The organism is Pantoea sp. B65 (genome assembly GCF_047308185.1).
GTDB lineage: Bacteria > Pseudomonadota > Gammaproteobacteria > Enterobacterales > Enterobacteriaceae > Erwinia.
Window position 1 is genome coordinate 1 of sequence record NZ_JAHXPU010000022.1, and the last position, 57,671, is coordinate 57,671.

Below are 57,671 nucleotides of genomic sequence, written 5' to 3' on the forward strand. Positions count from 1 at the left end.
TGATGCTCAAAGAATTAAAACTGTTATTCGTAATGAATATAGTAGTCACTCTTGAGACTTGATATTTCAAATTTTTTCCATCCGGAGATGGTTTGCGATATCAACCCTGCGAGTGCCCACACAGATTGTCTGATAAATTGTTAAAGAGCAGTGCAATCAGCAGCTTCGCTTGCTGTTGCGAGGTGGCGTATATTACGCTTTCCTCTCCCAGAGTCAACCCCGTTTTTCAGAAGTTTTTCTCCGGCGATTCGGAAGCGATTTAACGCATTCTGAACCGCCTGACACGCCGCTGTGTAAGCCGTTGTTCCGTCTCAGTGGTTGCGCATTATAGGGAGGCCACGCGGGATAGCAAGCAGAAATCTCAACTTTTTTGCCGCTTGCCGCAACTTCATACGAAACGCTGTTTTTTAACCCTGTTTAATGCGTTTTGGCAGATCTGCAAGGCTATTAATCACCCAATCCGCTGCCGCTTCGCCTTCTGCCGTAACCGGCTTACCGCTTCGCACCAGTACTTTCTTACCCACGCCGGCCGCTTTACCTGCCAGCATATCTTCAAGCTTGTCGCCTACTATATAAGAAGCAGACATATCAATATTCAGTTCCTGCTGTGCGGAGAGCAACATGCCCGGCTGTGGCTTACGGCAATCGCACTGCTGGCGGTATGCCTCATCCACCGCTTGCGGATGATGCGGGCAGAAATAGATACCATCAAGGTCGACGTCACGATCGGCCAGCGACCAGTCCATCCACTCGGTAAGCTTCATAAACTGATCTTCACTAAACATACCGCGCGCAATACCGGACTGATTAGTCACCAGTACCAGAGCGAAGCCCATTTTTTTAAGTTCACGCATCGCGTCAATAACGCCGTCGATAAACTGGAAGTTATCGATTTCATGGACATAGCCGTGATCGACATTCACGGTGCCATCACGATCGAGGAAAATTGCGGGTACAAGCTCTGCCACGTAGAAACTCCTGCTACTAAATTTGCTGCACAGTATCGCATGATTGCAATAAAAGAGAGAATGCCAGATTGAATGACTTCCATTGATTTAGACGTCTGGATGCCTTACCATCCATTCCAGTTTCGCGATAGCGAAGATTGACGACACGAAACGCCACGGACAACTTTCATCACGATAATAAATAAATCAATGATAAAACTTTCAAATATTACCAAAGTGTTCCAGCAAGGCTCACGCACCATTACAGCGCTGTCAGATGTCAGCCTGCATGTGCCTGGCGGACAAATTTACGGCGTCATCGGCGCATCGGGGGCTGGCAAAAGTACGCTGATCCGTTGTGTTAATCTGCTTGAACGCCCCTCCTCCGGTAGCGTACTGGTCGATGGTCAGGAACTGACCACGCTTTCCGAAAGCCAGCTGACCCATGCTCGTCGGCAGATTGGCATGATTTTCCAGCACTTTAATCTGCTGAACTCGCGTACGGTATTCGGCAATATCGCCCTGCCGCTGGAGTTAGGTAATCTTTCGCGCGATGAAATCAAACAACGGGTGACCGAATTACTCGATCTGGTTGGTCTGACGGATAAAAAAGATGTCTGGCCGGCCAATCTGTCTGGCGGCCAGAAACAGCGCGTGGCCATTGCCCGAGCCCTGGCCAGCAATCCCAAAGTATTACTGTGCGATGAGGCCACCAGCGCCCTCGATCCGGCAACCACCCGCTCTATTCTGGAGCTACTGAAAGACATTAACCGCCGTCTGGGCATTACCATTCTCTTGATCACCCATGAAATGGATGTGGTGAAACGCATCTGCGATCAGGTTGCGGTCATCAGTAATGGTGAGCTGATTGAAAAAGACAGCGTCAGTGAAGTGTTCTCGCATCCAAAGACTCCGCTGGCACAGCAGTTTATTCAGTCGACGCTGCATCTTGATATTCCACAGGACTATCTCGACCGCATGTCGCCTGAAGTTAAAGTCGATACCGTGCCGCTATTGCGTCTGGAGTTCACCGGTCAATCCGTCGATGCTCCTTTACTTTCAGAAGCAGCGCGTCGCTTTAATGTTAATAACAATATTATTAGCGCGCAGATGGATTACGCCGGTGGCGTGAAATTCGGCATTATGCTGGCGGAAATGGATGGCGAAGAGGCAGATACCGCCGCGGCTATCGCTTTCCTGCAGGAGCATCACGTGAAAGTTGAGGTACTGGGTTATGTCTGAGGCAATGATGTGGTTACTGGGCCGGGGCGTATGGGAAACCCTGATGATGACCTTTGTCTCTGGCTTTTTTGGTTTTGTACTGGGTCTGCCGGTTGGCGTACTGTTGTATATCACCCGTCCGGGACAAATTATCGAGAACGCAAAACTGTACCGCGTGTTGTCGGCAATGGTAAATATCTTCCGCTCGATTCCTTTTATTATCCTGCTGGTATGGATGATCCCCTTCACGCGGATGATCGTCGGCACCTCTATCGGGCTACAGGCCGCGATTGTGCCACTGACCGTCGGCGCCGCCCCGTTTATTGCGCGTATGGTGGAGAATACCCTGCTGGAACTGCCAACCGGGCTGATTGAAGCCTCGCGCGCCATGGGCGCCACGCCGCTGCAGATCATTCGTAAAGTGCTGTTGCCGGAAGCGCTGCCGGGCCTGGTGAATGCGGCGACCATTACGCTGATCACGCTGGTTGGTTACTCCGCTATGGGTGGCGCCGTCGGTGCTGGCGGTCTTGGTCAGATTGGCTATCAGTATGGTTATATCGGATACAACGCCACAGTAATGAATACGGTATTAGTATTGTTAGTGGTTTTGGTGTATTTGATTCAATTCTGTGGCGAGCGCATCGTACGTGCGGTAACCCACAAGTAAACACAAGCAACATCAATTTCATTTTGAAGGAACGGATATGTCTTTTAAATTTAAAACTCTCGCCGCTGTGGGTGCGCTGATCGGTTCTCTGGCGCTGGCAGGTTGTGGTCAGGAAGAGAAAGATCCAAACCACATTAAAGTGGGTGTCATTGTCGGTGCTGAGCAGCAGGTTGCTGAAATGGCGCAGAAAGTGGCAAAAGAGAAGTACGGCCTGGACGTTGAACTGGTTACCTTTAACGACTACGTACTGCCAAACGAAGCGCTGAGTAAAGGCGACATTGACGTCAACGCCTTCCAGCACAAACCTTACCTGGATCAGCAGATCAAAGACCGCGGTTACAAACTGGTCGCAGTAGGCAACAGCTTTGTCTACCCAATTGCCGGCTACTCAAAGAAAATCAAATCGCTGAGCGAACTGCAGGAAGGCGCTCAGGTAGCGATTCCTAACGACCCAACTAACCTTGGCCGCAGCCTGCTGCTGCTGCAGAAACAGGGTCTGATCAAACTGAAAGAAGGTGTTGGCCTGCTGCCAACCGCACTGGACGTGATCGACAACCCGAAAAAACTGAAACTGGTTGAGCTGGAAGCACCACAGCTGCCACGTTCGCTTGACGATCAGCAGATTGCGCTGGCGGTGATCAACACCACTTATGCCAGCCAGATCGGCCTGACGCCAGCGAAAGATGGCATCTTTGTTGAAGACAAACAGTCACCATACGTTAACCTGATCGTGGCTCGTGAAGATAACAAAGACGCGGAAAACGTGAAGAAATTCGTCCAGGCTTATCAGTCTGACGAAGTAAACGACGCAGCAAACAAAATCTTTAACGGTGGCGCAGTTAAAGGCTGGTAATTCTCCGCTTTAACCTACATCAACCGAGGGCGGCGGCAACGTCGCCCTTCTTTTTCGTCATCACATCGGTCTCATCCCGCTTCGCCGCTTGTCATTTCAACCATAGCTTGCTTCAATAACGCCACTTTTAAAAACATGAGGATTGTCCCATGCGTGTTATACCGCTCTGTTTGTTAGCGCTGTCGCTGGCAGGGTGTTCAACGCTGCACAAGTCACCAGAACCGATTCGCAGCTCAACCACGCAATCGACGCCGACTGAACCCGCGCACACCAAACCCGCTCCCCGTCCGCTGCCGGTCAAACTGTATACCAATGCTGAAGACCTGATCAGCAAGCCATTCCGTGACTTAGGCGAAGTTGCTGGTGATGACTGCCAGAGCAGCACGCAAGACTCGCCGCCTAATATTAATACCGCGCGTAAAAGAATGCAGATTCGCGCCGCAGCGATGAAGGCTAATGCGGTGCTGCTGCATAAGTGTGAAATCGTCAGCTCCTCTCAGGGGTGCTATCGCCAGGCTATCTGCCAGGGCTCAGCGCTGAAAGTCGCTGCGCAATGACCGCCTTTTCCTTCGAGCAAATCGGTGTTATCCGCTCTCCCTGGAAGGAAAAATTTGCCGTTCCACGCCAGCCGGGTTTGATTCAGGACGGCGGCGGCGAACTACATCTGCTGCCGCCCTACAATCAGGCGGAAGCGGTTCGCGGTCTGGAAGATTTCAGCCACCTTTGGCTGCTATTTATCTTTCATCAGACGATGGACGGCGGCTGGCGCCCGACGGTCAGACCACCCCGGCTGGGGGGGAATGCGCGAATGGGGGTGTTTGCCACCCGCTCGACCTTCCGCCCCAACCCGATAGGGATGTCGCTGGTTGAACTGCTGGATATCCGTTGCGAAAAAAACCGGGTGATCCTGCAGCTTGGCAGCCTTGATTTGGTCGATGGCACGCCGGTTGTCGATATCAAACCCTATCTGCCGTTCGCCGAGGCGTTACCTGATGCCCGCGCCGGTTTTGCCCGACATGCCCCGGCCGCCGATATGCCGGTAAGTTTCTCTGCCACCGCACAGCAACAAATTGCCCGGCAGCAACAGTGCTACCCGCATCTTGCGCGTTTTATTAGCCAGGTGCTGGCACAGGATCCCCGCCCCGCTTACCGTAAAGGTGAAGAGCCGGACCGCGAATATGCCGTCTGGTTACTGGAGTTTAATATACGCTGGCGTGTTACCGCCGCGGGAACCGAGGTTATTGCCGTCGATCCCCGCTAATATGTTGCGTGGGGGCCATTAATGGCCACAGTGTTGCAGTTATCCCCGCTGCAAATATTATGTCACCCTCTCTCTTTTGAGGATTCAGGCAGGCTGGTACACTAGCCGCCAGTGTTTTAGGTCAGTTTTCTTTCGTTTTTTTCCGCTTAAATGGAATCGTAACAACATGCGTACTAGTCAATATCTGCTCTCCACTCAAAAGGAGACTCCTGCCGATGCCGAAGTCATTAGCCACCAGCTGATGCTGCGCGCCGGGATGATCCGCAAGCTGGCATCCGGTCTTTACACCTGGTTGCCAACCGGTTTGCGCGTACTGAAGAAAGTTGAAAACATCGTGCGCGACGAAATGAACAACGCCGGTGCCATTGAGATCTCCATGCCGGTGGTGCAACCCGCCGACCTGTGGCAGGAGAGTGGACGTTGGGAGCAGTATGGCCCTGAGCTGCTGCGTTTTGTGGATCGCGGCGAGCGCCCTTTTGTGCTCGGTCCGACTCATGAAGAGGTGATCACCGACCTGATCCGTAACGAGCTGAGCTCTTACAAACAGTTGCCGCTGAACCTGTTCCAGATCCAGACTAAATTCCGCGATGAAGTGCGTCCGCGCTTTGGTGTAATGCGCGCACGCGAGTTCATCATGAAAGATGCTTACTCATTCCATACCAGCCAGGCATCGCTGCAGGAAACTTACGATACGATGTATCGCGCCTACAGCCAGAGTTTTAGCCGTATGGGGCTGGATTTCCGTGCGGTACAGGCGGATACCGGTTCTATCGGCGGCAGCGCCTCGCATGAATTCCAGGTGCTGGCACAGAGCGGTGAAGACGATATCGTCTTCTCCACCGCATCGGATTTTGCCGCCAATATTGAGCTGGCGGAAGCCATTGCGCCAGCAGGCGAACGTCCGGCCGCCACGCAGGAGATGCGTGAGATCGATACGCCGAATGCCAAAACCATCGCCGCGCTGGTTGAACAGTTTAATCTGCCAATCGAAAAAACCGTCAAGACGCTGCTGGTGAAAGCCACCAAAGAGAGCGGTCATTCCCTGGTGGCCCTGCTGGTGCGTGGCGATCATGAGCTGAATGAAGTGAAAGCGGAAAAAATCGCCATGGTTGCGGCTCCGCTGACCTTTGCTACTGAAGAAGAGATTCGTGCGGCAGTTGGCGCGGGCCCGGGGTCACTTGGTCCGGTTGGTCTGACGTTACCGATTGTGGCGGATCGTACCGTTGCCAAAATGAGCGATTTCAGCGCCGGCGCCAATGTTGACGGTAAGCACTTGGTTGGCATTAACTGGCTGCGTGATCTGCCAGAAGCACAGGTTGCCGATATCCGTAACGTGGTGGAAGGCGATGCCAGCCCGGATGGTAAGGGCACGCTGCTGATCAAACGTGGTATTGAAGTTGGTCATATTTTCCAGCTGGGCACCAAATACTCTGAAGCGATGAAAGCATCGGTTCAGGGGGAAGATGGTCGTAACCAGGTGATGACCATGGGCTGCTACGGTATTGGCATCAGCCGCATTGTCGCGGCCGCCATTGAGCAGAACCATGACGATCGCGGCATTATCTGGCCTGCGGCGCTGGCACCTTTCCAGGTCGCGATTCTGCCAATGAATATGCATAAATCTTTCCGCGTGAAAGATGTGGCGGAAGAGCTGTACACCACGCTGCGTGCCAAAGGTGTCGACGTGATCCTTGATGACCGTAAAGAGCGTCCGGGCGTGATGTTTGCCGATATGGAACTGATTGGCGTGCCGCACACCATCGTGATTGGTGACCGTAACCTCGATAGCGAAGAAATTGAGTATAAAGCGCGTCGTGAAGGGGAAAAACGGATGATCAAAACCAGTGAAATCGTTGATTTCCTGCTGGCTGAGATCAACAAATAATCTCTGCGGGCCGGTTTTTACCGGCCCGATTTTTAGCCTCACGTCCGCTGGCGCGTTAGCGGCATCAGCACATAGTGATGCTGCGCATCAACCAGCGCCTCCTCCCGGCTAATCATTTCCAGCCCGTTATCGGTAGCACGGAAGATCTGCTTTCTGCCGCCTGCTTCAATCAATGTCAGTCGGTCGGCGGTGCGCGCCCACTTACCATATTGCGCGGTGCGAATATTTCCGTTGCCCACCTGTCGTTGTTCCAGCACATAGCTGCCATCCTGCGCGAGAAACAACGACGCTTCCAGCGCCTGGCAATCATTACGACACGGCAGCATACCGCGATAGCTTTGCTGCATCGCTTGCAGCGGCGGCTGTGGCCCGGCGCTACGGTTGTGACAGCCAAATAAGCTGGCGAGCGCCAGCGTCGCCAGCATCACCAGGAAAATATTTTTCACCGCATCCCCCTATCCTCTACCGCCCGGGCGGTTTAGCACACTTTACCACGCAAGGTTTTGGTGGCGCTTTTGCGCGCTTTCCCCTCCAGCCGGCGTTTTTTTGACGCCAGCGTCGGACGAGTGGCGCGACGTTTTTTCTCCACCACGGTTAATTCGTTAATCAGATTTTCCAGCCGTTTCAGCGCCGCTTCGCGATTCAGCTCCTGGCTGCGATACTCCTGCGCTTTGATAATCACCACGCCGTCCGGCGTAATCAGGTGATGACTGACCGCTAACAGCCGCTCTTTATAAAACTCAGGCAGTGATGATGCGCGGATATCAAAGCGCAAATGAATTGCCGTGGAACTCTTATTCACATTCTGTCCGCCCGCGCCCTGCGCGCGGATGGCGGTAATCTCTAATTCAGCATCACTGATAGTAACGTTACGTGATAAAAAAATCATGGTACTTTGCCATTAATCAGCCAGTCAGTGAAGCGCACTTCCAGATGATTTTTATCGTCGGATAGCCAGATAGTGCCATCCTGCACGGTCGCCTGCAGCGTCATGTTACGCGCAGCAAAGGCAGTCAGCGCACTCAATTGCCGATCATCAAGAAAACGTACCGTCAGGTTTTGCTGCTGCGATAGCTTGCTTTGCTGTTGCTGCCACCAGATCTGCGCCGCACGGGCGTTATAGGTATACAGATATACGCAAGCGGAGCGGTTGCAGGCTTTTTTTATCCGCCGCTCCTCTGGCAAACCTAAATCGATCCACTCTTCGATGCCGTTATGGTCGTTCATGCGCCAGATTTCAGGTTCATCTTCAGCGCTGAGGCCGCGCGTAAACTGCAAACGCTCACTGGCATGGCATAACCACGCCAGCAGCCGCAGCATCAGACGCTCTTCGGTTTCCGATGGATGACGCGCCAGCGTCAGGCTGCTGTCGAGAAACACGTTGCGATCCATATCCGCGACATTAACGTTGGCTTTGTAAATCGTTGCTTTAAGTGCCATGAGATCCCTCATTATCAGATTAACCATTGTAACGCGCCGCGACAGCAAATCACCCTGCTACGGGCTGATTTCCCGTAAAAGCCTGTGGTATAGTCGCTTACTAGCCAAAGGGTTATGCTCTGAAGGAGGTGCATGTGCAAAAGTATTGTGAATTAGTTCGCCGTAAATATGCCGAGATAGGCAGTGGCGATCTGGGATACGTGCCGGACGCGATAGGTTGTGCGTTAAAAGCACTGGATGAGATAGCTGCTAATAGTGAGCTAAACTCTTCTATCAGGGAACAGGCAGCTTATGCTGCAGCAAACTTATTGGTGAGCGATTATGTTGACGAATGAAGCGTATAAACCGATCAATTGTGATGACTACGATAATCTCGAGCTCGCCTGCCAAAATAACTGGATGCTGTCGCTGGAATTAAAAAACGGCGAAAAGCTCAGCGCGAAGGCCACAGATATGGTGTCGCGGAAAAACGTCGAATATCTGGCAGTCGACCAGGCTGGCGAACAGCGCGAACTGCGACTGGACCATATTGCCAGTTTCAGCCACCCGAAGCTGGGAACGGTGGTGGTCAGCGAGTCTGATTAAACATGCGGGCGGAAACTCTTCCGCCCCTGCCCTTTCACGGCTGCAGGCTGCCATAATACGCCGATAAATCCGCCATATCCTGATCGCTTAATCCGGCGACAAACGCCTTCATCACCTCCGCCTGACCGCCACTGCGTTCGCCTTTTTTATATGCCTGTAGCGCGTGCAGCAGGTAGTCGCTGTGCTGTCCCGCCAGGTTCGGGTAGAGCGGGACTGAGGCTTTGCCTTGCGCGCCATGGCAGGCGAGACAGGTGGCGGATTTTTGCTGACCGGCGGCGATATCCCCGGCGGCCAGCGCCGGGAGAGTGCTGCATGCCAGCAGCAGTAACCAAAGGCGCTTGTTCATCATGGCTCTCTTTTGCTTATTCGGCTAACCAGCTGATGCACCAGCTGTTGTTATCTGCGGCGCGTCCTTCATGGGTAATAAACACCCCCAGTGCGGCAATTAATTGTTCACCATAAAACAGCAGCGGCGTACGTTCCCGCTGCCAGACCGGGATGGCGAATTCCTGCCATAACTTCTTGATTGCCCGGCCACCCGCGCGACCGACAATATGAAAGTCACCCTGAGCATAAAAACGAATCGTCACCACTTCATTTGCGCGCGGCTGCCGCAATTCAATCCCCGCGTCAGCGACGCGCAGCACCCCGAGTTGCTGCGGCAACGCCAGCGGTTGCCACGGGCTGAGCCATGGGATCACGCAGTCACGCAGCGAAGGACGCAGCGGCAGCCAGTATAGCGCCTGGCGATAGCGACGAATTTCGTTATCGCCGAGACGGAGAGCCGGCGCGGCATCTTCGCGACTGTTGACCACTTCACGCCAGATACGCTGCAGCGCAGCGCGCGACGGCATCAATCCCCCCTGGCTACTAATCCAGCGACGCAACAGCGCATAGCGCCGCACATCACTAAGCGGTTGTAGTGGTGCGATTAACAGTGAACCATCGGGCTGCAACAGCGCCGCCAGCGACTCGGCCAGTAGCTCGTCCAGCAACTGCTCCTGTTCGCCACAAAGTGCGGCGCTGCGTGCCGTGGCTTGCGCAAAGTGCGGCCAGCGCTGATTCAGTAGCGGCAACACCTGCTGGCGCAGGAAGTTACGGTCATAGCGCAGGTCCTGATTGCTTTCATCTTCAATCCAGCTCAGCTGATGCTGTTGTGCCCACGCCTCCAGCTGCTGCCGGCTGCTGGTCAGTAATGGCCGTAGTAACTGATTGTCGCCCAGCGCCATACTGGCCGGCATCGCCGATAGCCCGGCCGGACCACTGCCGCGCTTTAATGCCAGCAGCAGGGTTTCACACTGGTCATCAATATGCTGCGCCGTCAGCAGGGTTTCCCCTGGCTGCAGATGACGCCGGAAAGCAGCATAGCGTGCGGTACGCGCGGCGGCTTCTATGCCCTGCTCGCGGCCATCCACCTGCACATGTTCAACCAGTAACGGCAGTTGCCAGAGCTGACACTGCTGCTGACAATGCTGCCGCCAGCCGTCGGCAAAAGGGCTCAGACCATGATGAATATGAATGGCGCGCAGTTGCAGCGCCGGATGAGCGGCGCGCAGCTGTACCAGCAGATGAAGCAATACGGTGGAATCCAGCCCGCCACTGTAGGCCACCAGCAGGCGTGAATGCCCGGCTAACTGTGCGTCGAGAGTGGAAAGCAGTGGCATGGCGATGTCAGCAACCTCGGATAACCCGGTGAAAGTCAGCGGGTATTCTACGCCTGATACAGTTCCAGCGGCAAACCGTCGGGATCGTTAAAAAAGGTAAAGCGCTTGCCGGTCACGGGATCAACGCGAATCGGCTCACAGAGCACGCCGCGATCCGCCAGCAGCGCAAAAGCGCGATCGAGATCATCAACGCTAAATGCCAGATGGCGCAGACCACAGGCTTCAGGATGGCTAACCCGCGCCGGAGGATGCGGGAAGGAGAACAGTTCAATGGTATATTGCCCGTTCAGCGCCAAATCCCCTTTCCATGAATGCCGCTGCTCTCGGTACACCTCATCCAGCAGCGTAAAACCGAGAATATCGCAGTAGAAGGCTTTACTGCGTGCATAGTCGGTGGCGATGATAGCAATATGGTGAACCTGCTTTAATCCCAGCATGATAAGTCCTTAACTGATAAGCCATTACCAGCACCATACCTGCTGCAGGTGCCGGCAACAAGGGGAGGAAATACCGATTTACAGCGTTAGCGGATTTTTCAATACCCGTACCAGATAGCGCCCTTCATCGGTAAGTTTCGCGCCATGAATATCTGTTTCAAAGCCCGGATAGTGCTCACCAATGGTACAGAGCATCAGCAGAAAATCGAGCACCGCGCGACTTTCGGCAGTGATCATCTCACCCGGCATCACCAGCGGCACGCCGGGCGGGTATGGCAGGATCATATTCGCCGAGACGCGGCCTACCAGCTGGCTGATATCGACAGTTTCCACATTGCCTTTTACCTGCTGCTGGAACATCTGATGCGGGGTCATTTTCATTTCCGGCAGAACATCAAAGGCCTGTAGCATCAGGCGCGGCAAATCGTGCTGACGGATCAGCGTATGGATCCCCTGCGCCAGCGTCTGAATACGCATATTGCGGTAGAAGTCAGGATCTTCGGCATACAGATCCGGCAGCATATTTTGCACCCGCAGATTCAGATCGTAAGCGCGCTTAAACTCGGTCAGCCCGCGTAGCAGGCTCATGGCTTTGGTTTTATCAATGCCAATACTGAACAGGAACAGCAGATTATAAGGCCCGGTTTTCTCTACCACCACACCGCGCTCATCAAGGTATTTCGCCACCAGCGCCGCCGGGATCCCCTCATCGGCCATCACTCCCTGTTGGCTCATTCCGGGCGTCAAAATGGTAACTTTAATCGGATCGAGATACATATGATCGTGATCGGCATCGATAAAGCCGTGCCAGCTGTCACCCGGCTCAATTGGCCAGCATTCGGCCTGATCCACCGCTTCCGGCTGCCAGATATCAAAAAACCAGCCTTCGCACTCTTCCCGCAAGCGTTGCACTTCACGACGAAAATGCAGTGCGCGCTCCACCGAGCGATTAATCAGCCGTTTGCCCGGATTGCCACGCAGCATCGCCGCTGCGGTTTCAATGGAAGCGACAATCGCATAATTTGGCGAGGTGGTGGTATGCATCATGTAGGCTTCATTAAACGTCTGCTCGTCATAATCGCCTTTAATATGAATCAGCGAAGCCTGCGAGAATGCCGCCAGCAGTTTATGAGTCGACTGGGTTTCGTAAATCACTTTACCCGGCGTACGTTCGCCGCTCATACCGCTTTTACCGGCATAGATCGGATGAAAATTGGTATAGGGAACCCAGGCGGAATCAAAGTGGATGGAGGGCACATCCAGCGTCTGTTTGATGTAGCGGGTGTTATACAGCAGGCCATCATAGGTGGAGTTGGTTATCACCGCATGTACCGGCCAGCTGGCGCGCGCTGTCTGCTCCACTTTGCGGGCAATACTGTCGCGACTGAACTCTTTCTGCGGGATCCCCCCCAGGATACCCAGCGGGTTACGGGTTGGCTTCAACCAGATCGGCACAATATCGCTCATCATCAGCAGATGGGTCAGCGACTTATGGCAGTTACGGTCAATCAGCACCGTGCTGCCCGCTGGCGCGGCATACATACCAACAATTTTGTTGGAGGTGGAGGTGCCGTTGGTCACCATATAACTCTGTTCAGCGCCAAAGGTACGCGCCACATACTCTTCGGCTTCCAGATGCGGACCGGTATGGTCGAGCAGTGACCCGAGTTCGGTGACCGAGATAGAAACATCAGCCTTCAGGGTATTGGCGCCAAAGAAATCATAAAACAGGGTGCCGACCGGGCTTTTCTGAAAGGCGGTACCCGCCATATGACCCGGGGTACAGAAGGTGTATTTCCCCTCTTTTACATAGGTAAACAGCGCGCGCGTCAGCGGCGGCGTAATGGTATCAATATATTCATTGGTGTACTGGCGGATGCGCTGCGCAATATCCTCTGCGGCATTCAGCGCATATTCAAAAAACCATAGCGCCATGCGCATCTCATTGATGCTGACATCAAGCTGTGAGTGGGTGTTGATAAAGGCATACAGCGGCAGGTATTCATTGAGCTGGTTGATTTCGCTGCACAGGTCGAGACTGTATTCATCCCAGTCGAAGATCACGCCGCAAATACGTGAATTGTGTTCAATTAGCTTAAGCAGGTCATCGGCATTTTTCGGATAAATAAGCTGAAATCCCTGCGCGCAGAGGGCGGTGTCAAGTTCCCGGATCGGCTGGTCTTTATAGAAAACGTCGTGCGGTCCCATGATCGCGATGATATTCAATGCACATCTCCTGGTGAATTTGCTGCCAGCGCTAAGCATAGCGGATTGCAACCCGCACCACGATCGGACAAAGATGGATAACTGATGGCGGGCCAGTAGTCCTTCCGGCCCGCGGGGGGTTATTTAGTCGCTGGCAGGGTTACCCAATAGCCAGGCTTATACTCCACCGGCAGAAAACGCTGATGGAACTCACGGAAAGTGGCGTCCGGATCGAGATCTTTAAACAGGTCGGGATGCATCCATTTGGCTAATGCCTGGATGGCGACAAACTGATACGGGCTGTCATAGAATTGATGCCAGATAGCATGAGCATTTCCATTGCTGGCCACCGGCAGGGTCTTAAATGCTGAGCGCGCCATTAGCGCCTGCAGACGCTGGATCGCCAGTTTCTCATCCGCTCCCGGGCCAACGCCAACCCAGCCATTGGCAGTATTGTAGTTCTTCCAGTTGGCACCGGTCACCACCACTACGTCAGGACGGGCGCTGATAATCTGCTCAGGGTTCAGCGTACCGAAGGTACCGGGGATCAGATCTTTGGCAATATTGTCACCGCCAGCCACTTCCACCATGCGGCCAAAGTTTTCATCGCCAAATGACATACAGCACTCTTCGGTATAACCGCCGGCGCGGTCGATCATCACTTTCGGACGCGGGCCCTGGTAATTCTTCAGGCGATTGACCACCCGATCGATCTGCTGCTGACGGAAATCGATGATCTGCTGAGCGCGCTGCGGCTTATTCACCAGCTGGCCCATAATGCGAATGCTTTTTTCTGCATTTTCAAACGGCTTTTCGCGAAAATCGATAAACACCACCGGGATCCCGACGCCAGCCAGTTTTTCGATCAGTTTTGATTCGTCGGTAGCCGCCTTCGACTCAAGGTTCATCAATACCAGGTCCGGCTTTAAGGTCAGCGCCTGCTCGACATTGAAGGTGCCATCTTTGGCGCCGCCAAAGGTCGGCAGTGAAGTGATCTGCGGATATTTCGTCGCATAGATCTGATAGCTGTCAAAATCGGCTTTCGGTAAATCGTCACGCCAGCCGACGACGCGTTTAAAAGGCGCATCGGTATCAAAAGCCGCCAGTAAATAGATCTGACGGCCTTCGCCGAGAATAATGCGTTTCACTTCTGATTTAATTTCAACTTTACGGCCGCTAACATCTTCGACCACAAAAGGGACAGCCAGCGCGTTATGCGCCAGTGCCAGCGCCGCCAGCAACAGCGCGATGCGACTCCACAGGTATTGCATGATTAACCTCTAAAAGAAAATGATTATTATTATCAAAAAGCGACAGCATCTTATCCGCAGATAAAAGCGTGAGCAATCAGTTTCTTTGGGTGACTATCAGCAAAGGGGAGCGGCAGGGGGGAAGCAACACTCCCTTCCCCCATTACGGGGGAAGGGCCGATAAACTCAGGCGTAGCCGTAGCTCATCAGGCGCTGATAACGACGGTTAAGCAGCTCCTCGGTATTCAGCACATCAAGATCGGCCAGATCGGCCAGCAGCTGCGCTTTTAACGACGCGGCCACGGCGATCGGGTTACGGTGCGCAGCGCCCAGCGGCTCCGGGATCACGGTATCGATCAGTTTCAGCTCTTTCAGGCGCGGCGCGGTAATGCCCATCGCTTCTGCAGCCAGCGGCGCTTTGTCCGCGCTTTTCCACAGAATTGATGCGCAGCCTTCCGGTGAAATCACCGAGTAGGTGCTGTACTGCAACATATTCACTTTGTCGCCAACACCAATCGCCAGTGCGCCACCGGAACCACCTTCGCCGATAACGGTACAGATCACCGGCACTTTCAGGCCAGACATCTCACGCAAGTTACGGGCAATCGCTTCAGACTGGCCGCGTTCTTCCGCACCAACACCAGGATACGCGCCCGGAGTGTCGATAAAGGTCAGAATCGGCATCCTGAAACGCTCAGCCATCTCCATCAGGCGCAGCGCTTTGCGATAGCCTTCTGGCGCCGGCATACCGAAGTTGCGACGAATTTTCTCTTTGGTTTCGCGGCCTTTCTGATGACCAATGATCATCACCGGACGACCGTCCAGACGAGCAATACCGCCAACAATCGCTTTATCATCTGCATAAGCACGATCGCCAGCCAACTCGTCAAAGTCGGTAAACACGTTGCGGACATAGTCCAGCGTGTATGGACGCAGCGGATGACGCGCTAACTGCGCGATCTGCCAGGCCCCCAAATCTGAGAAGATTTTACGTGTCAGCTCAACGCTTTTCTCGCGCAGGCGCTGCACTTCTTCATCCAGATTAATATCCAGTTTTTCATCCTGACGGCTAACCGCAGTCAGCGAATCGATCTTCGCTTCCAGTTCTGCGATTGGCTGTTCGAAATCCAGGTAATTAAGACTCATAATATTCCTGTTTTAGTCAAACTCCAGTTCCACCTGCTCCGATCCTATCAACGAACGTAGATCGTTAAGTAAACGATCGCTGGGCGACACGCGCCAGGCTGCGCCAAAGCGCAACTTCGCCCGCGCATCCTCTCTCTGATAGTAGAGATGTACCGGAATGGTTCCCGAACGATGGGGTTCCAGGGATTGACGGAGACGGTTCAAAAGCTGGTCATCAATTTGCCTGTCAGTCAGCGAGATAGCAAGCCCGCGCGCATATTTTTCGCGTGCTTCATCAATGTCCATCAGTTCGCGGGCGGTCATCTTAAGGCCACCACTGAAGTCATCAAAGCTGACCTGTCCGCTGACGATCAGGATACGGTCTTTCTCCAGCAAGTGCTGGTATTTATCTAACGCATCTGTGAACAACATCACTTCCAGACGACCAGAACGGTCATCCAGCGTGCAGATGCCAATACGGTTACCGCGTTTTGTGACCATCACGCGGGCCGCCACCACCAGACCGGCTGCCGTGGTAACTTTACCACGATCGGTCGGGTGCATGTCTTTCAGGCGCGTACCGCCAACGTAGCGCTCAATTTCTTTCAGGTACTGGTTGATCGGATGACCGGTGAGATATAACCCTAAGGTTTCACGCTCACCATCCAGCTGAATCTGTTCCGGCCACGGCGTGACGTCGGCATACGACTTCTCCACCTGCTCCGGCGCTTCCGCCAGCACGCCGAACATATCGGCCTGACCAATGGCTTCCGCTTTGGCATGCTGATCGGCCGCTTTCAGCGCGTCGCCGAGCGCACTCATCAGCGCGGCGCGGTGTGGTCCAAGGCGGTCGAATGCCCCGGACATAATCAGCTTTTCCAGTACCCGTCGGTTCAGTTTTTTCGTGTCGGTACGCGCGCAGAGATCAAACAGTTCGCGGAAATACCCGCCCTCGTTACGCGCTTCAAGGATCGCCTCAATCGGCCCTTCGCCGACGCCTTTAATTGCGCCGATACCGTAGACGATCTCACCATCGTTATTCACGTGGAAGTGATACAGCCCGGAGTTAATATCCGGCGGCAGGATTTTTAATCCCATACGCCAGCACTCATCCACCAACGAAACCACTTTTTCGGTGTTATCCATATCGGCGGTCATTACCGCCGCCATAAACTCGGCCGGATAGTGCGCCTTTAGCCACAGGGTCTGATAAGAGACCAGCGCGTAAGCGGCGGAGTGCGATTTGTTAAACCCGTAACCGGCGAACTTCTCTACCAGGTCGAAGATTTTTACCGACAATTCACCGTCGATGCCGCGCGATTTGGCGCCGTCTTCAAAGCCGCCGCGCTGTTTGGCCATCTCGACCGGATTCTTTTTACCCATCGCACGACGCAGCATATCCGCGCCGCCAAGGCTGTAACCGGCCAGCACCTGGGCAATCTGCATTACCTGTTCCTGATACAGAATAATGCCGTAGGTCGGTTCCAGTACCGGTTTCAGCGACTCATGCTGCCACTGAATATCCGGATAGGAGATGGCTTCGCGACCATGCTTACGGTCAATAAAGTTATCTACCATCCCCGACTGCAGCGGTCCCGGACGGAACAGCGCCACCAGAGCGATCATATCTTCGAAGCAGTCAGGCTTCAGGCGCTTGATCAGGTCTTTCATACCGCGCGATTCAAGCTGGAACACCGCGGTGGTTTCCGAGCGCTGCAGCATGTCGAAGCTTTTTTTATCTTCCAGCGGGATAGCGGCGATATCGATCGGCGGCTCACCCTGCTTTTCACGCCGGGCGTTAATCATTTTTAACGCCCAGTCGATTATCGTCAGGGTACGCAGGCCGAGGAAGTCAAACTTCACCAGACCGGCGTACTCGACGTCGTTCTTATCAAACTGGGTAACCGGATGATTACCGTTTTCATCGCAATAAAGCGGCGCAAAATCGGTAATTTTGGTCGGCGCAATCACCACACCACCGGCGTGTTTACCGGCGTTACGCGTGACGCCTTCCAGCTTACGCGCCATATCAATCAGCGCTTTAACCTCTTCATCCGCCTCGTAGATTTCCGGCAGCTGCGGTTCCGCTGCAAAGGCTTTCTCCAGCGTCATTCCCGGATCGGGCGGCACCAGTTTGGAGATCCGATCGACAAAGCCGTACGGATGCCCCAGTACCCGGCCAACGTCGCGGATCACCGCTTTTGCCGCCATGGTACCAAAGGTAATAATCTGCGATACCGCTTCGCGCCCGTACATATCGGCGACGTGCTCAATCACCAGGTCGCGTTTTTCCATGCAGAAGTCGACGTCAAAGTCGGGCATCGAAACACGTTCCGGGTTGAGGAAGCGTTCGAACAGCAGGTCAAACTCCAGCGGGTCGAGGTCGGTAATTTTCAGCGCATAGGCCACCAGCGAACCGGCGCCGGAACCACGTCCAGGCCCAACCGGCACGCCATTATCCTTCGACCACTGGATAAACTCCATCACGATCAGGAAGTAACCGGGGAAGCCCATCTGGTTGATAACCTTTAGCTCGATATCGAGACGGTCGTCATACTCCGGACGTTTTTCCACGCGCTCCTGCGGATCCGGGAACAGAAACTCGAGACGATCTTCCAGCCCCGCCCTGGATTTCATTACCAGGAAATCTTCAGTGCTCATCTCACCGGTCGGGAACTGCGGCAGGAAGTACTCGCCGAGGCGGATGGTGACGTTACAACGCTTAGCAATCTCTACGCTGTTTTCCAGCGCTTCCGGGATGTCCGAGAACAGCTCGCACATCTCCTCTTCACTGCGCATATATTGCTGAGAACTGTAATTGCGCGGGCGCTTTGGATCATCCAGCGTAAAGCCGTCATGGATCGCCACGCGGATCTCGTGAGCGTCAAAATCTTCAGCGTTAATAAAACAGACTTCATTGGTCGCCACCACCGGAATGCCTTCGGCAATCGCCAGCTCTACGGCGGCGTGCAGATAGCTCTCTTCGTCCGGGCGACCGGTACGGATCAGCTCCAGATAGTAACGATTGGGGAAGTGCTGCTGATAAAACGCCAGGCATTGCGATACCAGCGCCGGGTTGCCGCGCAGCAGGCTTTTGCCCACATCGCCACGGCGCCCGCCGGACAGCAGAATCATCCCTTCCTGCAGCTCCATCAGCCAGTCGCGGTCGATAATTGGCCCCGCCGCGCCGTAACCCCGCTGATAAGCTCGCGAGATCAGCAAGGTCAGGTTCTGATAACCGATGTTATTGGCCGCCAGCACGGTGATATGCGTCAGTTCATCGCCCATCAGTTCGCTGGAGACCAGGAAATCAGCACCGATAATCGGTTTTACGCCAGCGCCATGGGCACTGCCATAAAACTTCACCAGACCGCACAGGTTGGTGAAGTCGGTAATGGCGACCGCTGGCATACCGAGCGCCGCCGTTTTTTTCACCAATGGCGCAGTCTTGGCGAGTCCATCGATCATGGAGTAGTCGCTGTGGACGCGCAGGTGAATAAAACGTGGTTCAGCCATAAATATTTCCAGCTCCGGTCAAAACGTATATCGGGTAGTTAAGCGAGCGGCATCGATCTATGCCGTCCGCTGCGCATCCCAGAGGAGCCATTGATGGCCCCCGGAAAAAATAAATCAGCGCGCCTGTACTTCAGCATCCAGCAGCGCATTGCGTACCGGTGCGAAACTGCGGCGATGGTGCGCCGTGACGCCATGCTGCGTCAGTTTTTCCAGATGGAACGCGGTCGGATAACCTTTGTGCCGGGCAAAGCCATACTGCGGAAACAGTTTATCCAGCTCGGTCATTTCACGATCGCGCGTCACCTTGGCAATAATAGAAGCCGCACTGATCTCTGCCACCAGGCTATCGCCTTTGACCACTGCCAGTGACGGCATCGGCAACGCCGGGCAGCGATTGCCATCAATTAAAACGTAATCCGGCGCCAGCGGCAGAGCGGCAACCGCTCGCTGCATCGCCAGCATGGTGGCATGCAGGATATTCAGCCGATCAATCTCTTCCGGCTCTGCGCGTCCTACACTCCAGGCCAATGCATTGGCTTTAATTTCATCGTACAACGCCAGACGACGCTTTTCAGACAATTTCTTCGAATCCGCTAAGCCCTTGATTGGCCTTGCCGGATCGAGAATCACCGCAGCAGTGACCACCGCGCCGACCAGCGGTCCGCGGCCCACTTCATCAACACCAGCAATGCAGCGCGCCAGCGGATAAATAAACTCAGACATTCGCCAGCTCCAGCACGGCTTCCGCCGCTTGTTGGTCCGCGTTCCAGCGGATTTGGTGATGCAGCTCATAAAAAGTCGCCAGCAGCGCATCGCGCGTCTCACCCGCGGACAGCAGTGGTTCCAGCGCCGCCGCCAGCCGTTCGGGCTGGCACTCGGTCTGCAACAGCTCTTTCACCAGTTCACGACCGGCCAGCAAATTCGGCAGCGAAACATAATCGGTCTTCACCAGACGTTCGGCCAGCCAGAAAGTAAAGGGCTTCATGCGATAGCCGACAACCATCGGACACTTGGCCAGCATACACTCCAGCGCGGCAGTGCCTGATGCCAGTAGCGCGGCATCGCTGGCCACCATCGCCTCGCGGCCATGTCCATCCAGCAGATGCATCGGCACATCCGCCGCCACTTCCGCTTTAATACGTTCAAACTGTTCGCGCCGTTTGGCATTCACCAGCGGCACGACAATTTCCAGCTGCGGCCACTTTTCGCGCAGCAGCAGTGCCGTTTTCAGGAAGTCGGCGCTCAACATCTCGACTTCCGCACCGCGGCTGCCGGGTAATAACGCTAAACAGCGGGCATTTTCATCAATACCCAGTTGCCGGCGCGCCGCCAGTTTATCCGGCTGCAGCGGCATGGCATCGGCCATGGTGTGACCAATAAAGCGGCAGGGAACATTAAAGCGATCATAAAACGCTTTTTCAAACGGCAGAAATGCCAGCACCAGATCGGTGGCTCTGCCAATTTTGAAAACGCGTTTTTGTCGCCACGCCCAGACTGACGGGCTGACGTAATGGATGGTACGGATGCCGCGCTGTTTTAAACGCCCTTCCAGGGTGATATTAAAATCTGGCGCATCAATACCGACAAATACATCTGGCCGCAGTGCGCTAAAACGACGGGTCAGATCGCGACGGATCTTCAGCAAACGCGGCAGACGCTCCAGCACCTCGACGATGCCCATCACCGCCAGCTCTTCCATCTCGTACCAGGCTTCACAGCCTTCCGCCTGCATCAACGGGCCTGCAACGCCAACAAAATGCGCATCAGGGTGCTTCTCTTTCAGGGCACGGATTAAACCGGCACCAAGAATATCGCCGGAGGTTTCTCCGGCGACCAGGGCAATCGTTAAAGGACGCTTTAGCATGAGTTAACGAATCAGACCTCGCGTTGAACGCGCAAAGAAATCATAGAACGGCTGCACTTCCGGGTGCGCCTGCGCGATCGCTTCAATCTCTGGCTTCACTTCATCCAGCGTGCGGCCGCTGCGGTACAATAGCTTGTAAGCATTGCGAATCGCATGCAGTGCTTCTTTGCTAAAACCGCGACGTTTCAGCCCTTCGATATTGATACCAAATGGCGTTGCGTGGTTACCCTGCGCAATAACGAAAGGCGGCACATCTTGCGCAACGCCAGAACAACCGCCGACCATCACGTGAGCGCCGATGATGCAGAACTGATGAACCGCCGTCATGCCGCCAATAATGGCAAAATCGTCGACGGTAACGTGACCACCCAGGGTGGCGTTGTTGGCAAAAATACAGCGGTTGCCAATCACGCAGTCATGGGCGATATGGGCATTGATCATCAGCAGGTTATCGCTGCCGACTTTGGTCAGCTCACCACCCTGCGCGGTGCCACGGTGGATAGTCACGCTTTCGCGAATGCGGTTGCGATCGCCAATTTCCACGCGCGTCGGTTCACCGGCATATTTGAGATCCTGATTCACTTCACCAATCGAAGCAAATTGATAAATCTCATTATCCTTACCAATGCGCGTGTGGCCATTCACCACCACATGGGACTTCAGTACAGTGCCTTCACCGATCTCAACGTTAGCGCCAATAAAGCAAAATGGGCCAATATGGACGCGAGCGCCGATAATGGCGCCCTCTTCAACAATTGAACTCGGATGGATTACGGCGGTTTGGTCTATCACGGATTAAGCCTCCCGGCTGCGGGCACACATCATCGTTGCTTCGCAGACAATTTTACCGTCAACAGTTGCTACGCCTTTAAAGCGCGTCAGACCACGGCGGGTTTTCTCGAACGTGACTTCCATGATCATCTGGTCGCCAGGCACTACAGGTCGCTTAAAGCGCGCTTCATCGATACCGGCAAAATAGTACAGTTCGCCAGGTTCCAGTTTACCTACGCTTTTAAACGCCAGAATGCCGGTGGCCTGCGCCATCGCTTCCAGAATCAGGACGCCTGGAAAAATCGGCTTACCAGGGAAATGCCCCTGGAAAAACGGTTCGTTGACCGACACATTCTTTACCGCACGCAGATATTTATGCTCTTCAAAATCAAGAACGCGGTCTACCAGCAAAAATGGGTAACGGTGTGGTAGTAGCTCTAAAATCTCTTCAATCTTCAGAGTATGAGTTTCAGTAGTCAAAATACTCTTCCTGTCCTAAAAAAAATCTGATGGCATTAATAACACGGCCTGCAAAGATCGCAAGATCGTCCGCAGGCCGCAAATTCTGTTTCCGTGCGCTTGGCTATCCCTGCTTCGCATGTTTTAGTTGTGAAAGCCGGGCAGACGCGGGATGTTCGCTTAGTCTTTACCGACTTTACGCTCGATGTGTTTTAAGCGTTTGCTTATCTCATCAATATTCATCACCAACGCTGCTGTTTTACGCCAGGTTTTGTTGGGTTGCAGCGGAATTCCCGAAGAGTATACCCCAGGTTCGGTAATTGGTCGCATCACCATTCCCATTCCGGTCACCGTAACTTTGTCACAAATCTCCATGTGACCGTTAATTACGCTGGCGCCGCCGATCATGCAGTAACGACCAATCGTCAGGCTACCGGCCATGATCACGCCACCCGCCACTGCGGTATTGTCGCCAATCACCACGTTATGTGCAATCTGACACTGGTTATCAATGATAACACCATTGCCGATTTGAGTGTTATCCAGAGCGCCGCGATCAATAGTGGTACAGGCGCCGATTTCGACCCGGTCACCAATCACCACCGTGCCAAGCTGGGGAATTTTCACCCAATTGCCGCGATCGTTGGCATAACCAAAACCATCTGCACCGATAACCGTGCCTGACTGAATCAGACATTGCTCACCGATGCGTATTTCATGATAAACCGAGACATTGGCCCACAGGCGCGAACCGGCACCAATATGGGTGTTTTTACCGATAAAGCAGCCAGCGCCAATAACGACATTATCACCTAGCTCAACGCCAGACTCGATGACGGCATTGGCGCCAACAGAGACGTTATTGCCGAGTTTAGCGCTGGCATCAATTACCGCACTGGGGGCGATATTGCTCGCCGGTTGCGGGGTGGTATCCAACAGTTGCGCCATACGCGCATAGGTCAGATAGGGGTTTTTGACGACTAAAGCAGCACTTTTGCACCACTCCAGATCGGCTTGCGACAGCACCACGGCAGAAGCCTGGCAGGTTGCCAGTTGCTCGCGGTAGCGACTGTTGGCTAAAAAGGTGATCTGGCCGTTTTGGGCGGATTGCATAGAAGCAATGCCGGAGATGACGATATCGCCATCTCCGTGCAATTCTGCATCCAACTGCTGGGCTAAATCAGCCAGTCGAATTGAAGACATGTATTATTTAACCTGTTTCAGAACATCAGCAGTGATGTCTTTAGAGTTAGCTGCATAAGCTACAGCGTTTGCATCGATAACGACGTCGTAACCTTCGTCATCAGCAACTTTCTTCACTGCATCCTGGATGCGGCTCAGAATTTTATTACGTTCTTCGCTCTGGCGACGACGGTTGTCCTGCTCGAAAGCCTGAGCTTTAGTCGAGAACGCTTCGCGCTGCGCCATAATGTCTTTTTCCATGCGGCTACGATCGCTGGCCTTCATGGTTGAACCGTCGCGCTGCAGATTCTGCATTTTAGTTTGCAGATCGCGTTCCTGGTTCTGCAGCTCGCTTGCGCGACCTTTGAACTCATTTTCAAGCTGTTTCGCAACTGTCGCACGCTGCGGTAACTGTTGGAAAATGCTGGAAACGTTAACCACTGCAATTTTATCAGCAGCCTGAGCGCCAGCTGAAACAGCTAAAACCAGACCCAGACCTGCGGCACACAACAACTTTTTCACTATAAACTCCTTACCATCACCGTTCGTGTCACTGACACATGTTTTGCGTGACCCCGGCGGCACAAAGGCTGCCGGGTGACGACGCGATACTCACTTGAGTTGCTTCCTTGCGCAGTTAGTTACCAGGTTTTACCAATGTTAAACTGGAACTGTTCTGCTTTATCTCCCTCATATTTTTTCACCGGTTGTGCATAGGAGAACACCAGTGGACCCAGTGGAGACATCCACTGCAATGCCAGACCGGCAGAAGCACGGATATTGCTCGGATCGCTATAATCCGGCACACCTGCTGCACGGGTGGCATCAGTATTCTCCCATTTTGTATCCCAGGCGGTACCCGCATCAACAAATAGCGAAGTACGCACCGAGTTCGAATACTTTTCACTGAGGAATGGCGTTGGCGTAATCAGCTCCATGCTGGCGACCGCCATTGCGTTACCACCGACCGCATCTGAAGAGCTACAGATGGTTGCCGTTCCTGAACAGTTAGACGAGTTATTATTGTAGTAAACCGCTTTCGGACCGATGGTATTCGAACGGAAACCACGCACGGTACTGGACCCACCGGCATAGAAGTTTTCGTAGAATGGCAACTCTTTGCCGCCTAACCCATCGCCATAACCCAGACGACCACGACCTAACAGCACCCAGGTACGATCCTGATTCAGCGGCATATACTGCTGGCTATCCAGCGTCACTTTATAGAAGCTGTTGTCCGAACCTGGAATCGTCACTTTACCATTCAGGTTAGTACGGTTACCGTTGGTCGGGAAGAATCCACGGTCCAGGTTGTTATAAGTCCAGCCGTAGTTAAAGGTAAAGTCGTCGGCTGAATAATCCTGACCCGGCTCTTCGCCTACCGAACGCAGATAACGCCACATGGCAATCTGCGGCTGCATATCGGACAGGTCATTATGAACGTAACCTAAGCCAACACGCAGGGTATTGTTTTCATTGATCGGGAAGCCCAGCGTACCGTCTGTACCGTAACTTCTGTTGGTATAGTCGGAGAGGTCGGCATCATCCGCTTTAAAGTCGTTATAGAAGATACGACCACCGAGACTGACACCATCCACCGTGAAGTACGGATCGGTCAGCGAGAACTCAGCATAGGTCTGGTAATCATTTTTAGTCCCGCTGATACCAACGGTATTACCGGTTCCCAGCCAGTTTTCCTGCTGCACGCCAACCTGGAAGCTAACGCCGCTTTCCGTACCAAAACCAATACCGAAGTTAAAGGTACCGGTGTTGCGTTCCTTCACTTTATACACCACGTCAACCTGATCGGGCGATCCTGGTACACGCTGGGTATCGGTATCGACGGTTTCAAAATAACCGGTACGGTTCAGGCGCTCTTTGCCCTGTTCAACGAGGTCGCTGCCCAGCCATGCCCCTTCCATCTGACGCATTTCGCGGCGCAGTACGGCATCTTTCGAGGTATCGTTACCTTCAAAACGTACTTTACGCACGTAGTAACGGTTACCGGCATCGACATTGACATGCAACTTAACGGTTTTATCCGCATCGTTAATTTCAGGCTGAGTCACCACACGCGGATAGGCATAGCCGTAACGACCAAACATCTTCTTGATGTCGTCTTCCATGCGCGTCACTTTCGCACCGTTATACAACTCGCCCGGTTCGATTTTGGTCAGCGTTTCAACTTCCGCTGAGTGACCAGCCATATTGCCGTTCACCACCACGCCAGAAAGCTTGTACTGATCGCCTTCATGGATATTGATGGTGATATAGATACCTTTTTTATCCGGCGTCAGGCTGACCTGCGTGGAGTCAATATTAAAGCGGGCATAACCGCGATCCAGATAGAAGCTACGCAGGGTTTCAAGGTCACCCGCCAGTTTCTGTTTCTGATATTTACGATCGCCTACCACGTTCCACCACGGCACTTCATCGCGCAGCTGGAAGCGGGAAATCAGCTCTTCAGAGCTGAAGGCTTTATTACCGACCACGTTGATCTGCGAAATCTGCGCGGAAACACCTTCGGTGAAGACCAGTTTCAGATCCACACGGTTACGTGGCAGCGGCGTGACCACTGCTTTTACGCTGGCGCTGTATTTACCAACGCTGTAGTAGAAATCCTCCAGCCCTTTCTCGATAGTCGAGATCGTGGTGCGGTCCAGCGCTTCGCCAACGCGCACGCCAGAGGCTTCCAGGTTCTGCTTGAGCATGTCCTCTTTCACCGCTTTGTTGCCGGAGAAAGTGATGCTGGCAATGGTCGGACGCTCCTTAACCTGGACGATCAGCGTTTGGCCGTCGCGCAGTACCTGAACGTCTTCGAAGTTTCCGGTGGCAAACAGGGCGCGAATGGTATTACTGATGTCCTCGTCAGACACCGTATCACCTGGACGCACAGGCATGCTAAGCAAGGCCGCACCGACGGCGACTCGCTGCAGCCCTTCGAAATGAATGTCCTTCACTACGAACCCGTCTGCACCGTATACGGTGGCGCTGCTAAACAGCAGCGACGCTATGAGCAACTTTTTCATCGCCATCGTTGTTATGCGTTCTTCCTAACACATCCCGAACCTGCGTGCACCTTTACGGCGACTACAAGCGTGAGAAATCATTGAATAGTGCAAGCCCCATTAACAGCACCAGCAAAATCGAGCCGATACGATAACTGAAGTCCTGAACTCGCTCGGACACCGGTCCTCCCTTGATCTTTTCGATCGCCAGGAAGAGCAGATGACCACCATCTAAAACCGGTAATGGGAACAGGTTGATAATCCCGAGGTTCACGCTGATTAACGCAAGGAACATCAGATAATAAATCACACCATACTCAGCTGACATCCCGGCACCTTGCGCGATTGAAATCGGCCCGCTCAGATTGTTCAGCTTCACATCACCCGTCACCAGTTTGCCAAGCATGCCGACCGTCAGCTTCATCAGTTGCCAGGTTTTATCCGTGGCCTCACCAATTGCAGCAAACGGACCATACTGGCGCACCGTTTTATATTCGTCCGGCAGTGGGATCACGCGTGGGATCACGCCCACAAACCCTTCTGCACTATTGTCCGGCTTCGCCTCAGGCGTCAGCGTCAGACTGACCACTTCCCCCTGGCGCTCAACGTCAAGCGCCATCGCCTTGCCGGGATTATCACGCACCTGGGTGACAAAACTCTGCCACTGCCCTAACGGCTGACCATCGACTTTAACGATCCTGTCGCCTGCTTGCAAACCTGCCGCACTGGCAGGTGAGCCAGACTGCACTTCAGCCAGCACCGATTCGATCTCTGGTCCACGTGGCCGGATACCCAGTGCCACCACCGGATCCTGCTTATCAGGCTCAAATTGCCAGTGGCGCAAATTGAGCTTTTTTTCCGTCGACTGCGCAGAGCCAAATGGCGCCACACTGATGGTGGTTTCGTCGTCACCGATTTTTGCCACCAGCGCCATCCGTACTGCATCCCAATCAGGCGTTTCGATACCATCGACTGCTTTTAGTTCCATGCCCGGGGCAATTTGCGCCTCTGCCGCCACCGAACCGCTCACTATTTCGCCAATCACCGGACGAACACCCGGCACGCCATGGATAAATACCAGCCAGTAAGCAAAGATGGCGAAAATAAAGTTGGCGCACGGGCCGGCAGCGATAATAGCAGCACGCTGCAGCACGGTTTTATTATTGAAGGATTGATGACGCAACTCAGGGGCGACACTCTCGACACGTTCATCGAGCATCTTGACGTAGCCACCGAGTGGGATAAGCGCGAGCACATACTCCGTACCCTGGCGATCGCGATAACGCCACAGCGCTTTACCAAAGCCGATCGAGAAACGTTCGACTTTCACGCCACAACGCCGCGCCACCCAGAAATGACCGAACTCGTGGACGGTAATTAACACGCCCAGCGCAACGATAAAGGCAGCAAAGCTCCAGAGTATGCTCAACATGGCAAGTGCGTCCTTTAAAGGGTGTTGAAGACCAGCAGCAGCAGGCAGGCAAACACCGGCACCGCAGCAGTCAGGCTATCAATACGGTCGAGGATCCCGCCGTGCCCCGGAATCAGATTTCCGCTATCTTTAATCCCGGCTTCACGTTTGAACATGCTTTCGGTCAAATCGCCCAGTACCGACGCTAATGCGGCGATAATCGAACAGGCAAGCAGCGTGCCCGGCTCAACGGCTAACGGGGCCCAAAGGCCAAACAGCCAGGAGATCAGCGCCGAAGTCAGCAAGCCGCCAAAGAAGCCTTCCCAGGTTTTCCCCGGCGACACTTTCGGCGCCAGCTTATGCTTGCCAAACAACCGGCCAAACATATAAGCACCAGAGTCGGCGCCCCAAACCAGGAACATCACATACAGCAGCCACCAGGCGCCGGCGAAATGGTCGTTATCATAGTGATACTGGCGCAACGCCAGCATGCCCCAGAAAAAAGGCACAATCGTCAGGATACCGAACACTAAACGCAGGAAACGTGACTGACGCCAAAATGCGGCCGACGCCGGATAGAACAGCACTAACCCGAGCGCCACCAGCCACCAGCCGAGCGAGGCCCAGAGCGAGATACTCATCACCGGTAGTTGCAGACTGAACTGATAAGCAGGAAGCGCCAGCATCATTAAGGCGAGCAGCAGGCCGCAGAGCACAGCCAGCCAGATACGTTGAGAGCGGGAGGCAAAACCAGCAAACTGGCCCCATTCCCATGCGGCCAGCATACATACCACTAATGTGGTCATCATAAAGCCTGCCGGTGGCAGCAAAAACAGTGCCGCAATCACTACCGGTATCAGTATGAACGCCGTAATCAGACGAGATTTCAGCAAAGGTTACCCCCAGTGCGCTCAGACGCCACCAGGTGCTGCGCCGCCAAACCGGCGCTCTCGGTGTGAGAAAGCATTCATTGCACCTTCAAAAACTTGTTCATCAAAATCAGGCCAAAGAACATCAGTAAAATAAAACTCTGCATAGGCAACCTGCCACAGCAGGAAGTTGCTGATGCGATGTTCTCCCCCGGTCCTTATTACCAGATCCACTGGTGCCAGATCGCTGAGACAAAGGTGCTTCGCCAGGGTATCTTCTTCGATTTGATCGGGACGAAGCAATCCTTCCTGCACCTGCTCGGCGATTTGTCTGACGCCATGGATGATATCCCAACGGCCACCATAATTCGCGGCAATGTTGAGCGTTAGTCCATTATTTTGTTGAGTAAGTTCCTCTGCGCGACGGATGCGCTCTTGTAAGCGTGAGTTAAAGCGACTGATGTCGCCGATAATTCTCAAACGAACATTATGCTTGTGCAGACTTTTCACTTCACTGTCGAGTGCCCAGACGAAAAGCTCCATCAACGCCATAACTTCCTGCGGCGGACGGTTCCAGTTTTCGCTACTGAAGGCATAAAGCGTGAGGGCATCGAGCTTATTGCTCACCGCGAAGCTAACGGCACGACGTACCGATTTCACTCCCGCTTTATGACCGGAGATGCGCATTTTACCCTGATTCTTTGCCCAGCGACCGTTGCCATCCATAATGATGGCCACATGGCGGGGGCCAGTCCCGAGCTGGTCATCGGTTTGTAATTGATTTTCGGACGACATAACGCGTAATTATTTCCTTTAATCAGAAATACAACGGCTTCTGAATACTCTGCACGCTGGCGCAAAAAAGCCGTGTTCCACACGGCTCTCACTACCGCAGCTACAGGCCATATCTGCTCAACGGTAGCCGGAGACTATACCATTTCCGACCGCGCCGAACAAATGGCGCCGCCGCAAATCGTTGAATTACCGATAAGCGACAAAACGCGCCAGTAGTTCATTTGCCACACGGCGCGCCCGCCTGTCGATCTCAATCACCGCTTCCACACTCTGCGGTTCCTCACAAGAAAGCGCTGCCAGTACCGCCATATTGATCCCGGCAATATCGGTAAAGCGAATCTGTGAATTCAGGAACGCAGCGACAGCGATTTCATTCGCCGCATTCAGCGTCGTGGTCGCGGCCTGTCCCTGTTTGCAGGCATCTATCGCCAGTTTCAGGCAGGGATAGCGCGCAAAATCAGGCTCAGCGAAAGTGAGTGCACCCATGCGGGTGAAATCCAGCGGTGTCACACCGGCGCTTACACGCTGTGGCCATGCCATGGCATGAGCGATAGGGGTACGCATATCTGGCGATCCCAGCTGTGCGATCACACTCCCATCGCGGTAACGCACCATGGAGTGAATCACCGACTGCGGGTGCAGGATCACTTCCATCTGCGCGTCAGTGGCATTAAACAGCCAGCGGGCTTCGATGTATTCAAGGCCTTTATTCATCATGGTGGCCGAGTCGACGGAGATTTTACGTCCCATCGACCAGTTCGGATGCGCACAAGCCTGATCCGGCGTCACGCTGCACAGCGTGTCTAGTGGCGTGTCACGAAAAGGACCACCCGATCCCGTTAGAATAACGCTATCAATCCCGTTACCCTTGAGGTCAGCGTATCCTAACTGCTGTTGGATGGAAGCAGGCAAACTCTGAAAAATGGCGTTGTGTTCGCTGTCGATTGGCAGAAGCTGGGCTTTCGCCTGACGTACCGCGTCCATAAATAGACGGCCGCAAGTGACAAGCGACTCTTTATTGGCCAGCAGCACCGTTTTACCGGCGCGGATCGCCGCGAGGGTCGGTAACAGACCGGCAGCGCCAACAATCGCAGCCATTACCTGGTCGACATCATCTAACGCCGCCAGCTCGCAGGCCGCATGCTCGCCGGCAAATACCTCGGTCGTAATGTCGCGCGCTTTCAGCTGCTGGCGCAACGCCCGGGCGGAAGCCTCATCAGACATCGCCGCATAAGCGGGACGGAATTGCTGACACTGTTCCGCCATCAGATCGACATTGCGTCCGGCGACCAGCGCTTTTACCGTGAATAAATGAGGATTCTCACGCACCACCGCCAGTGTGCTGGTGCCGACAGAACCGGTCGAGCCGAGGATGGTTAATTGCTTCATTAGGCTGCTCTGTGTAACTACCCTTCCTCTTTCAAGCTGCAGGTCCGTTCGGCAGGCGGCATCAATACCGCCACTACGCCGGAGAACTTGAAAGCGACTGGGTAGAGGTTAACCATGCAAAATGCAAAACGCCGCCAGACCCGCCATTCTGTCTGAACGGGAATCTGTACGGCGTTTCTACGGTGCATGATGGGATCAGAAATCCATCAATTCCGCTTCTTTGTCTGCCAGCGCCACATCGATCTTCTTGATGTAGACGTCAGTCATTTTTTGAATCTCATCCTGTGAACGACGCTCATCGTCTTCACTGATCACTTTGTCTTTCAGCAGCGCTTTCACTTTATCGTTGGCGTCACGACGGACGTTACGAACAGAAACACGTCCCTGCTCCGCTTCACCGCGCACGACTTTGATCAGGTCTTTACGACGCTCTTCGGTCAATGCCGGCAGTGGAACGCGGATATCAGCCCCTGCAGAGCTTGGGTTAAGACCCAGATCGGAGGTCATGATCGCTTTCTCAACGGCCGAACTTAATGAACGATCGAACACGTTGATTTTCAGCGTACGTGAATCTTCTACCGTTACGTTAGCCAGCTGACGCAACGGCGTAGCAGCACCGTAATATTCGACCATAATGCCATCGAGAATACTCGGGGACGCACGGCCAGTACGAATTTTGCTGATATGGTTTTTGAATGCATCAACGCATTTATCCATGCGCGTATCTGCATCTTTTCTGATGTCGTTAATCACGTTGGAACCCTTGGATTCTGGTTACCAGGCAGGCCTTAGCCAGCTAAGACCCGTTTAAATAATATTCGAAAATCCTGACTGGAACGCGTGACTGAGCATCGCGCCTACAGAATATACCCTATTTTATGCCGTGACTGATATTAATGCGTAATCAGCGTGCCTTCTTTTTCACCCATCACCACACGACGCAGTGCGCCGGGCTTGTTCATATTGAACACGCGGATTGGCAGCGAATGGTCACGCGCCAGGGTAAATGCAGCCAGATCCATCACCTTCAGTTCACGCTCAAGCACGTCCTGATAAGTCAGTTGCTCATGCAGGGTCGCGTCCGGATTTTTCACCGGGTCAGCAGAGTAAACGCCGTCGACTTTGGTGGCTTTCAGCACCACGTCGGCTTCGATCTCGATGCCGCGCAAACAGGCTGCGGAGTCGGTGGTAAAGAAAGGATTACCGGTACCGGCAGAGAAGATCACCACGCGGTTATTACGCAGTAAACTGATAGCTTCAGCCCAGCTGTAGTTATCGCAGACGCCATTCAGCGGGATCGCTGACATCAGGCGCGCGTTAACATAAGCACGGTGCAGCGCATCACGCATCGCAAGGCCATTCATCACCGTGGCCAGCATGCCCATATGATCGCCGACAACGCGGTTCATTCCGGCCTGCGCCAGACCCGCACCGCGGAACAGGTTCCCGCCGCCGATCACCACGCCCACCTGAATGCCGAGCTCGACCAGCTCTTTCACTTCTTGCGCCATACGATCGAGTACGCTTGCGTCGATACCAAAACCTTCGGCACCTTGCAGTGCTTCACCACTGAGTTTTAGCAGGATACGTTGATATACAGGTTTTGCATTGGTAGCCATGGTCATTTTTCCTGGGTGCCATCATCAAATTGGAAGAGTTAAATCTGATGTATCATCCGCTTAGCCAGCGTAAATTGCTATTGGGATGAGACTGAAAATGCGTGGTAGTGATTTCATCCAAACTTATGACAAGCAGGAGCCATAAATGGCTCCCCTACAGGGGAATCAGGACCACCGCAGGGGCGGTAGTTATGCCGCCCGTCACTGGTAAAAAAGAACCGCCATTCGGCGGTTCTCTCAGACCATGATTAGTGCTTGGACATGGCCGCGACTTCTGCTGCGAAGTCGGTTTCAACTTTCTCGATGCCTTCGCCCACTTCAAAGCGGATGAAGTTCACCACGGAAGCACCTTTTTCTTTCAGTGCCTGGCCCACGGTTTTACTTGGATCGATAACAAAAGCCTGGCCGGTCAGAGAAACTTCGCCGGTGAATTTCTTCATACGGCCTTCAACCATTTTCTCGGCGATTTCTTTTGGTTTGCCAGACTGCATGGCAATTTCCAGCTGAACGTGACGTTCTTTTTCAACCACTTCGGCAGACACGTCTTCCGGGTTGACGAACTCAGGCTTGCTGGCAGCAACGTGCATAGCAACCTGCTTGATCAGCTCTTCATCAGCGCCTTTAGCGGAAACCAGTACGCCGATGCGTGCGCCGTGCTGGTAGCTGCCCAGCTGCTCGCCAGCCAGGATCTGAACGCGGCGAATGTTGATGTTCTCGCCAATTTTGGCAACCAGCGCCACGCGCTGCTCTTCAAATTGCGCTTTCAGCACGTCAACGTCAGCAACTTTACCCGCCACTGCGGCATCCAGAACTTCTTCAACGAATGCCAGGAAACCGCCATCTTTAGCAACAAAGTCAGTCTGGCAGTTAACTTCCAGAATCACAGCATAGTCGCCAGCGATTTTGGTTTTGATTACGCCGTCAGCAGCAACGTTGCCTGCTTTTTTCGCTGCTTTAATTGCGCCAGACTTACGCATGTTTTCGATAGCCAGCTCAATGTCGCCGCTTGCTTCAGTCAGCGCTTTTTTACAGTCCATCATGCCAGCGCCAGTACGCTCGCGCAGTTCTTTTACCAGAGCAGCGGTAATATCAGCCATTCTCTTTATCCTCGGTTAACTGTGAACCTGTTTTCTCCCCTCGCAGTAGCGCGGGTGAAACAGCGTTTAATTCGCAGGAGATGTATTCTACCCCGCCGTTATGACAACCTGGCGAAGCAGACTTTAAACAATAAAGGGGCCTTAGGGGCCCCTTACAGATCACTATCTGATTATACCCTTCGCCCTACAAGATGCTCCCGGGTATTAAGGGCTCTGTGAAGAGCAAGCCTTATTACTCAGCTTCGGCGAAGGTTTCTTCAGCCTGCTGAGCCAGATCCTGAGAACGACCTTCGCGAACAGTGGTAGCCACTGCGGTCAGGTACAGGTTTACGGCACGGATCGCATCGTCATTACCAGGAATAACGAAATCAACGCCATCTGGATCAGAGTTAGTATCAACGATAGCAAATACCGGGATACCCAGGTTGTTTGCTTCTTTGATTGCGATGTGTTCGTGGTCAGCATCAACAACGAACAGTGCGTCCGGCAGACCGCCCATATCTTTGATACCGCCCAGGCTGTTTTCCAGCTTGGCCAGTTCACGACCACGCATCAGCGCTTCTTTCTTGGTCAGTTTGTCGAAAGTACCGTCCTGAGACTGAATTTCCAGATCTTTCAGGCGCTTGATGGACTGACGAACGGTTTTCCAGTTAGTCAGCATGCCACCCAACCAGCGATGGTTAACGAAGAACTGGTCGCAGCTCAGAGCAGCTTCTTTCACCGCTTCGCTTGCAGCGCGCTTAGTACCAACGATCAGGATCTTACCTTTACGGGAAGAGATCTTGTTCAGTTCAGCCAGAGCGTCGTTGAACATTGGTACCGTTTTTTCAAGGTTGATGATGTGAACTTTGTTACGTGCACCGAAGATGAATGGCTTCATTTTCGGGTTCCAGTAACGGGTCTGGTGACCGAAGTGAACACCAGCCTTGAGCATGTCGCGCATGGAAACAGTTGCCATGATTACCTCTAAATTTTATTGGGGTTAAGCCTCCACATACCCCATACAACCGACCCTTCAGGCGGACGCTTGCCATTTGGACCTTAGGCAGTGCGTTCTCGTCACGTACTGATGTACGCTCCTCGACTGCGCGCTGTCTGCGGCCAAACTGCCCGCGCCCTGACGCTGTTTTTAGGCACCCCGGCGTATGGTGTTGGTATGTGTGTGTTATTTACACATAATGAGATTTATGCGTTTCCCGGATGACGAGATTTGCATCGTCGTACAGAGAATCGTCGGCGCGCTTTATACCACAAACCAGCCTGCGACGCCAATAGTTGTTATGCGGCCTGGCGCGGCATAATCACTATTTGGCAGCGCCTGGACAGGCTGCTAACATTGCAGCACTAAAGGCGGTGCGCCATAATTCCGCACGGAAGAATTATGATCCACTGCCTACATTATTGTCGAAAATGACGACAACCGCGGATAAAATTAATGGCTATTTCAATAAAAACCCCTGAAGAAATCGAAAAGATGCGCGTGGCGGGCCGTCTGGCAGCCGAAGTGCTGGAGATGATTGAGCCCTACGTTAAGCCAGGCGTCAGCACCGCTGAATTGGATCGCATTTGCCACGATCATATTGTGAATAAGCAACAGGCGATTTCCGCCTGTCTTGGCTATCACGGTTTTCCGAAGTCAGTCTGTATTTCGATTAACGAAGTGGTGTGCCACGGCATCCCAAGCGAAGAGCGCCTGCTGAAGGATGGCGATATCGTCAATATCGACGTCACCGTGATCAAAGATGAGTATCACGGCGATACCTCAAAGATGTTTATCGCCGGTAAACCGACCATTCTTGGCGAACGTCTGTGCCGCATCACGCAGGAGAGCCTCTACCTGGCGCTGCGGATGGTAAAACCGGGCATTCGTCTGCGCAGCCTCGGGCGTGAGATCCAGAAGTTTGTTGAAGCGCAGGACTTCTCCGTGGTGCGTGAATATTGCGGCCATGGTATTGGGAAAGGCTTCCATGAAGAGCCGCAGGTGCTGCATTACGATGCCGATGATGGCGGCGTAGTGTTGCAGGCGGGGATGACCTTTACCATCGAGCCAATGGTCAACGCCGGCGATTACCGTATTCGCAGCATGAAAGATGGCTGGACGGTAAAAACTAAAGATCGCAGCTTGTCCGCACAGTATGAGCATACTATTGTGGTGACAAACAACGGCTGTGAAATTTTGACGCTGCGTAAAGATGACACGATCGAAAACGTGTTAGTCAACGAGGGCTAACCCCGCGTTAAACTCCCAGCGTTAATTAACCAGAAGCCGGCCCTGTAGCCGGTTTTTTTATGTCCGATATCACCAGCAACGGGCGACCGCTTCGCCCGGTAGAAATCCCAGAGAGAGAGCGCAGATGAGCAATAGCGTGACGGAAAATGTGAATATCGGGCTTGCAGATTCGCCAGCCCATTGGGACGATACGCAACTCAGCTGCGAAACCCTGAAGCAGCATCTGGATGCCTTTCACCAGTCTCTGGCCGATGCCTTTGACGCCGGTGGCGATGCCGAAGATCTGATCGATGCCCGTACTCTGTTTATTGACCGCCTGCTATGCCGTCTGTGGCGTTTTTACGGCTTTGAACAGATGACGGATATCGCCCTGGTGGCGGTCGGCGGTTACGGGCGCGGCGAACTGCATCCGCTTTCGGACATTGATGTTCTGATCCTGAGCCGCACCCCGCTTAACGAAGAGGCGGCGCAACGCACCAGCGAGCTGCTAACCCTGATGTGGGATCTGAAACTGGAAGTGGGCCACAGCGTACGTACGCTGGAAGAGTGCCTGCTGGAAGGGCTTTCCGATCTGACCGTCGCCACTAACCTGATTGAATCCCGCATGCTGGTTGGCGATGTGGCGATGTTCCTCGAAATGCAGAAAAACGTCTTTAGCGACGGTTTCTGGCCCTCCGCGCGCTTTTTCGCGGCCAAAATCGAAGAGCAGCAGGAACGCCACAAACGTTACCACGGCACCAGCTACAACCTCGAACCGGATATTAAAAGCAGCCCGGGCGGCCTGCGCGATATTCATACCCTGTTGTGGGTCGCGCGGCGTCATTTCGGCGCCACCTCAATGAGTGAAATGGTCAACTTTGGTTTTCTCACCGAAGCCGAGCGCAATGAGCTGAACGAATGCCAGAGCTTTTTATGGCGTATCCGCTTCGCGCTGCATCTGACACTCACCCGCTATGACAACCGCTTGCTGTTCGACCGTCAGCTGAACGTGGCGCAGCGCCTGAACTATCAGGGCGAAGGCAACGAACCGGTTGAGCGCATGATGAAAGATTTCTTCCGCGTCACCCGCCGCATCAGCGAGCTGAATCAAATGCTGCTACAGCTGTTTGACGAGGCCATTCTGGCGCTGGGCGCCGATGAGAAACCGCGCGCGATTGATGCTGATTTTCAGCTACGCGGCACCTTAATCGATCTGCGTGATGAAACCCTGTTCGCGCGCCAGCCGGAAGCGATTATGCGCATGTTCTGGGCAATGGTGCGCAATCAGAATATTACCGGTATCTACTCCACTACCCTGCGTCAGCTGCGCCACGCCCGGCGTCATCTCAAACAGCCGCTGTGTACCATCCCGCAGGCGCGGCAACTGTTTCTGGCGATCCTGCGCCATCCCGGCGCGGTAAGTCGTGCGCTGGTGCCAATGCATCGCCACAGCGTGCTGTGGGCCTATATGCCGCAGTGGGGCAAAATTGTCGGCCAGATGCAGTTTGACCTGTTCCACGCCTATACCGTCGATGAGCACACTATTCGCGTACTGCAAAAGCTGGAAAGCTTTGCCGATGAGGGGACGCGCCCGCGCCATCCATTATGCGTCGAGCAGTGGCCACGTCTGCCGCAGCCGGAACTGCTGCTTATGGCGGCGCTGTTCCACGATATCGCGAAGGGGCGCGGCGGCGACCATTCGGTGCTCGGCGCGCAGGACGCGCTGGAGTTTGCCGAAATGCACGGCCTTAATTCGCGTGAGACGCAACTGGTCGCCTGGCTGGTGCGTCATCACTTACTGATGTCGGTAACCGCACAACGTCGCGATATTCAGGATCCCACCGAGATCCAACAGTTCGCTGAAGTGATGCAGAATGAAAATCGCCTGCGCTATCTGGTGTGTCTGACCGTCGCCGATATCTGCGCCACTAATGAAAATCTGTGGAACAGCTGGAAACAGAGCCTGCTGCGTGAACTGTTTTTCGCCACCGAGAAACAGCTGCGGCGCGGCAGCGAGAATAGTCCGGATCTGCGCGAACGCGTACGTCATCACCGCCTGCAGGCGCTGGCGCTGCTGCGGATGGATAATATCGACGAAGAGGCGCTGCACGATATCTGGGCCCGCTGTCGCGCCGACTATTTCCTGCGCCACACCCCCAATCAGCTGGCATGGCATGCGCGTCACCTGATGAACCACGATTTAACTAAACCGCTGGTGCTGGTGAGTCCACAGGCGACGCGCGGCGGTACCGAGATCTTTATCTGGAGCCCGGATCGTCCTTATCTGTTTGCCGCGGTTGCCGGTGAACTGGATCGCCGTAACCTCAGCGTGCATGATGCGCAAATCTTTACCAGCCGCGACGGTCTGGCAATGGATACCTTTATCGTGCTGGAGCCGGATGGCAGCCCGCTGTCGGCAGACCGCCACCAGATGATTAGTCAGGCGCTGGAGCAAGCCATTACTCAGACGCGCTGGGTGCCGCCGCGTACCCGACGCCCGTCAGCCAAACTGAAGCACTTTAACGTCGATACCGCGGTTAACTTTTTGCCTAACCATACCGACCGCCGCACCTATCTGGAGCTGATCGCGCTCGACCAGCCCGGGTTACTGGCACGGGTAGGGGAAGTTTTTGCGGATTTAGGGGTATCGCTGCATGGCGCACGCATTAGTACCATCGGCGAGCGGGTCGAGGATTTATTTATCCTGGCAAACAGCGATCGACGCGCACTGGATGCCGAATTACGCGATCTGTTGCAACAACGGTTGACAGAGGCACTTAATCCAAACGATAAAGTGTGACTGATGTTTGATTTTTTCGAAAATGGTGAGATGCGCCAGGCGTAATTGTCGCAGCCAGTTTAACTGCGGCCAGCGCGCAGCAACCGGAGCGTACTGAAGTACGTGAGGATTGCGAGCGCTGCCGGGGCTTAAACTGGCAAGTAAAATAGCCTGTGAGATCTGACATAACTTAGAGATTTAAAATGCAACAATTACAGAGTGTTATCGAGGCCGCCTTCGAGCGCCGTGCCGACATCACGCCAGCCAATGCTGATACCGTGACTCGCGAAGCCGTAAAACAGGTTATCAGCCTGCTGGACAGCGGCGCCCTGCGCGTAGCTGAAAAGATTGACGGTCAGTGGGTTACTCATCAGTGGCTGAAGAAAGCGGTACTGCTCTCTTTCCGCATCAACGACAATCAGGTGATTGATGGCGCAGAAAGCCGTTACTACGATAAAGTGCCAATGAAATTCGCCGACTACGACGATGCGCGCTTTAAGCAGGAAGGTTTCCGCGTTGTACCACCTGCGGCCGTTCGTCAGGGCGCGTTTATTGCACGTAACACCGTGCTGATGCCATCTTATGTCAATATCGGCGCTTACGTTGATGAAGGCTCAATGGTTGATACCTGGGCTACCGTGGGTTCCTGCGCGCAGATTGGTAAAAACGTGCACCTGTCTGGCGGCGTCGGCATTGGCGGCGTCCTGGAGCCATTGCAGGCCAACCCAACGATCATTGAAGACAACTGCTTTATCGGTGCGCGTTCTGAAATCGTAGAAGGCGTTATCGTGGAAGAAGGCGCCGTGATCTCAATGGGCGTTTACATCGGCCAGAGCACCAAAATCTACGATCGCGAAACAGGCGAAGTGCATTATGGCCGCGTACCGGCTGGCTCGGTGGTGGTTTCCGGCAACCTGCCATCGAAAGATGGTAGCTACAGCCTGTACTGCGCGGTGATCGTGAAGAAAGTCGACGCCAAAACGCGTGGCAAAGTGGGCATCAACGAGCTGCTGCGTACCATTGATTAATTAAGCTGCGGGTCACGCCAGTGACCCGTAATCTTTTCTTTACACTTCTTAGCCTGATTACCTGTTTCGCGCAGCGAAGTAACAGGTGCGTTTGTTTACATTTCAGGCGATAATCCGCGCCAGTTAAGCGCACTCATGCTCTTCCACATGTTTTTTGATTTCTACATATACTCACCTGAGTACGGGACGAGCGAGCAAAGCAAAGACAAGGCGTATAGCGCGCCGCTACCACAGAGTACAGCCAGTATCTGAGGTCGCGGGCAGCTGACAACGCCGTGTTTGCGCCGCGCAGCCGTAACCACATTCTCCCGCATAAGGATTAAAAAGCCATGTATGATAATTTGAAAAGCCTGGGCATCGCCGCTCCTGATGATATCGACCGCTATAGCCTGCGTCAGGAAGCCAATAACGACATCCTGAAAATCTATTTCCGCAAAGATAAAGGTGAATTTTTCGCCAAAAGCGTGAAATTTAAATACCCGCGTCAGCGTAAAACGGTGGTCGGCGATGGCATTGGCCAGGGCTATAAAGAAGTGCAGGAAATCAGCCCGAATCTGCGCTATGTGATCGACGAACTGGATCAGATTTGCCAGCGCGATCAGGTTGAAGTCGATCTGAAACGTAAGATCCTCGACGATCTGCGTCATCTGGAAAGTGTGGTCTCGAATAAGATCACCGAGATTGAATCAGATCTGGAAAAATTAACCCGCAGCGGCCGTTAATTAATTAGCGGGAGCCATTAATGGCTCCCCTAAGCCGATCCCGGCGCCCCGCCTTTTACGGCTGCTCATCCAGCTGCAGCGCCACATACAGCAACAGCCGGTCATCAAAGTTACTCAGATTTAACCCCGTCAGTTCCGAAATTCTGTTCAGCCGGTATTCCAGCGTATTGCGATGAATAAACAATGCTTTGGCCGTGGCGGAAGGCTGGACGTTATTACTGAACCACGAAATCAGCGTGCGCCGCAGCAAACCATTACTGTCCAGCGCCTTCAGTTTGGCCAGCGGACGTGACAGCTCATTTGCCTGCCAGCCGCCGCGCAGACTATCCAGCAGCACCGGCAGTACTAAATCCTGATAGAAATAACTACGCTGCTCCGGCATCCGCTGCTTACCCACCACCATGGTGGTATGGGCGGTGCGATATGAACGCGCAATACTCCCCTGCCCGGTAAAATAATTACCCAGTGCGATGCGGATCCGCAGATGACCACTCTCTTTCATGCGTGACACCAGCTGCTCCACACGCCGACGGTGATCTTCCTGATCGTGACGACCATGCGCATTTAACGCCGGCTTCAGGACCACCATCTCGGTTAACGAGACAATGGCAATAAGGTTATCGCGTTCCGGGGTGGTTAACAGGGTTTGCAGTTGCTGCAACTCAGCCATGGCGCTATCGACGCCGAGCTGACCGCTGTCCACTTCAACCACCGCCACCACACGCGGCTGATTAAGGTCAATACCCAGCCGCTGGGCCCAGTCGGTTAGCGCTGGCGACAACACCTCATTACGGATCAAATTCAGCACCAGCTCTTCACGTAAGCGACTATCCTGCGCCAGCATATGCAGCAGCCGCGCCTGCTCCAGCATCATTTCGGCGGTCATACAGACCAGTTCGCCATAGTGGCGCAGTGTCAGCGGATCGCCGGTTAAACCGATAACCCCGACGATCTCGCCGTCGATACGCAGGGGTAAATTGATGCCGGGGCGCACCCCGTGCAGATGTTTTGCCACCGCCTCATCAATATCCACTACCCGTGCCTGCGACAAAGCCAGTAGCGCCCCTTCGTGCATTTCCCCAATGCGTTCACGATCGCCGCTGCCAACAATACGGCCGCGCGCATCCATCACATTGACATTACTGTCAATAATTTTCATCGTGCGTGCAACGATCTCCTGGGCCAGACGTGCATCCAGATGATAGGTGGCCATCAAACACTCCTGCAAAGCGTAGGGATATTTAGCATACCGGGGAGAATCGCGCGGCACATTGTGCAATTGCACAGAGCGGCAAAAAATGCGGGGAATATCACAATTGGCAGCCAGTGCCAGGGGAGCAGAGAGCAAAGATCGTACCGCTGCACAAGACAGCGGCACGATCGGCGACGGAGTTACTGCATCAGCAGATAAATACTGCTATCGCCACGCTGAATATTCAGCGCCAGCACGGCAGGTTTGCTATCAAGGATCTTACGCAATTCGCCAAGGTTGGTCACTGGCTGCTGATTGACCCCAAGGATGACATCATCCTTCTTCAGCCCAATACGCGCAGCGGCAGTATTTGGCTTCACGTTGTCGACTTTCACGCCTTTATGACCATTAACTTCGATATTGCTCAGATCGGCGCCTTCAATGCCGTTGTAGATGGTACCGGAGTCCACTTTATTTTGCGTGCTCTGTTGCAGCTCCACATTCACCGTGACCGGTTTACCATCACGCAGCAGACCAAGCTCCATTTTGCTGCCGATCGGCAAGGTTCCGACCTGGGCACGCAGTGCGGAGAAGCTGGAGATTGGTTTCTTATTGATGGAGACAATCACATCCCCCGCTTTAATACCGGCTTTCGCCGCTGACGAGTTTGGCAACACCTGGCTGACAAATGCCCCGCGCTGAGCGTCGACTTTCATCGCCTTCGCCAGTTCGGAGTTCAGCTCGGTGCCCATAATACCCAGCTCACCGCGTTTCACCTGACCATACTCCACCATCTGCGCCGTCAGGTTTTTCACCATATTACTTGGGATAGCGAAGCCGATGCCGATATTGCCGCCGTCCGGCGCAAGGATAGCGGTGTTAATACCGATCAGCTCGCCGTTCAGATTCACCAGCGCCCCACCGGAGTTACCCCGGTTAATCGCCGCATCGGTCTGGATAAAGTTCTCATAGTTTTCGACGTTCAGGCCACTACGCCCCAGAGCTGAAACAATACCGGAGGTCACGGTTTCGCCAAGGCCATAAGGGTTACCAATCGCCACCGTATAATCACCGACCCGCAGGTTATCGGAATCCGCCAGTTTAATCGCCGTCAGATTTTTGAACTCCTGCAGCTGGATTAGAGCGATATCCGAACGCGGATCTTTACCGATCACCCTGGCGTCATATTTACGGCCATCGCTCAGCTGAACCATAATTTTGGTGGCGTTATCCACCACGTGGTTATTGGTGACGACATAGCCTTTGGCCGCGTCAATCACCACCCCGGACCCCAGCGCGCGGAATTTCTCCTGGCGGGTATTATCATCAGGCTGGCCTTTTTGGCTGTCCTGACCGTCCTGTCCACCGCCCTGGCACATTGGCGAACTCTGGAAAGGTGAACCGTCCTGGCAGAACGGGGAGTTGTCGCCAAAGAATTGCTGAAATTGTTGTGGCAGGCGCGGCGTGCGCACGGTCGTACTGCCTTCAACGTTAATACTGACCACGGAAGGCATAACTGTTTCCAGCATCGGTGCCAGACTTGGCAATTGCTGACTGGAGGAAGAGGCCGTTTCGGCGGCCTGAACCGTCACTGGATTCATCGCCATACCCAGGCTAAGAGCCAGTGCGCTCAATACTAAGGTTGTTTTCTTCATTCGTCGGTTTCTCGTCTCTGACAATGATGCAGACCATTGCTGTGGTCACGGTGATAAGATTAAATTTTTAGCGCGAAGTTCATGTTTAAGTATTTGGAAATGGTAAAAATTTATTCTTAATCTTTACAAATCTCGCCAGCAAATTGTTACTCAACCGCCATCAGTCGACGATATTCATCCCAGGCATACAGATCGGTCATACCACTGATATAATCCTGTAGCAAACGCGCACGATAATAGCGTTCCCACAGCAGACGTTGATACTTATGTTCAACAATGATAGTCCTCATTTTCTGTTGATATGCTTTACGATGTTTACCCGAGAGCTTATGGAACAGCCGCGTTTCAATTGGCCGGCCTTTTAAAAAGTCCTCGTTCATTAATAGGGTAAAATCTTCGTAATTCAAGGTCAGCAACGGCTTATAGATATCCAGCAGCCCTTTCATGACGCGATATCCCTGCAACTCCAGCTGTTCAACTTCCGAGTGGTTAAATACATGCTTGCGCGCCACGGTTTTGAAGATCGCCAGCAGCCGTCCCTCTTCCCCCTCATCCTCTAACAATGAGTGATTAAAGTTACCGGCAAAAATCGCAGATAAATTCTCCACAAAGCGCTTCACCGCATACGACACCAGAACATTCTGCACACTGACGCGCAGCGACATAAAAAACTGGTCGTTCTTACTGCGGAAACGCCCATTGCCATTAGCTATCTTCCATGCAGAACCGACGGTTCGGGCAAAAGCATCACCGGCTTTGACTTTCCCCCAGCTCTGCTCAAGGAATTCATACAATGCATCAACATTAAATATCGCTTTTTCTACCGCATCATCTAAGTCGGCAATACAGTAAGAAATATCATCCGCCGCTTCCATAATATAGGTCAGCGGGAAGCGATGATGTTCGTCAATATCGGTGGCCACGCGCAGGTCGGCAATATAATCCTGTTCTGACAGATAAAAGCCGGGCTTTTTCATCAGGGTGCTAAATTCCGCCGGCTTATCGCCCCGCCACCACGCCGGGGCGGTATATTTTAAAATACAGGCGACCTGTGAATAGGTCAGATTCAGTTGCAGCAGCGTATGCACCATACGGATCGCCTGCGCATTACCTTCAAAATGGCACAGATCCTGGCGGATGGTATCGTTCAGTTGGCTAAAGGCTTTGATCTCATCATCGCTGAACACGCCGCAGACCTGCGGATCCACCAGCTCGGCAGGCAAATTATCATTAAACCAGTCGTTAATCGCCGACTCGCCAAAATGACCAAAAGGGGGATTGCCGACGTCATGCAGCAGACAGGACATCTCCACCAGGCTTTCAAAAGCGCCGGCGAAATCCTCCAGCCCGTACTTCGCCAGCCCGCCGCTGGATTTTAACGTCTCAATAATCTCTTTTGCGATATAGCGCCCGGTTTGCTGCACTTCCAGCGAATGGGTCAGACGCGAACGCACGGCAGCATTGCGTTCCAGCGGGAATACCTGGGTTTTCTGCTGTAAGCGACGAATAGCAGCAGAATTAATAATTCGCCCGCGATCGCTTTCAAAGTGACGCGTAATATTATATTCACCAACGGGTTCTTCACGGTTATTGTATGGCCGCTGGAAACTGATTTTCTTCCTGAAATTAATCTCTGCCATAAATCCTCTCACCGGGTGCGTGAATACTATCAGAACATCCATGTTAAACTATGCATCACTTTAGGTGATAAATTCTACAACATTAACAATAGCGAGTATCTCTCTATGAAAGCAGGCATTATTGGTGCGATGGAGCAGGAAGTTACCCTGCTGCGTGACAAGATTGAAAACCGTCAGACCCTGACGCTCGGTGGCTGTGAAATCTATACCGGTACCCTGAACGGCGTTGATGTGGCGCTGCTGAAATCCGGCATCGGTAAAGTGTCTGCCGCCATGGGCACCACCCTGCTGCTGGAGTTATGCAAACCTGATTTTATTATTAATACCGGCTCTGCCGGCGGTCTGGCGCCGACGCTAAACGTGGGCGATATCGTGGTATCGGATGAAGTGCGCTATCACGACGTTGATGTCACGGCATTTGGCTATGAAGCCGGACAGATGGCCGGTTGCCCGGCAGCTTTCGCGGCGGATGAAAAACTGATCGCCGCGGCTGAAAGCTGTATTGCCGGCTTAAAACTTAATGCAGTGCGCGGTCTGGTAGTCAGCGGCGATGCCTTTATCAACGGTGCCGAACCGCTGGCACGTATTCGTCAGACTTTCCCGCAGGCGATTGCGGTAGAGATGGAAGCCACGGCAATCGCCCATGTATGTCATCAGTTCAACACGCCATTTGTCGTGGTGCGGGCGATTTCCGATGTGGCCGATCAGGACTCACATCTTAGCTTTGATGAGTTTCTGGTGGTCGCCGCACAGCAATCGTCACTGATGGTAGAAACCCTGCTGAATAATCTGCGTGGCTAAGTTATTTCGCACCCTGCTGCTGTTGCTGGCGCTGCCGTTTACTGCGCTGGCAACCAGCGCGCCGCGGGTGGTCGCGCTGGCGCCGCATCTTACCGAACTGGCATTTGCCGCCGGGATTACACCGGTTGGCGTGAGCGCTTACTCCGATTATCCGCCCGCGGCGCGCCAGCTGGAACAGGTAGCCAACTGGCAGGGAATCAATGTCGAACGCATTCTGGCGCTCAAACCGGATGTGATCCTGGCATGGCGCGGCGGCACGCCACAGCGTCAGGTTGATCAATTGCAGGCCTTCGGGCTAAAAATTGTCTGGCTGGATGCCCAATCCATTGAGTCGGTCGTCGCGACGTTGCGTGAACTGCAGGCCTGGAGTCCGCAGCCGCAGCTGGCGCAACAGCATGCTGATGAACTGGCGCAACGTTTTGCCGCGCTGCGCCAACGCTATCAGCACCCGCAACGTCAGCCGGTGTTTCTGCAGTTTGGCATGCAGCCGCTATTCACCGCCTCGCAGGTAACGCTGCAGAACCAGATTCTGCAGTTATGCGGCGGCGATAATATTTTTGCCGACAGTAAAGTCCCCTGGCCGCAGGTCAGTCGCGAGCAGGTGATCATGCGTCATCCGCAGGCCATCGTCATTACCGGTGATGCGCAGCGTATCCCGGTGGTGCAGCAGTTCTGGCAGCCGCAGTTGACGGTGCCGGTTATCGCCGTCAATGATGACTGGTTTAGCCGTGCCGGCCCGCGGATCATCCTGGCGGCAGAGCAACTCTGCTCCGCATTACAACCGCAAAAATAGCCTGATGCTAAACAGCAGCCCAAAATTGATTAAAGAAACAGCAAATTTTGTCGTTAATCAATCCGTGACGCTGAGCGAAAGTTTATTCTCATAGCGTATTTATATGCGTATTTGCGCATAGCTTGCACCGGGAAAAAGAGACGTGATGAAAGCCGTTATTTTGGCCGCAGGCCTGTTGATGGCGGGTAATCTCTGTGCGGCCACCAGTGGCAGTATCGGAGTGAAATTAACCATCTATTCGCGTTGCCAGGTGGATGGGCGTGTCGGTGTCAGTCAGTCAGCACCACTGATTGATTGTGGCCGTCAGCTATCCGCACAACCGAAAGTGACTGAAAGCAAGATAACAGGGAACAGAACGGGTGGTCAGGAACAACGTCTGGTCACCGTCGAGTGGTAAACCGAAAGGGCGAAGCGATCTTCGCCCTTTTTTCAGCGTCAGATACTGAAAGAGGAACCGCAACCGCAGGTGGTTTTTGCGTTTGGGTTAGTGACAATAAAGCGTGAACCTTCCAGCCCTTCGGTGTAATCAACCGCCCCGCCCACCAGATATTGCAGGCTCATCGGGTCAACCACCAGCGCCACGCCAGATTTCTCAATGGTCATATCGCCGTCGTTAATCTTATCGTCGAAAGTGAAGCCATACTGGAAACCACTGCAACCACCGCCGGTAATGTATACGCGCAGTTTCAGGTCCGGGTTATCTTCATCGGAAATCAGGTTTTTCACCTTGCTGGCTGCTGCATCGGTAAATTGCAGAGGCAGTGCTGCTACATCGTCGCTCATTTAAATACTCCAGTAATGCGTTCAGGCTGTCGCCTGTCAGGTCAAGATACCGCAGAGTGTAGTTAACCATATCTTTTGTGATTATCTAATAGCCTGGTATCGCAATCAAGTATTGGCACCCTGTGCCTTGCGCGCAGATTCCGCATCTTGTTGCTGTTGCTGTCTGGCTAATGTGCGAGCTAACAGAGAAGAATACAAGGGTTTACCACCAAGAAACTGCGCCAGCAACGTCGCGCCAAGGCAGGTGATAATCATCGGCAAGATCAGCTGATAATTATCCGTCATCTCCAGCACCAGCACGATTCCGGTAAGGGGGGCACGTACTGAAGCAGCAAACAACGCCCCCATTCCGGCAATAGCAAAGGTTCCCGGCTGCAGCGCCCACTCAGGGAACAGCGAACTGCTGACCATACCAAATACCGTGCCCAACAGCGTTCCCAGCGCCAGCATCGGGGCAAAAATACCCCCCGGCGCGCCGGAACCGAAGCAAAGTAACGTGGTGAGCATACGCGCGAGAAAGATAAATAACAGCATACCAACAGTGTAATGCCCTGCTGCTGCCAGCGGGATTAAATTAAAACCACCGCCTGCGGTTTCCGGCTGAATCACGCCCAGTGCGCCGCAGAGACCGCCGAGAAGGGCGCCAGTCAGCAGCACTTTTTGCATACGCCCGCCATGCAGTTTCTGGAACATATCCTGGGCGCGAAAAATCAGCGTATTAAACCACACCCCGATAAAACCAAATAGCATGCCCAGCAGCAGATAGAGCCACAGGGTATACACCGGCGCATTACTGAGCCTGCCAACTTCAATTACCGCATGCTCGCCATTAAAGATGCGAAAGACGATGCTCGACATGATTACGCCGATAAATACCGCTTTAATCGAAATCACGCTGTAGCGGAACTGTAAACGCATCTCTTCAATAATAAACAGAATGCCTGCCAGCGGCGCATTGAAAGCCGCGGAGAGACCGGCTGCCGCACCGGTCGCCAGCAGGGAATGTCGCGCTTCCGCACTACGTAAGCGAAACAGATCCAGTACCATGCGGCCAATATTCCCGCCCAGTTGCACTGTAGGGCCCTCACGCCCGAGAACCATACCGGCCCCCAGCGTTCCCATACCGCCGATAAACTTCACCGGGATCACCCGCCACCAGCGTACCGGACGCAGCTCTTCCAGCGCGCCTTCAATCTCCGGGATACCAGAACCCGAAGCCTCCGGCGCAAACCGACGCACCAGCCAGTAGCCGGACACCGCCAGCAGTGCAGAGAGGATAAATGCCAGCGGTAACACCAGCCACAAGCTGGAACCGGCATCAGACAGCGCCGATAAACGCAGCGCCTGTACCAGATTTACCGCTTTCTCAAATGCCACGCCGACCAGGCCGGCAAGGGTGCCGACAATACCCGCGACGATAAGTATTGCCACCGGTGTTTTATCACGGCGCAGCAACAGGCGCAGGTAGTCACCACGACGAATGGGCACCACGGGTAACTGCTCGGTAGATGGCGAGAGCTCACTCATATCAGTTTCATTTATCAGGAAATGTAGAAAGATATGATACCCATCTGCTGCGCTTGCGTCGCAATAAGATCCTTTGCCGGCGAATCAATCGTGCTGCACGCCTTTCAACCCACCGGTATGTTCCTTAGAATAGTGGTGATTTTTCTAATGTACGATTCAGGAGCCCGATCCATGAGTAAGTCTGAAAACCTGTATGCCCAGGCGCAAAAGTTAATTCCCGGTGGGGTTAACTCTCCGGTGCGCGCATTCACCGGTGTCGGCGGCGTACCGCTTTTCATCGAGCGTGCGAACGGCGCTTACCTCTATGACGCGGATGGTAAAGCCTATATCGATTACGTCGGCTCCTGGGGGCCGATGGTGCTGGGTCATAACCATCCGGCAATCCGTCATGCGGTGATTGAAGCTGCCGAACGTGGTCTGAGTTTTGGTGCGCCCACCGAAATGGAAGTGAAAATGGCTGAGCTGGTCTGTCAGCTGGTGCCGACCATGGATATGGTGCGTATGGTGAACTCCGGTACCGAAGCCACCATGAGCGCCATCCGTCTGGCGCGCGGTTTCACGCATCGCGACAAAATTATTAAATTCGAAGGCTGCTATCACGGCCATGCCGACTGTCTGCTGGTAAAAGCCGGTTCTGGCGCGCTGACCCTCGGCCAGCCAAATTCACCGGGCGTACCGGCTGACTTTGCCAAACATACCCTGACCTGCACCTACAACGATCTGGCATCGGTACGCGCGGCGTTCGAACAGTATCCTGCGGATATCGCCTGCATTATCGTGGAGCCGGTTGCCGGCAATATGAACTGTATCCCGCCACAGGCCGGTTTCCTGCCGGGACTGCGTACACTTTGTGATGAGTTTGGCGCACTGCTGATCATTGACGAAGTGATGACCGGTTTCCGCGTCGCTCTGGCAGGGGCTCAGGCGTACTATGGCGTGAAGCCGGACCTTACCTGTCTGGGTAAAATCATTGGCGGCGGCATGCCGGTCGGCGCCTTTGGTGGTCGTCGCGACGTGATGAATGCGCTGGCGCCAACCGGCCCGGTTTACCAGGCGGGGACACTCTCCGGTAACCCAATTGCCATGGCCGCCGGTTTTGCCTGCCTGAGTGAAATTGCCAAACCCGGTTGCCATGAAACCCTGAGTGAACTGACCAGTTTGCTGGCTGATGGTCTGCTGGCGGCGGCAAAAGCGGAAAACATCCCGTTAGTCGTCAATCATGTTGGCGGCATGTTCGGTCTGTTCTTTACCACTGCCGCGACGGTGACCAGCTATCAGGATGTCACGCAGTGCGACGTGGAGCGCTTTAAGCAGTTCTTCCATCTGATGCTGGAAGAAGGAATTTATCTTGCCCCCTCCGCCTTTGAAGCGGGCTTTATGTCACTGGCCCACAGCAAAGCCGATATTCAACATACCGTCGATGCGGCACGCCGCAGTTTTGCGCAGTTATAACCGGTCACGGGCGGCGCCAACGCCGCCCGTTCTCTGTCCGGGACAATGGCAACCGGCACTCGCTTCAGAGGGCAAGCAAATCGCTCATCAGCGCGGGATTTCGTTCAAGCATCAGCAGGATTTTAAGCGCTGAACCGGAAGGTATACGCCGCTCCTGCTCCCAGCTTTGCACCAGTGAGGCGCTGACACCGACCGCTTCGGCGAATTCATCCTGCTTCATGCCGCTGGTTTCACGTAATAATTTGACGTTTGGCAGATGGTGACGATGAACCTGAGCGGGCTGCATTGCGCCTTTTTCAATCGCAACCATCTGTTCCATGCTTTCGACCAGATCGTTAAACAGTTTTTTATCCATAATACAAACCTTTGCGAAAATGCCGCACCCTGCGTACGGCATAGTTTAGTTCAGTCGGTCGGTTAAGGCCTTTAAGATGGCCTTTTCCGCTGCACTCAAATCATCTTTGGCATTCTTAGGGTAAACCGTCAGCAGATAAAGCCTGCCGCTATGGGTGAGCAGATAGTAAATAATCCTTACGCCACCCTGCTTCCCGATACCTGGACGCCCCCAGCGTATTTTTTTGCAGCCGCCGGTTTTACTTATCGTGTCACCTTCAGCATGATGCGTGAGCAAATATTCCTGCAATTCCCTGAAGCTTTCATCACTGAGCAGGTTTTGCCGCTGCTTGCTGAAGATGACAGTTTCAATAAATTCAAAATATTCCATTTGTCGCCTACCTCCCTGTTGCCGTCACTATACTCGTACTGAGTACGAGTTACCAGCTTTTATTTCGTACAAGGTACGAATATTTACTGTTCCCGGCAGCGGGTTTCAGCATAAAAAAAGCCGCAACCTCAGCGGTTGCGGCTATCTTCCTTCCCACAGCATCGGCATTACGCCTTAACGCCCGGGTAGCTAACTCTTACGCAACAGATAGACAAAATAAGGTGCGCCAAAGAAGGTCGCCAGCAGACCTGCCGGGATCTGATCCGGGAACGACATCATGCGCCCGCACCAGTCAGCAAACACCATCAGGCTGGCGCCAACCAGCGCCGCAATCACCAGTTGGGGCAATGCGCGGCGGAAACCCAGCATCCGCGCCATATGCGGCGCCATCAGCCCAATAAAACTCAAAGGACCGATGCTCAGGGTTGCGGCGGCGGTTAATGTTGCGGCCAGTAACAACAGCGTCAGGCGCGCAGGCGTTAATGCCATCCCTACCGCCCGTGCGGTTACTCCGCCCAGTGGCAGGATTGTCAGCCAGCGGCTGGCTAACGGCGCCAGTGCAATTAACACCAGCGCAATCATGCTGGTACGCAGCGCCTGAGCGCCATCGACATGATAGGTTGAGCCGGAAATCCACGTCAGCAGCCCGGCCATACGCGGGTCGCCGCTGGCCAGTAACAGCATCAGCAGCGTGGTAAACGCGGTACTGATCGCCATACCCGCCAGCAGCATGCGTTGCGGCGAGAAACCGCCGCGTCCCGCCGCCAGCATAATAATCATCAGAGTCAGCGCGGCGCCGATACTCCCCGCCGGCAGCAGCCAGCCGAAAGCATCGCCGGGGACGATAAACAGCATCACCACCACGCCAAAGGCAGCGCCGGAGCTAATCCCCAGCACTTCCGGGCTGGCCATCGGATTACCGGTCAGACGCTGAATCAGACACCCCGCCACCCCGAGCATCATCCCGGCGCTAAGGGCGGCAACCAGTCGTGGACCGCGCCACGGCAGCAGTTGTTGCCACAATTCGCCACTGGCCCAGTTCCAGCCAGCGGCGTTACGGCCAAACGACAAAGCAACCGCCACCATCAGCAACAGTACCCCCAGCGCCACCAGCGCCCACCACACTACCCGATGGCGCTCGGGCGCAAGGTTATCGCCCTGATTCAGCGCCGGCGGTACCGGGCCGGTGCGCAGACGCGGTAACAGCCATAGCAGCAACGGCGCGCCAATCATTGCCGTGGCGGTACCGGTGGACACCTCCAGCCAGACCGCGGTCAGCCAGCTTACGCTCTGATCCGCCAGCCATAGCAGCATCGCACCAATAAACGGCGCCAGCAGCATCCGGCTGATGAGGCGGCGCGCGCCAAGTATCCGTGCTAACAACGGCGCAAACAGGCCGATAAAACCGATAATCCCCACGGCGCTAACCAGCTGAGCACTCAGCAGGATCGCCAGCGCCAGGGCAACCAGACGCGCCAGCGACAACGCCAGACCGAGGTTTTTCGCCACACCATCATCCAGCCCCATCAGGGTCAGCGGGCGCAGTAGCAGCAACGTCAGGGCAAAAGCGATCAGCAGACGCGGCCAGAGCAATATCACATTGCTCCAGTCCTGCTGATTAAGCGCGCCGGTGCCCCAGAGAAACATATTCTGCAGCTGGTCTTTATTAAAGATAGCGACAATCTGATTGACCGCACCGCAGTACAGGCTCATGACCAGACCCGCAAGGATCAGCGTGACCGGCGATAAGCGCTTGCCCCAGGAGATACCAAACACCACCAGTCCCACCAACAGCGCGCCCGTCAACGCCGCCATCTGCGCAGTCATCAGGCCCGCAGGCAGCGCGCCGAGGGTGACCATGGTGATCCCCAGTTGCGCGCCGGACGCCACGCCAAGCGTGGTAGGTTCAGCCAGCGGATTACGTAATACCTGCTGAAACAGCAGACCGGCCAGCGCCAGCCCGGCGCCGACCAGCAGCGAGATGGCCAGACGTGGCAGCGTGCTGTAGTGAAACACCATTTGATCAATATCATCGGCATTCGGCTGACGCAATGCCGTCCACCACTGCGTCAGCGGCAACTGATGGCTAAAGTTGTAAAACGTCAGCGCCAGCGCGGCAGTTAACAACGCAGCGAGCAGCGTAACCGCGAATCTGTGGTTTGCGTTCATTACGCCTCCAGCGCGCTGTCGAGGGTATGACAGAATTGCATCGCGGTCAGCGTCGCGCCATAAAACCAGACGGCGGGAACGCGCTTAAAGCGCTGCTGACGGATAAAGGTGAAGGATTGCCACAAGGCGGTGGTGGAAACCTGTTGCATCAGCGGTTCATCACCATGCGCAAAACAGATCACATCGGCATCTTTAATCGCCGCCAGTCGTTCAAGGCCAATCACCACGCTGCCCCAGAAGCTGGTCTCTTGCTGCCAGGCATTCTCAATCCCCAGATGATTCATCACTTCCAGGAACAGACTGGATTTGCCAAATACAATGGCATGACGATTATCGATTAAGGACATCAGTAATAATGGCTTCGTTGCACGCGGCGCCAGACGAGTACGCATTTGCGCGATAAAGCTGTCGAACTCCGCCAGATGCTGATGGGCGCGTGATTCTATATCGAGGTGCTGAGCAAGCTTAATCAGCGAATGGCGCGCAGAGGTCAGCGGTTTACCATCGCCTTCGTTAAAACTAAACCCGATTCCCGGCGCAATACGCGCGATTTTTTCCGGCTCGGGGCCATAGCCCTGAGAATAGAGGATCAGAGAGGGTTGCAGTTGCGTCATTAACTCAAGGTTGGGCTCGGTACGCAGACCAACGTCAATGGTCGCGGCCGCCAGTTCCGGCTTACCTACCCATAGCTGGTAGTCTTGCTTATCGGCGACGGCCATCGGCGCCACACCAAGCGCCAGTAACAGTTCAACAGGCAGCCACTCGATAGCAATGATGCGTTGCAGATCCGGCTGCGCAGCAGCATTAGCCGACAGGTTCAGCCATAAGGGAGACGTCGCCATGGCAGCGAGCAGGCGGCGGCGAAGATAATCCGGCATCAATACATCCTGTAATCAGTAAACAAAGCTCACCGCCGCCCCGCCTTGCGGATGCGGCAGGATGCCCATCGGAATGCCGTAAATCTTCTCCAGCACCTCAGCATGCATAATCCCGGCAGGATCGCCCTGAGCGATAGCCTCGCCGCCGCGCAATGCCACCAGATGGTCGCAATAGCGTGCCGCCATATTGATATCATGCAGCACCGCAATCACCGTCAGACCGCGCTCGTGGCTCAGACGCTGGATCAACGCCAGCACCTCCACCTGATGGGCGATATCCAGCGCCGATGTCGGTTCATCCAGCAGCAGGCAGCGACTGTTCTGCGCCACCAGCATGGCGATCCAGGCGCGCTGACGCTCGCCGCCGGACAGACTGTCTACCAGCCGCCGGGCAAAAGGTTCTAACCCTACCAGCGTGATAGCTTCATCAACACGTTGACGATCTTCAATGCCGAAGCGGCCGAGCGCGCCATGCCAGGGATAGCGGCCAATCGCCACCAGTTCACGCACCGTCATGCCCTCGGCCGCAGGCAGCTGCTGCGGCAAATAGGCCACCTGACGGGCGAAGGTTTTACTGTTCCATGCGGCGACCGGGATGTCATTCAGTAGCACCTTGCCGTTGCTGGCATCATGATGACGGCCGAGCATTTTCAGCAGGGTCGATTTACCGGAACCATTGTGACCAATCAAACCGGTCACTTTACCCGCAGGAAAAGTCAGCGAGAGGGGGTGTAATAATATACGGCCGGGAACGGTAAAACTGACGTTGTCCAGCCGGAAGGTGGTGTCCTGTTGGTGCTGAAGTTGCATGGCGATCTTCAAGATTGGCGGGCGCAGTAAGGCGCCAGTTAAACATTAACCATAGAAAGTGGCGGTAGCGATGAGTTGACGCCCGGCCCCCTGATAACAAATCACTTCAACGTTCCATTCTGTCACTAAAAGAGAATGGGTGCATAATGTAAACGATAATTATTATTATGAAGGTCGGATGATATGCGAAATAAACGCGGATCTGCAACAAAAAAGGCGGCATAAATGCCGCCCCTATGGGAGAAAACCTGCCCCGGATGTAAGGGAGCCATTAATGACCCCCATCCTGATGACGGCAACAGAGCAAACCATTGGTACGGACGGCATATCTGCCTCCCTGACAATGGCAGCGCCTTAATCGGTGCCAAACATATCCTTAATCCAGCCCGCCACGCCGTTGGCGTCTTTCTGCTCAGACTGTTGCTGCTGTTGTTGCTGCTGCTGTTGCTGAACCTGTTGCTGCTGTTGCTGGCAAAGCGCATTCGCGTCGGTGGTCCATACTGGCAGCGTTCGCCAGCTGCTGCTGGCGCTGCCGCAGACAAAGTTACCGGCAGAATCAATACTCATCGGCGCAATATCTTCCGGCGGCGTCAGCATCAGCGGCATCGGAGCCTGATTTTCCAGGTAATGACGATAGATCTGCATCGCACCGGAAGCACCGTACAGTTTGGTCGGCTGGTTGTTATCGCGACCAATCCAGGTAATCGCCACTTCCTTGCCATCAATACCGGCAAACCAGCTATCCACCTGATTATTGGTAGTACCGGTCTTGGCCGCGAGGTTAGCATTCGGGTATTTTGCCCCCAGTGCCCGCGCGGTACCTCGTGCGGCAACTTGCTGCATGGTATAGAGCGTCAGATAAGCCGCCTGTGCCGGCTCCGCACGCTCCGCCTGTGGGAAGCTCTGATACAGCACCGTACCATCCTCAGCAATCACCGAGCGCAGCGCAGAAAGCTGAGCGCGGTTACCGCCACTGGCAATGGTCTGGAAGGCCTGCGCCACTTCAACCGGCGTCAGGTTCAGCGCCCCCAGTAACATCGCCGGCACCGGCTGCAGCTGCTCTTTCGGTACCCCCAGTTTGGTCCAGGTATCGGTCACCTGCTGCAGGCCGAGCGACATCCCCAGATTTACCGTCGGCACGTTCATGGAACGTGTCAGCGCATCGACCAGCATCACCTGACCACTGAACTCACGATCGTCATTCTGCGGTTTCCAGATCTGACCATTCGGTTGTTTCAGCGCAATCGGGTTGTCGGCGATCCAGCTGTTAAGACGATATTTATCCGGCTGGCTGAGCGCTGTCAGGTAGGTCGCCGGTTTAGCCAGTGAACCAATTGAACGGCGCGCCTGCAGGGCACGGTTATAACCCGCGAACTGAGGATCGGCGCCGCCTACCAGCGCGCGCACTTCACCACTGAAACGGTCAACAATCACCATCGCCGTTTCCAGATCATTCAGGCCGCGCTGTTTACGCAGCACCGGAACCCCCTCTTCCACCGCTTTCTCCGCAGCATCCTGCGATACCGAGTCGAGGGTGGTGAAGATTTTCACCCCGGAGAGATCTTTCACCTTGTCGCCCAGCTTCTGCTGCAGCTCATTACGCACCATCTGCATAAAAGCGGGCTGCGGGGAGATCACGCCGCCTTTCGGCTGCACGCCGAGCGGACGCGCACTCAGCATATCGTATAGCTCCTGGTCGATAACATTCTGCTGCTGCAGCAGACGCAGCACCAGGTTACGCCGCTCCAGCGCCAGCTGAGGATTACGCCATGGGTTATACAGCGACGCCCCTTTCACCATGCCGACCAGCAACGCCTGCTGATCGAGGCTCAGCTCATCAACCGGACGACCAAAGTAATACAGGCTGGCCAGCGGGAACCCACGGATCTGATCGCTACCGCTCTGACCGAGATACACTTCGTTCAGGTACAGCTCCAGAATGCGGTCCTTGCTGTAACGCGCATCCATAATCAGCGCCATATAGGCTTCGTTAGCCTTACGCCACAGCGAACGCTCGTTGGTCAGGAACAGGTTTTTCACCAGCTGCTGCGTCAGAGTACTGCCGCCCTGCACCGCGCGACCGGCGGTAATATTGGCAAGGAAGGCACGCCCAATGGAGTAGAGACTGATACCGTCATGCTGATAGAAGTGACGGTCTTCCGTCGCCACCAGCGTATCCACCAGCAGATCCGGGAAACCGGCGCGCGGCACAAACAGACGCTGTTCGCCATTAGGCGATTGCAGCATAGTGATCAGACGCGGATCGAGACGGAAAAAGCCAAAGTCGCGCCCGTTATCCAGGTTCTTAATTTCGCTCAGAGCGCCACTGCTGAATGACAGACGCGCGCGGATCTGACCCTCTTTGCTGTCCGGGAAATCGAACGGACGGCGGATCATCTCAATACTGTTGGCCTGCACGGTAAATTCGCCCGGACGCGTCATGCGCGTTACCTGACGATACTGGGTGCCGGTAAGCAGCGCGATCATCTCCTGCTTGTTATAGGACATCCCCGGTTCGAGGCTGACCATCCGGCCATACACCGTGGCGGGCAGTTGCCATACTTTACCGTCAATGCGGCTGCGAATTTGCGAATCGAGGTAAACGCCGTAAATGGCCATCAGCACGATAAAGACCAGCAGTAGCTTAATAAATAGCCCCAGCCAGCCTCTTTTCTTGCCTCCTTTTCCTTTACGTGGCACCGGTTCTACCTCCTCGTAGTCGTCATCAGCATCATCTTCCTGATCATCATCGTAATCTTCATCATCATACTCTTCTTCCCTGCGGCGACCTTTAACCCGCTTCCGCGGCGGTTTAGGCTGTTTCCCTTTGCGCCCAATAGGTTCGCGATCATTCCCAGACATTCGTTTCATTTCTCCAGGGATTGCCGTCGGCAAGGCCGACTACTCTGTTCCTGTTCTGCACCGCCGGAAAGTGGAACCTTCCGAAATGCTGTTAATCGGCCGTTAACAACGGCGGGGGAAAACTTGC

At 54.2% G+C, this 57,671-nt stretch carries 53 protein-coding genes; 16 read left to right on the forward strand and 37 right to left on the reverse strand.

Annotated elements, in window-relative coordinates; genetic code table 11:
* Positions 1–407: 407 nt before the first annotated feature.
* Positions 408–968 (reverse strand): D-glycero-beta-D-manno-heptose 1,7-bisphosphate 7-phosphatase, encoded by a 561-nt coding sequence (gmhB, locus tag JWF83_RS09685; protein WP_413650001.1) that lies wholly within the window; start codon positions 966–968, stop codon positions 408–410.
* A gap of 189 nt (positions 969–1,157) precedes the next feature.
* On the opposite strand from gmhB, the gene metN reads away from it, so the two are divergent.
* The 6 genes from metN (at position 1,158) to proS (ending at position 6,834) form a co-directional block, all read left to right on the forward strand.
* Positions 1,158–2,189, forward strand: a complete 1,032-nt coding sequence (gene metN, locus JWF83_RS09690; protein WP_413650002.1) for a methionine ABC transporter ATP-binding protein MetN — start codon at positions 1,158–1,160, stop codon at positions 2,187–2,189.
* On the forward strand, positions 2,182–2,835 hold the full coding sequence (locus tag JWF83_RS09695) for a methionine ABC transporter permease MetI (protein WP_413650003.1): 654 nt from the start codon (positions 2,182–2,184) through the stop codon (positions 2,833–2,835). The genes metN and JWF83_RS09695 overlap by 8 nt, the downstream gene beginning before the upstream one ends.
* A 37-nt stretch (positions 2,836–2,872) precedes the next feature.
* Positions 2,873–3,688, forward strand: a complete 816-nt coding sequence (locus JWF83_RS09700) for a MetQ/NlpA family lipoprotein (protein ID WP_413650004.1) — start codon at positions 2,873–2,875, stop codon at positions 3,686–3,688.
* A gap of 149 nt (positions 3,689–3,837) precedes the next feature.
* Complete coding sequence (gene rcsF, locus JWF83_RS09705; protein WP_413650005.1) at positions 3,838–4,245, forward strand: Rcs stress response system protein RcsF; 408 nt, start codon at positions 3,838–3,840, stop codon at positions 4,243–4,245.
* A complete protein-coding gene (tsaA, locus tag JWF83_RS09710) occupies positions 4,242–4,949 on the forward strand; it encodes a tRNA (N6-threonylcarbamoyladenosine(37)-N6)-methyltransferase TrmO (RefSeq protein WP_413650006.1) in 708 nt (235 codons plus the stop codon). The genes rcsF and tsaA overlap by 4 nt, the downstream gene beginning before the upstream one ends.
* A gap of 166 nt (positions 4,950–5,115) precedes the next feature.
* Positions 5,116–6,834: a proline--tRNA ligase gene (gene proS, locus JWF83_RS09715; protein ID WP_413650007.1), complete on the forward strand. Its 1,719-nt coding sequence runs from the start codon at positions 5,116–5,118 to the stop codon at positions 6,832–6,834.
* A 38-nt stretch (positions 6,835–6,872) separates the two neighbouring features.
* On the opposite strand, the gene JWF83_RS09720 is transcribed toward proS, so the two are convergent.
* The 3 genes from JWF83_RS09720 to JWF83_RS09730 are packed head-to-tail and all read right to left on the reverse strand — an operon-like array spanning position 6,873 to position 8,274.
* Positions 6,873–7,280, reverse strand: a complete 408-nt coding sequence (locus JWF83_RS09720) for a copper resistance protein NlpE N-terminal domain-containing protein (protein WP_413650008.1) — start codon at positions 7,278–7,280, stop codon at positions 6,873–6,875.
* A 32-nt stretch (positions 7,281–7,312) separates the two neighbouring features.
* Positions 7,313–7,723, reverse strand: coding sequence for an alternative ribosome rescue aminoacyl-tRNA hydrolase ArfB (gene arfB / locus JWF83_RS09725; protein ID WP_413650009.1), 411 nt, complete (start codon positions 7,721–7,723; stop codon positions 7,313–7,315).
* The gene (locus JWF83_RS09730; RefSeq protein ID WP_413650010.1) at positions 7,720–8,274 is read right to left on the reverse strand and encodes a YaeQ family protein; all 555 of its coding nucleotides are present in this window, start codon (positions 8,272–8,274) and stop codon (positions 7,720–7,722) included. Before JWF83_RS09730 ends, arfB begins: the two co-directional genes overlap by 4 nt.
* A gap of 134 nt (positions 8,275–8,408) precedes the next feature.
* Here JWF83_RS09730 and JWF83_RS09735 point away from each other — a divergent pair, with 134 nt between their 5' ends.
* Both JWF83_RS09735 and rof read left to right on the forward strand, forming a co-directional pair.
* On the forward strand, positions 8,409–8,609 hold the full coding sequence (locus JWF83_RS09735) for a YaeP family protein (protein WP_413650011.1): 201 nt from the start codon (positions 8,409–8,411) through the stop codon (positions 8,607–8,609).
* Positions 8,596–8,859, forward strand: coding sequence for a Rho-binding antiterminator (gene rof / locus JWF83_RS09740; protein ID WP_413650012.1), 264 nt, complete (start codon positions 8,596–8,598; stop codon positions 8,857–8,859). The genes JWF83_RS09735 and rof overlap by 14 nt, the downstream gene beginning before the upstream one ends.
* A gap of 34 nt (positions 8,860–8,893) precedes the next feature.
* Here rof and JWF83_RS09745 read toward each other — a convergent pair whose 3' ends face one another.
* The 22 genes from JWF83_RS09745 to rpsB form a co-directional block, all read right to left on the reverse strand.
* Positions 8,894–9,208: a c-type cytochrome gene (locus JWF83_RS09745; RefSeq protein WP_413650013.1), complete on the reverse strand. Its 315-nt coding sequence runs from the start codon at positions 9,206–9,208 to the stop codon at positions 8,894–8,896.
* A 13-nt stretch (positions 9,209–9,221) separates the two neighbouring features.
* Entirely contained in the window at positions 9,222–10,523 is a 1,302-nt protein-coding gene (tilS, locus tag JWF83_RS09750) for a tRNA lysidine(34) synthetase TilS (protein ID WP_413650014.1), read from the reverse strand.
* Positions 10,524–10,570: 47 nt separating this feature from the next.
* The gene (locus tag JWF83_RS09755) at positions 10,571–10,960 is read right to left on the reverse strand and encodes a VOC family protein (RefSeq protein ID WP_413650015.1); all 390 of its coding nucleotides are present in this window, start codon (positions 10,958–10,960) and stop codon (positions 10,571–10,573) included.
* 78 nt (positions 10,961–11,038) lie between these two features.
* Positions 11,039–13,186 carry a lysine decarboxylase LdcC gene (locus JWF83_RS09760; protein WP_413650016.1) on the reverse strand — a complete coding sequence of 716 codons (2,148 nt, stop codon included), beginning with the start codon at positions 13,184–13,186 and terminating at the stop codon, positions 11,039–11,041.
* A gap of 119 nt (positions 13,187–13,305) precedes the next feature.
* Complete coding sequence (locus JWF83_RS09765) at positions 13,306–14,436, reverse strand: ABC transporter substrate-binding protein (RefSeq protein WP_413650017.1); 1,131 nt, start codon at positions 14,434–14,436, stop codon at positions 13,306–13,308.
* A 165-nt stretch (positions 14,437–14,601) separates the two neighbouring features.
* Positions 14,602–15,561 carry an acetyl-CoA carboxylase carboxyl transferase subunit alpha gene (gene accA, locus JWF83_RS09770; protein ID WP_413650018.1) on the reverse strand — a complete coding sequence of 320 codons (960 nt, stop codon included), beginning with the start codon at positions 15,559–15,561 and terminating at the stop codon, positions 14,602–14,604.
* Between the two features lie 12 nt (positions 15,562–15,573).
* Complete coding sequence (gene dnaE, locus JWF83_RS09775; RefSeq protein ID WP_413650019.1) at positions 15,574–19,056, reverse strand: DNA polymerase III subunit alpha; 3,483 nt, start codon at positions 19,054–19,056, stop codon at positions 15,574–15,576.
* Positions 19,057–19,170: 114 nt separating this feature from the next.
* A complete protein-coding gene (rnhB, locus tag JWF83_RS09780) occupies positions 19,171–19,779 on the reverse strand; it encodes a ribonuclease HII (protein ID WP_413650020.1) in 609 nt (202 codons plus the stop codon).
* Positions 19,772–20,920: a lipid-A-disaccharide synthase gene (gene lpxB / locus JWF83_RS09785; protein WP_413650021.1), complete on the reverse strand. Its 1,149-nt coding sequence runs from the start codon at positions 20,918–20,920 to the stop codon at positions 19,772–19,774. Before lpxB ends, rnhB begins: the two co-directional genes overlap by 8 nt.
* 3 nt (positions 20,921–20,923) lie before the next feature.
* Positions 20,924–21,712, reverse strand: coding sequence for an acyl-ACP--UDP-N-acetylglucosamine O-acyltransferase (gene lpxA, locus JWF83_RS09790; protein WP_413650022.1), 789 nt, complete (start codon positions 21,710–21,712; stop codon positions 20,924–20,926).
* 3 nt (positions 21,713–21,715) lie between these two features.
* The gene (gene fabZ, locus JWF83_RS09795) at positions 21,716–22,171 is read right to left on the reverse strand and encodes a 3-hydroxyacyl-ACP dehydratase FabZ (protein ID WP_007893924.1); all 456 of its coding nucleotides are present in this window, start codon (positions 22,169–22,171) and stop codon (positions 21,716–21,718) included.
* A gap of 159 nt (positions 22,172–22,330) precedes the next feature.
* Positions 22,331–23,353, reverse strand: coding sequence for a UDP-3-O-(3-hydroxymyristoyl)glucosamine N-acyltransferase (gene lpxD / locus JWF83_RS09800; protein ID WP_413650023.1), 1,023 nt, complete (start codon positions 23,351–23,353; stop codon positions 22,331–22,333).
* Positions 23,354–23,356: 3 nt separating this feature from the next.
* Entirely contained in the window at positions 23,357–23,854 is a 498-nt protein-coding gene (skp, locus tag JWF83_RS09805; protein WP_413650024.1) for a molecular chaperone Skp, read from the reverse strand.
* A gap of 119 nt (positions 23,855–23,973) precedes the next feature.
* Entirely contained in the window at positions 23,974–26,367 is a 2,394-nt protein-coding gene (gene bamA, locus JWF83_RS09810) for an outer membrane protein assembly factor BamA (RefSeq protein ID WP_413650025.1), read from the reverse strand.
* Between the two features lie 55 nt (positions 26,368–26,422).
* The gene (gene rseP / locus JWF83_RS09815; RefSeq protein ID WP_413650026.1) at positions 26,423–27,772 is read right to left on the reverse strand and encodes a sigma E protease regulator RseP; all 1,350 of its coding nucleotides are present in this window, start codon (positions 27,770–27,772) and stop codon (positions 26,423–26,425) included.
* Positions 27,773–27,786: 14 nt separating this feature from the next.
* Entirely contained in the window at positions 27,787–28,644 is an 858-nt protein-coding gene (cdsA, locus tag JWF83_RS09820) for a phosphatidate cytidylyltransferase (RefSeq protein ID WP_413650027.1), read from the reverse strand.
* 18 nt (positions 28,645–28,662) lie between these two features.
* The gene (ispU, locus tag JWF83_RS09825) at positions 28,663–29,415 is read right to left on the reverse strand and encodes a (2E,6E)-farnesyl-diphosphate-specific ditrans,polycis-undecaprenyl-diphosphate synthase (RefSeq protein ID WP_413650028.1); all 753 of its coding nucleotides are present in this window, start codon (positions 29,413–29,415) and stop codon (positions 28,663–28,665) included.
* 186 nt (positions 29,416–29,601) lie between these two features.
* Positions 29,602–30,804, reverse strand: a complete 1,203-nt coding sequence (gene ispC / locus JWF83_RS09830; protein ID WP_413650029.1) for a 1-deoxy-D-xylulose-5-phosphate reductoisomerase — start codon at positions 30,802–30,804, stop codon at positions 29,602–29,604.
* 195 nt (positions 30,805–30,999) lie between these two features.
* The gene (gene frr, locus JWF83_RS09835; protein ID WP_413650030.1) at positions 31,000–31,557 is read right to left on the reverse strand and encodes a ribosome recycling factor; all 558 of its coding nucleotides are present in this window, start codon (positions 31,555–31,557) and stop codon (positions 31,000–31,002) included.
* Positions 31,558–31,697: 140 nt separating this feature from the next.
* Positions 31,698–32,423, reverse strand: a complete 726-nt coding sequence (gene pyrH / locus JWF83_RS09840; RefSeq protein ID WP_413650031.1) for a UMP kinase — start codon at positions 32,421–32,423, stop codon at positions 31,698–31,700.
* A 248-nt stretch (positions 32,424–32,671) separates the two neighbouring features.
* On the reverse strand, positions 32,672–33,520 hold the full coding sequence (gene tsf / locus JWF83_RS09845; RefSeq protein ID WP_413650032.1) for a translation elongation factor Ts: 849 nt from the start codon (positions 33,518–33,520) through the stop codon (positions 32,672–32,674).
* Positions 33,521–33,752: 232 nt separating this feature from the next.
* Complete coding sequence (gene rpsB / locus JWF83_RS09850) at positions 33,753–34,478, reverse strand: 30S ribosomal protein S2 (RefSeq protein ID WP_413650033.1); 726 nt, start codon at positions 34,476–34,478, stop codon at positions 33,753–33,755.
* A 477-nt stretch (positions 34,479–34,955) separates the two neighbouring features.
* On the opposite strand from rpsB, the gene map reads away from it, so the two are divergent.
* The 4 genes from map to JWF83_RS09870 all read left to right on the forward strand — a co-directional run bounded on the left by map (position 34,956) and on the right by JWF83_RS09870 (position 40,258).
* Entirely contained in the window at positions 34,956–35,750 is a 795-nt protein-coding gene (gene map, locus JWF83_RS09855; protein WP_413650034.1) for a type I methionyl aminopeptidase, read from the forward strand.
* A 124-nt stretch (positions 35,751–35,874) separates the two neighbouring features.
* Positions 35,875–38,529 (forward strand): bifunctional uridylyltransferase/uridylyl-removing protein GlnD, encoded by a 2,655-nt coding sequence (glnD, locus tag JWF83_RS09860; protein WP_413650035.1) that lies wholly within the window; start codon positions 35,875–35,877, stop codon positions 38,527–38,529.
* Between the two features lie 182 nt (positions 38,530–38,711).
* Complete coding sequence (dapD, locus tag JWF83_RS09865; RefSeq protein ID WP_413650036.1) at positions 38,712–39,536, forward strand: 2,3,4,5-tetrahydropyridine-2,6-dicarboxylate N-succinyltransferase; 825 nt, start codon at positions 38,712–38,714, stop codon at positions 39,534–39,536.
* A gap of 329 nt (positions 39,537–39,865) precedes the next feature.
* Positions 39,866–40,258, forward strand: a complete 393-nt coding sequence (locus JWF83_RS09870; RefSeq protein ID WP_413650037.1) for a DUF3461 family protein — start codon at positions 39,866–39,868, stop codon at positions 40,256–40,258.
* Between the two features lie 55 nt (positions 40,259–40,313).
* Here JWF83_RS09870 and JWF83_RS09875 read toward each other — a convergent pair whose 3' ends face one another.
* The 3 genes from JWF83_RS09875 to dgt all read right to left on the reverse strand — a co-directional run bounded on the left by JWF83_RS09875 (position 40,314) and on the right by dgt (position 44,745).
* On the reverse strand, positions 40,314–41,471 hold the full coding sequence (locus JWF83_RS09875; RefSeq protein ID WP_413650038.1) for a CdaR family transcriptional regulator: 1,158 nt from the start codon (positions 41,469–41,471) through the stop codon (positions 40,314–40,316).
* A gap of 179 nt (positions 41,472–41,650) precedes the next feature.
* Complete coding sequence (gene degP / locus JWF83_RS09880; protein ID WP_413650039.1) at positions 41,651–43,105, reverse strand: serine endoprotease DegP; 1,455 nt, start codon at positions 43,103–43,105, stop codon at positions 41,651–41,653.
* Between the two features lie 146 nt (positions 43,106–43,251).
* Positions 43,252–44,745, reverse strand: a complete 1,494-nt coding sequence (dgt, locus tag JWF83_RS09885) for a dGTPase (RefSeq protein ID WP_413650040.1) — start codon at positions 44,743–44,745, stop codon at positions 43,252–43,254.
* 105 nt (positions 44,746–44,850) lie between these two features.
* Here dgt and mtnN point away from each other — a divergent pair, with 105 nt between their 5' ends.
* The 3 genes from mtnN to JWF83_RS09900 all read left to right on the forward strand — a co-directional run bounded on the left by mtnN (position 44,851) and on the right by JWF83_RS09900 (position 46,736).
* Complete coding sequence (mtnN, locus tag JWF83_RS09890; RefSeq protein WP_413650041.1) at positions 44,851–45,546, forward strand: 5'-methylthioadenosine/S-adenosylhomocysteine nucleosidase; 696 nt, start codon at positions 44,851–44,853, stop codon at positions 45,544–45,546.
* Positions 45,539–46,339, forward strand: coding sequence for a vitamin B12 ABC transporter substrate-binding protein BtuF (btuF, locus tag JWF83_RS09895; RefSeq protein WP_413650042.1), 801 nt, complete (start codon positions 45,539–45,541; stop codon positions 46,337–46,339). The genes mtnN and btuF overlap by 8 nt, the downstream gene beginning before the upstream one ends.
* Positions 46,340–46,484: 145 nt before the next feature.
* Positions 46,485–46,736, forward strand: coding sequence for a hypothetical protein (locus tag JWF83_RS09900; protein WP_413650043.1), 252 nt, complete (start codon positions 46,485–46,487; stop codon positions 46,734–46,736).
* 38 nt (positions 46,737–46,774) lie between these two features.
* On the opposite strand, the gene erpA is transcribed toward JWF83_RS09900, so the two are convergent.
* Both erpA and clcA read right to left on the reverse strand, forming a co-directional pair.
* A complete protein-coding gene (gene erpA / locus JWF83_RS09905) occupies positions 46,775–47,122 on the reverse strand; it encodes an iron-sulfur cluster insertion protein ErpA (RefSeq protein WP_413650044.1) in 348 nt (115 codons plus the stop codon).
* A gap of 105 nt (positions 47,123–47,227) precedes the next feature.
* Positions 47,228–48,649 carry a H(+)/Cl(-) exchange transporter ClcA gene (gene clcA, locus JWF83_RS09910; protein ID WP_413650045.1) on the reverse strand — a complete coding sequence of 474 codons (1,422 nt, stop codon included), beginning with the start codon at positions 48,647–48,649 and terminating at the stop codon, positions 47,228–47,230.
* 171 nt (positions 48,650–48,820) lie between these two features.
* Between clcA and hemL the strand changes: the two genes are divergently transcribed.
* The gene (hemL, locus tag JWF83_RS09915) at positions 48,821–50,101 is read left to right on the forward strand and encodes a glutamate-1-semialdehyde 2,1-aminomutase (RefSeq protein WP_413650046.1); all 1,281 of its coding nucleotides are present in this window, start codon (positions 48,821–48,823) and stop codon (positions 50,099–50,101) included.
* A 64-nt stretch (positions 50,102–50,165) separates the two neighbouring features.
* Here the strand turns inward: hemL and nadS are convergent, their stop codons facing one another.
* From nadS to mrcB, 6 genes are all read right to left on the reverse strand, one after another.
* Complete coding sequence (nadS, locus tag JWF83_RS09920; RefSeq protein WP_413650047.1) at positions 50,166–50,456, reverse strand: NadS family protein; 291 nt, start codon at positions 50,454–50,456, stop codon at positions 50,166–50,168.
* 45 nt (positions 50,457–50,501) lie between these two features.
* Positions 50,502–50,825 (reverse strand): type II toxin-antitoxin system RelE/ParE family toxin, encoded by a 324-nt coding sequence (locus tag JWF83_RS09925; RefSeq protein ID WP_413650048.1) that lies wholly within the window; start codon positions 50,823–50,825, stop codon positions 50,502–50,504.
* Between the two features lie 189 nt (positions 50,826–51,014).
* Positions 51,015–52,994: a Fe(3+)-hydroxamate ABC transporter permease FhuB gene (gene fhuB, locus JWF83_RS09930; protein ID WP_413650049.1), complete on the reverse strand. Its 1,980-nt coding sequence runs from the start codon at positions 52,992–52,994 to the stop codon at positions 51,015–51,017.
* The gene (fhuD, locus tag JWF83_RS09935) at positions 52,994–53,872 is read right to left on the reverse strand and encodes a Fe(3+)-hydroxamate ABC transporter substrate-binding protein FhuD (protein ID WP_413650050.1); all 879 of its coding nucleotides are present in this window, start codon (positions 53,870–53,872) and stop codon (positions 52,994–52,996) included. Before fhuD ends, fhuB begins: the two co-directional genes overlap by 1 nt.
* A gap of 15 nt (positions 53,873–53,887) precedes the next feature.
* On the reverse strand, positions 53,888–54,682 hold the full coding sequence (gene fhuC, locus JWF83_RS09940; RefSeq protein ID WP_413650051.1) for a Fe3+-hydroxamate ABC transporter ATP-binding protein FhuC: 795 nt from the start codon (positions 54,680–54,682) through the stop codon (positions 53,888–53,890).
* A 354-nt stretch (positions 54,683–55,036) separates the two neighbouring features.
* Positions 55,037–57,544, reverse strand: coding sequence for a bifunctional glycosyl transferase/transpeptidase (mrcB, locus tag JWF83_RS09945; protein WP_413650052.1), 2,508 nt, complete (start codon positions 57,542–57,544; stop codon positions 55,037–55,039).
* Between the last annotated feature and the right edge of the window lie 127 nt (positions 57,545–57,671).

Excerpts from the sequence above, each read along its gene's own strand:
- JWF83_RS09730 (WP_413650010.1), bottom strand. The coding sequence starts at position 8,274 with ATGGCACTTAAAGCAACGATTTACAAAGCCAACGTTAATGTCGCGGAT.
- nadS (WP_413650047.1), bottom strand. The coding sequence starts at position 50,456 with ATGGATAAAAAACTGTTTAACGATCTGGTCGAAAGCATGGAACAGATG.
- accA (WP_413650018.1), bottom strand. The coding sequence starts at position 15,561 with ATGAGTCTTAATTACCTGGATTTCGAACAGCCAATCGCAGAACTGGAA.
- rseP (WP_413650026.1), bottom strand. The coding sequence starts at position 27,772 with ATGTTGAGCATACTCTGGAGCTTTGCTGCCTTTATCGTTGCGCTGGGC.
- map (WP_413650034.1), top strand. The coding sequence starts at position 34,956 with ATGGCTATTTCAATAAAAACCCCTGAAGAAATCGAAAAGATGCGCGTG.
- lpxB (WP_413650021.1), bottom strand. The coding sequence starts at position 20,920 with ATGCTAAAGCGTCCTTTAACGATTGCCCTGGTCGCCGGAGAAACCTCC.
- mtnN (WP_413650041.1), top strand. The coding sequence starts at position 44,851 with ATGAAAGCAGGCATTATTGGTGCGATGGAGCAGGAAGTTACCCTGCTG.
- JWF83_RS09745 (WP_413650013.1), bottom strand. The coding sequence starts at position 9,208 with ATGATGAACAAGCGCCTTTGGTTACTGCTGCTGGCATGCAGCACTCTC.
- glnD (WP_413650035.1), top strand. The coding sequence starts at position 35,875 with ATGAGCAATAGCGTGACGGAAAATGTGAATATCGGGCTTGCAGATTCG.
- tilS (WP_413650014.1), bottom strand. The coding sequence starts at position 10,523 with ATGCCACTGCTTTCCACTCTCGACGCACAGTTAGCCGGGCATTCACGC.
- fhuD (WP_413650050.1), bottom strand. The coding sequence starts at position 53,872 with ATGCCGGATTATCTTCGCCGCCGCCTGCTCGCTGCCATGGCGACGTCT.
- rpsB (WP_413650033.1), bottom strand. The coding sequence starts at position 34,478 with ATGGCAACTGTTTCCATGCGCGACATGCTCAAGGCTGGTGTTCACTTC.
- fhuC (WP_413650051.1), bottom strand. The coding sequence starts at position 54,682 with ATGCAACTTCAGCACCAACAGGACACCACCTTCCGGCTGGACAACGTC.
- JWF83_RS09870 (WP_413650037.1), top strand. The coding sequence starts at position 39,866 with ATGTATGATAATTTGAAAAGCCTGGGCATCGCCGCTCCTGATGATATC.
- bamA (WP_413650025.1), bottom strand. The coding sequence starts at position 26,367 with ATGGCGATGAAAAAGTTGCTCATAGCGTCGCTGCTGTTTAGCAGCGCC.
- arfB (WP_413650009.1), bottom strand. The coding sequence starts at position 7,723 with ATGATTTTTTTATCACGTAACGTTACTATCAGTGATGCTGAATTAGAG.
- dnaE (WP_413650019.1), bottom strand. The coding sequence starts at position 19,056 with ATGGCTGAACCACGTTTTATTCACCTGCGCGTCCACAGCGACTACTCC.
- JWF83_RS09765 (WP_413650017.1), bottom strand. The coding sequence starts at position 14,436 with ATGCAATACCTGTGGAGTCGCATCGCGCTGTTGCTGGCGGCGCTGGCA.
- pyrH (WP_413650031.1), bottom strand. The coding sequence starts at position 32,423 with ATGGCTACCAATGCAAAACCTGTATATCAACGTATCCTGCTAAAACTC.
- ispU (WP_413650028.1), bottom strand. The coding sequence starts at position 29,415 with ATGTCGTCCGAAAATCAATTACAAACCGATGACCAGCTCGGGACTGGC.
- JWF83_RS09900 (WP_413650043.1), top strand. The coding sequence starts at position 46,485 with ATGAAAGCCGTTATTTTGGCCGCAGGCCTGTTGATGGCGGGTAATCTC.
- lpxD (WP_413650023.1), bottom strand. The coding sequence starts at position 23,353 with ATGTCTTCAATTCGACTGGCTGATTTAGCCCAGCAGTTGGATGCAGAA.
- metN (WP_413650002.1), top strand. The coding sequence starts at position 1,158 with ATGATAAAACTTTCAAATATTACCAAAGTGTTCCAGCAAGGCTCACGC.
- JWF83_RS09755 (WP_413650015.1), bottom strand. The coding sequence starts at position 10,960 with ATGCTGGGATTAAAGCAGGTTCACCATATTGCTATCATCGCCACCGAC.
- tsf (WP_413650032.1), bottom strand. The coding sequence starts at position 33,520 with ATGGCTGATATTACCGCTGCTCTGGTAAAAGAACTGCGCGAGCGTACT.
- mrcB (WP_413650052.1), bottom strand. The coding sequence starts at position 57,544 with ATGTCTGGGAATGATCGCGAACCTATTGGGCGCAAAGGGAAACAGCCT.
- clcA (WP_413650045.1), bottom strand. The coding sequence starts at position 48,649 with ATGAGTGAGCTCTCGCCATCTACCGAGCAGTTACCCGTGGTGCCCATT.
- erpA (WP_413650044.1), bottom strand. The coding sequence starts at position 47,122 with ATGAGCGACGATGTAGCAGCACTGCCTCTGCAATTTACCGATGCAGCA.
- JWF83_RS09695 (WP_413650003.1), top strand. The coding sequence starts at position 2,182 with ATGTCTGAGGCAATGATGTGGTTACTGGGCCGGGGCGTATGGGAAACC.
- rnhB (WP_413650020.1), bottom strand. The coding sequence starts at position 19,779 with ATGTCTGAGTTTATTTATCCGCTGGCGCGCTGCATTGCTGGTGTTGAT.
- rcsF (WP_413650005.1), top strand. The coding sequence starts at position 3,838 with ATGCGTGTTATACCGCTCTGTTTGTTAGCGCTGTCGCTGGCAGGGTGT.
- dgt (WP_413650040.1), bottom strand. The coding sequence starts at position 44,745 with ATGGCAGAGATTAATTTCAGGAAGAAAATCAGTTTCCAGCGGCCATAC.
- rof (WP_413650012.1), top strand. The coding sequence starts at position 8,596 with ATGTTGACGAATGAAGCGTATAAACCGATCAATTGTGATGACTACGAT.
- proS (WP_413650007.1), top strand. The coding sequence starts at position 5,116 with ATGCGTACTAGTCAATATCTGCTCTCCACTCAAAAGGAGACTCCTGCC.
- JWF83_RS09875 (WP_413650038.1), bottom strand. The coding sequence starts at position 41,471 with ATGGCCACCTATCATCTGGATGCACGTCTGGCCCAGGAGATCGTTGCA.
- JWF83_RS09925 (WP_413650048.1), bottom strand. The coding sequence starts at position 50,825 with ATGGAATATTTTGAATTTATTGAAACTGTCATCTTCAGCAAGCAGCGG.
- ispC (WP_413650029.1), bottom strand. The coding sequence starts at position 30,804 with ATGAAGCAATTAACCATCCTCGGCTCGACCGGTTCTGTCGGCACCAGC.
- tsaA (WP_413650006.1), top strand. The coding sequence starts at position 4,242 with ATGACCGCCTTTTCCTTCGAGCAAATCGGTGTTATCCGCTCTCCCTGG.
- JWF83_RS09700 (WP_413650004.1), top strand. The coding sequence starts at position 2,873 with ATGTCTTTTAAATTTAAAACTCTCGCCGCTGTGGGTGCGCTGATCGGT.
- degP (WP_413650039.1), bottom strand. The coding sequence starts at position 43,105 with ATGAAGAAAACAACCTTAGTATTGAGCGCACTGGCTCTTAGCCTGGGT.
- fhuB (WP_413650049.1), bottom strand. The coding sequence starts at position 52,994 with ATGAACGCAAACCACAGATTCGCGGTTACGCTGCTCGCTGCGTTGTTA.
- hemL (WP_413650046.1), top strand. The coding sequence starts at position 48,821 with ATGAGTAAGTCTGAAAACCTGTATGCCCAGGCGCAAAAGTTAATTCCC.
- dapD (WP_413650036.1), top strand. The coding sequence starts at position 38,712 with ATGCAACAATTACAGAGTGTTATCGAGGCCGCCTTCGAGCGCCGTGCC.